Source organism: Mycobacterium sp. NGS58, from assembly GCF_059812385.1.
The window spans coordinates 1-57671 of the sequence record NZ_JCALCO010000013.1 but is presented as its reverse complement, the minus strand read 5'-3'; the positions used below and the strand labels follow the sequence as shown (position 1 = coordinate 57671).

Genomic DNA, 57671 nt, shown 5'->3' with positions numbered 1-57671 from the left:
GCGCCACCCGAGCGAACAGCGTTGGGCGCCCGCAGGATGTCAGCCGCTTCTCGTCGTGCTCGGCCTTCGCCAGATAGGTGATGGCCATCGGCGCCTCGGACTGCCCGTAGTTCTGGGCGAAGATCTGGCCGAACCGGCGGATCGCCTCGGCCAGCCGCACCGGGTTGATCGCCGAGGCGCCGTAGTAGACGGTCTCCAGCGACGACAGGTCGCGGGTGTGCGAGTCCGGGTGGTCCATCAGCGCGTACAGCATCGACGGCACCAGGAAGGTGGCCGTAATGCGCTTGGATTCAATGGTTTTGAGCACCTCGGCGGGGTCGAACTTGGGCAGCACGTGCATCTCGCCGCCCTTGATCAGGGTGGGCAGGAAGTACGCGGCCCCGGCGTGCGACAGCGGGGTGATCATCAAGAATCGCGGGTTTTCCGGCCATTCCCATTCCGAGAGCTGGATCTGGGTCATCGAGGAGATCGACTGCGCGGTGCCCATCACGCCCTTGGGCTTGCCGGTGGTGCCGCCGGTGTAGGTCAGGCCGATGACCTGATCTGGCGGCAGATCGGCGGCGGCCAGCGGCTGCGGGTCGTACTTGGCGGCCTCGGCCGCCAGGTCCACCGCTTGGCCTTCCAGCGCGTCGGGTACCGGGCCGATGGTGAGGATCTGCTTGAGGCCGGGCACCTTCTCCAGCAGGGCCAGCGCCCGTTCGACGAACATCGGGTTGGGGTCGATGATCAGCGAGCTGATGCCGGCGTCGTTGAGCACGTAGGCGTGGTCGTCCAGGGAGCCCAGCGGATGCAGGGCGGTGCGCCGGTAGCCCCGGGTCTGGCCGGCACCGATGATCAACAGCACCTCGGGCCGGTTGAGCGACAGCAGGCCGACGGCGACGCCGGTGCCCGCGCCCAGCGCCTCGAACGCCTGGATGTACTGGCTGATCCGCTCGGCCATCTGACCACCGGTCAGCGTGGTGTCGCCGAGGAACAGCACCGGCTTGGTCTTGTGGCGCTTGAGCGCGCCCACGAGCAGGTGGCCGTTATGGGTCGGGTTGCGCAACAGGTCGTCCGTCATGGCGCCGCTCCTCCTCATCACATCGTCCCCTCGCCGCTGCGCGGCTGGGGGTCCCCACTGGATCGTCGCCGACGCGACTCACGAGTCAGACTAGAACGTGTTGCAATTTGGGTCAGCCGCACCCTGTTGGACACCGGCAATCAGTACGATTCCTCCCCATGGCCGATGCAGATCTCGTCGTGACCGGAACCATCCTGACCGTCGACGAGGCGCGGCCCACGGCGGAGGCGCTCGCCGTCGCCGACGGCAAGATCATCGCCGTCGGCACCCGCACCGAGGTCGCCGGATCCGCCGGCCCCGGCACCCGGACCGTCGATGTCGGCGACGGCTGCGTGATGCCGGGCTTCGTTGAGGCGCATGGGCATCCGCTGATGGAGGCGGTCGCCCTGTCGGACCGCCTCGTCGACATCCGCCCGGTCACCATGCGCGACGCCGACGACGTCGTGGCGGCGATACACGCCGAGGTCGCGCGGCGGGGATCCGACGGCGCCTTCCTCAACGGCTGGGATCCGCTGCTGCAGAGGGGCCTTCCGGAACCGACGCTGTACTGGCTCGACGACATCGCGCCCGACAGCCCCCTGGTGATCATTCACAATTCGGGGCACAAGGCCTACTTCAATTCGCGCGCGGCGAAGCTTCATGGGCTCAACCGCGATACCCCGGACCCCAAGGGCGCCAAGTACGGCCGCGACGCCAACGGTGAACTCGACGGCACCGCCGAGGAGACCGGCGCCGTGTTCCCGCTGCTGGGCGGGGCCATCGACTTCGCCGACTACCCGCAGATGCTGCTCGCCGAGTGCGCCCGGCTCAACCGCGCCGGACTGACCACCTGCTCGGAAATGGCCTTCGATCCGAACTTCCGCCCGGTGGTCGAGCAACTGCGCGAGCGGCTCACGGTGCGGCTGCGCACCTACGAGATCTCCAACCCGCAGATGTCCACCGCCGCCACACCCGGGCAGGGCGACGACATCCTGCGGCAGGTCGGCATCAAGATCTGGGTCGACGGCTCGCCCTGGATCGGCAACATCGACCTGTCGTTTCCGTATCTGGACACCGAGGCCACCCGGATCATCGGCGTCGCGCCGGGCTCCTGCGGCTGCGCCAACTACACCGCCGAGCAGCTGCACGAAATCGTCGGCGCGTACTTCCCGCTGGGCTGGCCGATGGCCTGCCACGTGCAGGGCGATGCGGGCGTGGACACCATCCTCGACGTGTACGAAGAGGCGTTGCGCCGCCATCCGCGCGAGGACCACCGGCTGCGGCTCGAGCACGTCGGCGCCATCCGGCCCGAGCAGCTGCGGCGCGCCCACGACCTCGGGGTGACCTGCAGCATCTTCGTCGACCAGATCCATTACTGGGGCGACGTCATCGTCGACGGCCTCTTCGGTGAGGAACGCGGAACCCGTTGGATGCCAGCGGGATCCGCGGTGGCCACCGGGATGCGCATCTCGCTGCACAACGACCCGCCCGTCACGCCCGAAGAGCCGCTGCGCAACATCAGCGTGGCCGTCACCCGCACGGCGCCGAGCGGGCGGGTGCTCGGGCCCGAGGAACGCCTGACCGTGGAGCAGGCGATCCGCGCGCAAACCATCGACGCGGCCTGGCAGCTGTTCTCCGACGACGTGATCGGCTCACTGGAGGTCGGTAAGTACGCCGATCTGGTGGTGCTCTCCGCCGATCCGCGAACGGTGCCGCCCGAGCAGATCGCCGACCTCGAGGTGCGGGCGACGTATCTGGCGGGCCGCCAGGTCCACGGCGCGTGACGCCGACAATCGAGGACCTGCTCGACCGCCTGCACGTGGTGGCGCTTCCGATGCGGGTGCGGTTCCGCGGCATCACCACCCGCGAAGTCGCGCTAATCGAGGGCCCGGCCGGGTGGGGCGAATTCGGGGCCTTCCTCGAATACGAGCCGCGCGAGGCCGCGCACTGGCTGGCCTCGGGCATCGAAGCCGCCTACCGGAAGCCGCCGCCGACCCTTCGCGACCGCGTCCCGATCAACGCAACCGTGCCGGCCGTTCCCGCGACGCAGGTGGGCGAGGTGCTAGCCCGCTTTCCCGGCGCCCGCACGGCCAAGGTGAAGGTGGCCGAGCCGGGACAGACGCTGGCCGACGACGTCGCGCGGGTCAATGCCGTGCGCGAACTGGTCCCGACGGTGCGGGTGGACGCCAACGGCGGCTGGAGCGTCGAGGAGGCCGTGCGGGCCGCGGCCGCGCTGACCGCCGACGGTCCCCTGGAATACCTTGAACAGCCCTGCGCGGGCGTGGACGAGCTCGCCGAGCTGCGCCGGCGCCCGGATATGCCGGACGTGCCGATCGCCGCCGACGAAAGCATCCGCAAGGCCGACGACCCGCTGGCCGTGGTCCGGGCGCACGCCGCCGACATCGCGGTGCTCAAAGTCGCTCCGCTGGGCGGGATTTCGGCCATGCTCGAGGTCGCCGCGCAGATCGACATCCCGGTCGTGGTCTCCAGCGCGCTGGATTCGGCGGTGGGCATCGGCGCGGGGCTGCGCGCCGCGGCGGCCCTGCCGCGACTTCGGCACGCCTGCGGCCTGGGCACCGGCGGGCTGTTCGTCGACGACGTCGCCGAGACGGTCGCGCCCGTCGACGGTGCCCTGTTGGTGGAGCCGGTCACGCCCGACCCGGAGCGGTTGCAGGCGCTGCGGGCGGCTCCAAAACGGCGGCAGTGGTGGATCGACCGGGTCAAGGCCTGCCATCGGTTGCTTGTACCGTCGTCCGGGTGATCAACCTGGCTTACGACGACCGCGGCTCCGGTGAGCCCGTGGTATTTATCGCCGGCCACGGCGGCGCCGGACGAACCTGGCACCCCTATCAAGTCCCCGCGTTTCTGGCGGCCGGATACCGCGTCATCACCTTCGACAATCGCGGAATCGGCGCCACGGAGAACGCCCAGGGATTCTCGACGGAAACCATGGTCGCCGACACCGCGGCACTGATCGAGGACCTGAATGCGGCCCCGGCCCGCATCGTCGGGATGTCGATGGGCGCGTACATCGCCCAGGAGCTCATGCTGGCCCGGCCCGAGCTGGTCAGCTCGGCGGTGCTGATGGGGACCCGCGGCCGCATGGACCGAGCCCGGCAGTTCTTCCGCGACGCCGAGGCCGAGCTGTCCGACACCGGAGTCGAAATGCCGGCCGCCTACGACGCCAAAATCCGCCTGCTGGAAAACTTTTCCCGCAAGACGCTCAACGACGACACCGCGGTCGCGGACTGGATCGCGATGTTTTCCACCTGGCCGCTCAAGCCCACCCCGGGCACGCGCGCGCAGCTCGATATCGCGCCCTACACCAGCCGGTTGACCGCCTACCGCAGCATCACGACCCCGGTACTGGTCATCGGCTTCTCCGACGACGTGCTGACCCCGCCGCACATGGGCCGCGAGGTCGCCGACGCGCTGCCCAACGGCCGCTACGTGCAGATACCCGACGCCGGCCATCTCGGTTTCTTCGAGCGACCCGACGAGGTCAACGCCGCCATGCTCAAGTTCTTCGGCGAGGCCACCGGCTGAGTGCACCCGGCGGGCATCGTCGGGTGGCTGTGACACCCTGTAGGAGTGAACCCCTCGACGACCCAGGCTCGCGTCGTCGTTGACGAGCTGATTCGCGGCGGTGTCCGCGACGTGGTGCTTTGCCCCGGTTCGCGCAATGCCCCGCTGGCTTTCGCGTTGCAGGACGCCGACCGGTCCGGCCGCATCCGCCTGCACGTCCGCATCGACGAGCGCACTGCCGGCTATCTGGCCATCGGCCTGGCCATCGCCGCCGGCGCGCCGGTCTGCGTCGCCATGACGTCCGGCACGGCCGTCGCCAACCTCGGCCCGGCGGTGATCGAGGCCAACTACGCCCGGGTGCCGCTGATCGTGCTGTCGGCCAACCGGCCCTACGAGCTGCTGGGCACCGGGGCCAACCAGACGATGGAGCAGCTGGGCTACTTCGGCACGCAGGTGCGCGCGACCATCAGCCTGGGCCTGGCCGAGGACGCCCCCGAGCGGCTGGATTCGGCCAACGCCACCTGGCGATCGGCCACCTGCAGGGTGCTGGTGGCCGCCACCGGATCCCGTACCGCCAACGCCGGACCCGTGCAGTTCGACATCCCCCTGCGCGAACCCCTGGTGCCCGATCCCGACCCCCAAACGGCGACGCCGCAGGGCCGCCCGGGCGGGCGGCCGTGGACCTACACCCCGCCGGTCAGCTTCGACCAGCCGCTGGACATCGACCTGTCACCCGACACGGTCGTGATCGCCGGCCACGGCGCGGGCGTGCAGCCCAGCCTGGCGCAACTGCCGACCGTCGCCGAGCCGACGGCGCCCGCCCCGGCCAACCCGCTGCACCCGCTGGCGCTACCCCTGCTGCGGCCCAAGCAGGTGATCATGCTCGGCCGCCCCACGCTGCACCGGCCGGTGTCGGCGTTGCTGGCCGACCCGCAGGTGCCGGTGTTCGCGCTGACCACCGGCCCGCGCTGGCCGGACGTGTCGGGCAATTCGCAGGCCACCGGGACCCGCGCGGTCACCACCGGCGCGCCGAACCCAGCGTGGCTGCGCCGCTGTGCGGAGACCGACCGGCACGCGCTGGCCGCCGTCCGCCGCCAGCTCGACGCGCACCCGCTGACCACCGGCCTGCACGTCGCGGCCGCCGTGGCCGACGCGCTTGCACCCGGCGATCAGCTGGTACTCGGGGCCTCCAACCCGGTCCGCGACGCCGCGCTGGTCGGCCTGGACACCCGCGGCATCCGAGTGCGGTCCAACCGCGGCGTTGCCGGGATCGACGGGACGGTCTCCACGGCCATCGGGGCGGCTCTCGCGCACGAGCGCGAGGGCGGCCCGGACAACCCGGCGCGCACCGTCGCGCTGATCGGCGACCTGACGTTCGTGCACGACAGCTCCGGGTTGCTCATCGGCCCCACCGAGCCCACCCCGCGCCGGCTGACGATCGTCGTCTCCAACGACAACGGCGGCGGCATCTTCGAACTGCTCGAGCAGGGCGACCCGCGGTTCTCCGACGTCTCGTCGCGGATTTTCGGCACACCGCACGACGTCGACGTGGGCGCGCTGTGCCGCGCCTACCACGTCGAGAGCCGGCAGATCGAGGTCGGCGAATTACCCACGGCGCTCGACGAACCCGGACCCGGACTGCGGGTGCTGGAGGTCAAGGCCGACCGGTCGTCGCTGCGGCAACTACACGCCGCCATCAAGGCCGCGCTGTGAGGCGCACATAGTGGCGATATCCCCAAAAGCTCTGCTGCACTTACTGCTTCATGGCCGCAGTGACCAACCACCGAAAACGCGGGTCAGGATTGCGTTGCGGTGGGCCAGAATTGCGGTGCTCATCGTGGCCGGCCTGGTCACGCTGCAGTCCGTGCTGCTGGTGGCCGGCGCCTGGCGCGACGACCTCGCGATCACCCACAACATGGGTGTCGCGCAGGCGGAGGTGCTCAGCGCCGGACCGCGCCGTTCCACCATCGAATTCGTCACCCCCGAGCGGGTCACCTATCGTCCCGAACTCGGTGTGCTCTACCCGTCCCATTTGGCCACCGGGATGCGGATCTACGTCGAGTACAACAAGAACGATCCGAACCTGGTGCGCGTGCAGCATCGCAACGCCGGGCTGGCGATCATTCCGGCCGGCTCCATCGCGGTGGTGGGCTGGCTGGCCGCGGCGGCGATGCTGATTGCGCTGGCGCTGCTGGACAGGTGGCTCGACCGTCGCGACGTAACCTCGGACGGGACCGAAGATCAGCCCGCTAAAAGCGTCCGACCTGCAAATTTCGCATGACGTATGCTCGCAGGCAACCTTGTCGACAGCCGGCGCTGACACGGTAGTGATGTGCGCGTTGCCATCGTCGCGGAATCCTTCCTCCCCGAAGTCAACGGTGTCAGCAACTCGGTGATCCGGGTGCTCGAGCATCTGCGCCGGACGGGTCACGAAGCCCTCGTCATCGCCCCTGACACGCCTCCCGGGCAGCCGCCAGCGGATCGCATCTACGACGGCATCCGCGTACACCGCGTGCCGTCCCGGATGTTCCCCAAGGTGACCACCCTGCCGCTCGGTGTGCCCACGCCCCGGCTGGTGAAGGTGTTGCGCGGATTCGATCCCCACGTGGTGCACCTGGCTTCCCCGGCGCTGCTGGGCTACGGCGGGGTGCGGGCCGCCCGCTGGCTGGGGGTGCCGACGGTCGCGGTGTATCAGACCGACGTCCCGGGCTTCGCGGACAGCTACGGCATCCCGATGACCGCGCGGGCCGCCTGGGCATGGTTCCGTCATCTGCACAGCCTCGCCGACCGTACCCTGGCGCCATCCAGCGTGACCATGGAATCACTTGTCGCCCATCGGTTTCCCCGGGTGCACCGATGGGCCCGCGGTGTCGACGTGCTGCGGTTCGCGCCGTCCGCGCGCGACGACGCCCTGCGACGACAGTGGTCGCCGCACGGCAAGCCCATCGTCGGGTTCGTGGGCCGGCTCGCGCCCGAAAAGCACGTCGAGCGTCTGATCGGGTCGGCTGCCAACGACGCGATACAGCTCGTCATCGTGGGCGACGGTGTCGACCGCATCAAGCTGCAATCGGCGATGCCGACAGCGGTTTTCACGGGTGCGCTGTACGGTGACGAACTCGCCGCGGCGTACGCCAGCATGGACGTGTTCGTGCATCCCGGTGAGCACGAGACGTTTTGTCAGGTCGTGCAAGAAGCGCTGGCGTCGGGGTTGCCGGTGATCGCCCCCGACGCCGGCGGCCCACGTGACCTCGTCACACCGTGGCGGACCGGTCTGCTGTTGGCCGTCAACGAGTTCGAGTCCCGCCTGCCCGACGCGGTTGCACACCTGATCGCTGAACGCGCCCGCTATGCCCTGGCAGCCCGGCGCAGTGTGGTCGGTCGGAGCTGGCCGGTCATCTGCGACGAGTTGCTGGGTCACTACGAGGCGGTGCTGTCGCCGTTCGTTCGACGGCAGATTGTCGCCGGGCGGTACGCGCAGGGCGAATGAGCCGACGTTCCTAGGACGGGTCGAATTCGATTGGCAGCGTGGCCGGTCCGCTGATGGCGGTGAGGGGCTTCCATGGGGCGGGGCCGGACCGGTGGGCGTTGGGCATGCGCCGCGCCATGACCGTGAGGGCTTCGCTGAGCTCCAGTCGGGCCAGGTTGGCTCCGAGGCAGTAGTGCATGCCTGCGCCGAAGGTCTGCATCGGTGCGGCGTCGACGCGGGTGATGTCGAGTCGGTCGGGGTCGTCGTAGACGGCGGGGTCGCGGTTTGCGGCTGCCGTGTTGGCGATCACCAGCGTGCCGGCCGGGATCGTGAATCCGGCGACCTCGACGTCTTCAAGGGCGATGCGAAGGGTGAGGCCGGCGATCGGCGAATGCCGCATCGTCTCTTCGACCGCGTTCGCCGCGAGCTCGGGATGCTGGGCCAGCAGCGCCCACTGGCCGGGGTGATCGAGGAGCACGTGCACTGAGGCGGCCAACTGGTTGCGTGTGGTGTCCGTGCCGGCCATCAGCAGGCCCGCCACCAGCATCCGCAGCTCTTCGGCGTTGAGGCGATCGCCGTCGTCCTCCGCGCGGATCAGATCCGAGAGCAGGTCGTCGGTCAGCGTGCGGCGCCGCTGGGCGACCATGCCGTCGATGTAGGCGTCGAGCTCATCCCATGCCGCCAAGATGCTCTGCTCATGCGCGGCGACCTCCCAGCTGAAGGCCTTGAAGATGTCGTCCGTCCATTCCGAGAACAGTTTCCAATCCTCGGCTGGGGCGCCCAACAGCGCACAGATGATCGGGATTGGATATTGACGGGCAATGTCGCTGACGACGTCGCAGCGCCCGGTCGCGGTGTGGTGGTCCAGGAGTTCGTTGATCACCTCGGCGATCGTGGTGCTCAACCGTGCGGTGGCTCGAGGCGTGAAGGCCTTGGACACGAGGCGGCGCAGCCGCTGGTGCGCGGGCCCGTCGAGGCTGATCAGGTTCGTTGCGACCCGCTCCCACAGCGGGCCGCTGGTGATGCCTTGTGAGGCAAGGAACATGCCCTGGGGCACGCGAAATCGCGGGTCACGCAGGACGGTTCGAACCAATTCATAGGTCAAGAACTCCGGCCCGTGGGGGCCGATGGCAACCGGCGCCTGCCGTCGCGCGCGGCTGATGATCTCGTGCGCCTCGTCGAGGCTTCGGCAATGCTCATAGTCAATCGTCGGAAGTCCGGCATCAAAGACGTTCGGGCAGGTCGGCGCGTCGACTGTGATGGTCATGGTGGCCCCCAAGGCTGGTCGGCGAAGTACCTTCATGCCTCAGCCTCGGGGCTTTGGCCCACCAGCACATGCGTAGACGACTACCTGACTTGCGCTACCGGTACTTGCCGCCCGGTGCGCGGAGGTGACCCACCGCCTATCCTTTGAGGACTCTGGAAACATTGGGGGCCCGGATCGGCGGAGGGTCGAATGACGGCCATAGCGGCGTGCCAGACCTGTGGCACTGAGCCTCTGGAGAACGCCCCGTTCTGCCATGGCTGCGGCTCCCCGGTCAAACGACCGGAAACCCGCGCGGAGTACAAGCAGGTCACCGTCCTGTTCGCCGATGTAGTGCATTCGATGGACATCGCGGCGACGGTGGGTGCGGAGCGGCTCCGGGAGATCATGGCCGACGTCGCCGACCTCTGTGCGGCGGTGGTGCAGCGGTACGGCGGCACGGTGGACAAGTTCACCGGCGACGGCATCATGGCGGTGTTCGGCGCGCCGCTTGCGTTGGAGGACCACGCCGTTCGCGCCTGCTTGGCGGCGCTGGGGGTGCAGGAGGAGACGAAGCGGCTTGCCGTCGACGTCGATGCCCGCGACGGCGTGCATCTGCAGTTGCGGGTGGGTCTCAACTCCGGTCAGGTGATCGCCGGCGAAATCGGCTCCGGGCCTTTCGGTTACACCGCGATAGGCGAGCAGGTCGGCATGGCGCAGCGGATGGAATCGGCGGCTCCGGCGGGCGGGGTGATGCTCAGCGCGTCGACAGCTCGCCTCGTCGAAGATGCGGCGAACCTTGGGGAATCCGAGTTGGTTCGGATCAAGGGTTCCACCACGCCGGTGCCGGCCCACCGCCTGCTGTGCATGGCCGATGAGCAGCGCGGTGCCTGGCGGGCCGAGTCGAAGCTGATCGGTAGAAGCGCAGAGATGTCGGCGGTCGAGAGCCTGCTTGAACGCGCACTCGATGGCCACGGCGCGGTTGTTTCAGTGGTAGGGCCACCGGGCATCGGCAAGAGCCGCTTGGTGCGCGACGTCTCGGCCATGGCGGCCGTTCGGGGCGCCGACGTGTTCGCCACCTCGTGCGAATCCCACACCAGCCAGATTCCGTTCCACGCCGTGGGGCGGTTGCTGCGCGCGGTCACACGCATCAAGGGACTGGACCCGCCCGCGGCACGGGCACGGATCAGGGCTCGGGCGCGCGAGGCGGAGCCGGAGGACTTGCTGCTCCTGAACGACCTGCTGGGCATCGCCGATCCCGATGTGGAGCTGCCCAAGATCGATCCGGATGCGCGGAGGCGACGGTTGACCGGGTTGGTCAACGCCGCGTCCCTGGCCCGCGGAACCCCGGCGCTGTTCGTCATCGAAGACGCCCATTGGCTCGATGAGGTCAGCGAGTCCCTGCTGGCCGATTTCATCGCCGTGATCCCGAAGACACGGACACTGGTGCTCGTCACCTACCGCCCCGAATATCAGGGCGCGTTGAGCCGGGTGGCTGGCGCCCGAACCATTGGCCTTTCGCCACTGAGCGAGCCGGAGACCGCAGGATTGGTCTCGCAGCTGCTCGGTGCGCACCCGTCAGTCGGCGAGTTGGCCACGATGATCACCGAGCGCGCGGCCGGAAACCCGTTCTTCGCCGAAGAGATAGTGCGGGAGCTCGCTGATCGCGGTGTGTTACAGGGCAATTCGGGCACGTATATCTCGACCACCGAAGGCGCCGCGGTGCGCGTGCCTGCCACGCTGCAGGCCACTATCGCCGCGCGCATCGACCGGCTGGGCGCGCAGGCGAAACGCACCCTGAGCGCGGCGGCGGTCATCGGCTCGAACTTCAATCGGGATCTCCTGGAGACTTTGGGCATTGAGCCGGTGCTCGAGGAACTGGTGTCGGCCCAGCTCATCAATCAGGTCGAGACCAGCCAGCAGCCCGAGTATGTGTTCTACCATCCGCTGATTCGCACGGTGGCCTACGAATCGCAGCTCAGATCGGACCGCGCCGAGGTGCACCGGCGCATCGCGGGCGCGATCGAATCACGTGCCCCGGCGGCGGCGGATGAGAATGCCGCCTTGATCGCCGGTCATTTGGAGGCAGCCGGTGATGGGCATGGCGCTTATGGCTGGCACATGCGAGCCGCGGCATGGGCGACCAACCGCGACATCGCCGCGGCGTGGCTGAGCTGGGAACGTGCCCGATCGATCGCCGACGGCCTGCCCGCCGATGATCCGAACCGACTGGCCATGCGGATTGCCCCCCGAACCATGCTGTGCGGCATCGCCTTCCGGGTCAATGAGCACGTGGCAGGCGAGCGCTTCGACGAATTTCGCGAATTGTGCGCAGCCGCAGGTGATAAGGGGTCACTGGCCATCGCGATGGTAGGACTGGTGATGGATCTTGCGCTTGACGACCGGCGGCGCGAAGCCTCGCAGGTGGCATCGGAGGCGATGGCCCTCATCGAGCCGATCGGCGACCCCGTCCTGACGGTGGGATTGTCCGTCGCCCCGATCTTCGCCAAAGGTGAGAACGTCGAATACGTGGATGTGTTGCGGTGGTCCCAGCAAGTCATCGACCTCGCCGACGGTGACCCGGCCAAAGGCAACTTCATCATCGGATCCCCCTTGGCGCTGGCGTTGACGAACCGGGCTATCGCGCGTTATGCCCTCGGCCGTGACGGATGGCGGGAAGGCCTCGAGCAGGGCCTGGCCATGGCGCGCAGCACCGACCCCATGTCCTACGTCACGGTTGCCGCGTACGTCTACTTCGCGGGAATAGCTTTCGGCGCAGTGAGATCCGACGATCGTGCGGTACGCGAGATCGAGAATTCGTTGAAGATCGCCGAACGATCCGGTGACGATATGGCGCTGGCGATCGCCCGCATGACGTTGGGCGTTGCGCTGGTGCATCGGGATGCAGGCATTGACCGTGACCGAGGGCATCGGCTTTTGGCCGAACTCAATGACGGGTCCGCACGCCCGAAATACCTGCTGTCGCAGTTATCGATCGTCGAGATGTACTTGGCGCGTGAGAGGGTTCGGCGTGGAGATAGCACTGAGGCCATCCCGCTCATGCATGCCACGGTCGACCATCTGTTCCGCAAGGGTTTGGGGCTGGGGTGGGGCCTTCCCGCGACGGGCGCTCTGGTGGAGGCACTGCTCGATCACGCACCCGCCGAACATCTGATGCAGGCCGAGGCGGCACTCGAGCGGCTGGCACGCGAACCGGCCGCGGAGGTTCTGGCGATACGTGAGGTTTGGGTGCTACGACTACGCGCGCTGCTGGCGCGAGCGCGCGGTGACGACGCCTCCTACCAGGACTTCAGGAATCGGTATCGCGCCATGGCCAACGAACATGGCTACGACGGCCACATCGCGTGGGCCGCGGCGATGCCATGACAACAGGAGTCGTGGAGGCGCACGCTAGGTAGTCACCAAGTTACCCCTGCGCGAGCTCAGCGACGGGCTGCCATTCCGCCCAGTTCCGCAGCCGGCTCTCGTAGTCGGCCTTGGCCGTTTCCAGCGGTGAAGATCCGAAAAACACTCGCAGCGGCGGCTTTTCGGCGTCAACCACCTTCAACACGGCGGCTGCGGACGCCGACGGATCACCGGGGCTCGCCCACCGGCGGCTGCGCTCCGCTTGGACGGCGGCGCGAACCTCGTCATAGGCCGGCAGCGGATCGGCGTGCCTGGCCGAGTCGCCGGCCCAGTCGGTGTCGAAACCACCGGGCTCGATCAGCGTGACGTGCACACCGAACGGCGCGACCTCCTGCGCCAGCGCCTGCGAGAAGCCCTCCAGCGCCCACTTCGACGCGTGGTAGATGCCGACCAACGGGAACGCGGTGATGCCCCCGATCGAGGACACCTGAATGATGTGGCCGCTGCCTTGCTCGCGCAGATAGGGCAGCGCTGCCTGGGTGATCCACAGTGCCCCAAAGACATTGGTCTCGATCTGATCGCGTGCGTCCTGTTCGGAGAGTTCCTCGACGAAACCGAATTGACCGTAGCCGGCGTTGTTCACCACGATGTCGAGCCGGCCGAAGTGGTCGTGCGCCTGCTGGACCGCCGCGAAATCGGCGGCCCGGTCCGTCACGTCCAGCCGAATGGGCAGCAGCGCGTCGCCGTACTTCCGCACCAAGTCGTCCAGCGAGGCCGGGTCGCGCGCCGTGGCGGCGACCTTGTCGCCGCGCTCCAGGGCCGCGATCGTCCACGCCCGCCCGAAACCTCGCGATGTACCGGTGATAAACCAAACTTTTTCAGTCACGCTGACGTACAACGCCTACCGCGCGACCTCATTCCCCCAGCGGGTAGCGTTTCTCGCGTGAGTCGCGCGGAATTGGACAAGGATCCCCGGGATGTCGCGTCGATGTTCGACGGCGTCGCCCGCCGGTACGACCTGACCAACACTGTGCTGTCCATGGGCCAGGACCGGTATTGGCGCAGAGCCACCCGGTCGGCGCTGGCCATCGGGCCCGGTCAGAAGGTGCTGGACCTCGCCGCGGGCACCGCGGTGTCCACCGTGGAGCTGCAGAAGTCCGGGGCGTGGTGCGTGGCCGCCGACTTCTCGGTCGGCATGCTGGCGGCGGGTGCGGCGCGCACCGTGCCGAAGGTTGCCGGCGACGCCACCAGGCTGCCATTCGGCGACGACGTATTCGATGCCGTGACAATCAGTTTCGGACTGCGCAACGTCGTCGACACCCAGGCCGGGCTGCGCGAGATGGCCCGCGTCACGCGCCCGGGCGGCCGGCTGGTGGTGTGCGAATTCTCCACGCCCAGCAACGCGCTGTTCGCCACCGTCTATAAGGAGTACTTGATGCGGGCGCTGCCGCGGGTGGCGCGCGCGGTGTCCAGCAATCCCGAGGCGTACGTGTACCTCGCAGAATCGATCAGGGCGTGGCCCGATCAGGCGGCGCTGGCGCAGCAGATAACCCGGGCTGGGTGGTCCGGGGTGCGCTGGCGCAATCTGACCGGCGGCATCGTCGCCCTACATGCGGGGCACAAGCCCCTGCGCTGAGACGGTTCTAGTGATTGCCGGCGGCTTGCACGAAGCCGACCTGGTCGGGGCAGTAGTGGTCGACCGCGGCGCCGAGGAACTGGAACGCCTGACCCTGGGTGGTGCCACGTGGCAGGTTGCGCTGGATGAACGTCGCCGACTTGTACGCGTCGCCGTCCACGCCCCGGCCGATCCGCTCGCAGGTGATCTTGCCGAGCCAGGCCAACTGGTCCTGCGGCTGGTAGATGCCAAAGCCGTTGACGGTGTTCTTGAACGGAGCGTCGTAGTCGCTCGGGGGCGACGGCGTCCGCGGGGTGGGGTATGGCGCTGTCGGCGGCGGATCCGCCTGCGCCGGCACGGAGAGCTGCGCCGGCGCGGCCAGCGCGGCGAGCGCAATGGCAGCGGCGGCTCCGATAGTAGCCAGCGTCGTTCCCTTCATTAGCTGGACTATACACGCCCCGTTCCGGCTGCGCGGGCGAAAGCCCATCGCCGATTTTTGGGCCCCCACGCGGGACCGCAACCCGCCGACCAGCTGCGATGTGCGTCAGCTGAACGGCGTTCGGCGGTCCAGCAGCCGTGAGAGCCGCCCGCCGCCCCGCCAGGCGCGCGCCACCCAGTCCGCGTCGTCGTCGGTGACCAAATTGGCCATGACCCGCACGGCGATTGTCATCAGCGTCGTCGATCGCATCGCGATCGGTCCGGTCGACGGCAGGAACCGCTGGAAGGTCAGCAGCAGCGCCAGCCTGCGTGCCACCGAGAAGCCGCGGCCGTAGTGCTGCTGCAGCAGCGACGGCCACACCTGCGACAGGTCGGGGCAGTCCAGCAGCGCGGCGGCCAGCCGCCCGGTCTCGAGGCCGTAGTCGATGCCCTCCCCGTTGAGTGGGTTCACGCAGGCCGCGGCGTCGCCGATCAGCATCCAGTTGGCGCCGGCCACCCCCGACACCGCGCCACCCATCGGCAGCAGCGCCGAGGCCACCGCCCGCGGCTGGCCGGTAAAGCCCCACTCGTCGCGGCGCAGGTCGGTGTAGTAGTCGATCAGCGGCCGCAGCGCCAGATCGGCGGGCCGTCTGGACGTCGACAGTGCTCCGACGCCGATGTTCACCTCGCCGTTGCCCAGCGGGAAGATCCAGCCGTAGCCGGGCAGGACCGCGCCGTCGGGAGAGCGCAGTTCCAGATGCGACGTCAGCCACGGGTCGTCGGCCCGCGCGGTGGTCAGATAGCCGCGGGCGGCGACCCCGTACACCGTCTCCTGGTGCCAGCGCCGGCCCAGCTTCCGGCCCAGCGACGAGCGGGCACCGTCGGCGACGATCAGCTGACGGCAGCTCACCTCGGTGCCGTCGGCCAACGTCACGCAGGTGACCCGGCCCGATGAATCATGTTGTGCGGCAACGACCTTGGTGCCGAGTAGCATCCGCGCCCCGGAATCTTCGGCGACTTTGCGGATCTGGTCGTCCAGTTCGAAGCGGGCCACCGCGCTCCCGGTCGACGGGAAGGACGGGCCGGGCCAGTCGACTTCCACCTCGCCGCCGAACCCGCTCATCCGCAGTCCCCGATGCCGGATGCGGGTGTCCAGCCAGTCGCGCAGCCCCAGCCGTTCCAGCTCGGCGACCGCGCGCGGGGTCAGCCCGTCGCCGCAGGCCTTGTCGCGGGGAAAGCTGGCCGAATCGACGACCAGTACGTCCTTGCCCGCGCGGGCGGCCCATGCCGCCGCCGCCGAACCGGCGGGTCCCGCGCCCACGACCACCACTTGGGCTCGGGTCACTCCCGTCTTCATGCACACCAGTATGTTTGGTGCCGTGAGTACTCCGGCAACGGTGGTGGCGGGCGTCGACTTCGGCAACCCCGCTTTCGCGGCGACCGTACGGGACGGTGTGGGGCGGATCGAGCAGCTCATGGACACCGAGCTGCGCAGCGCCGACGACATCATGACCGAGTCGCTGACGCACCTGTTCAAGGCCGGCGGCAAGCGGTTCCGGCCGCTGTTCACGGTGCTGTCGGCGCAGATCGGACCCAATGCGGACAGCGCGGATGTCACCATTGCCGGCGCCGTCATCGAGCTGGTGCACCTGGCCACGCTGTACCACGACGACGTCATGGACGAGGCGGAGGTTCGCCGCGGCACGCCCACCGCGAACGTGCGCTGGGGCAACAACGTCGCGATCCTGGCGGGGGACTATCTGTTCGCCACGGCCTCCCGGTTGGTTTCCCGGCTGGGGCCCGAGGCGGTGCGGCTGATCGCCGAGACGTTCGCCCAGTTGGTGACGGGGCAGATGCGTGAGACGCGCGGTTTCGTCGAGGGATCGGACCCGATCGAGCACTACTTGAAAGTGGTGTACGAGAAGACCGCGTGCCTGATCTCCGCGGCGGGCCGGTTCGGCGCGATGTTCTCGGGTGCGGACGCCGATCAGGTGGAGCGGCTGAGCCGCCTCGGCGGCATCGTGGGCACCGCGTTCCAGATCTCCGACGACATCATCGACATCGACAGCGACTCCCACGAGTCCGGCAAGCTGCCCGGCACCGACGTGCGCGAGGGCGTGCACACCTTGCCGATGGTCTACGCGCTGCGCGAACCCGGCCCCGAGGCGGCGCGGCTGCGCGAGCTGCTGGTCGGGCCCATCGAAGACGACGCCGCGGTGGCCGAGGCGCTGGCGCTGTTGCGGGCCTCGCCGGGCATGGCCAAGGCCAAGCGGTCGCTTCACGAGTACGCCGAGCAGGCGCGCCAGGAGCTGGCCCTGTTACCGGACGTCCCCGGCCGCCACGCGTTGCAGACGCTGGTCGATTACACGATCAGTCGGCACGGCTAGCGTCGCTGTCGACGGTCCCGCGGAACCAATAAGGGCATCTCGGGCGTTCAATGAGCTGTAATCGGCAGTAACGCGCGTTCCCGAGTGTTCGAAAGGTAAGGACACCGATGACCTGGCATCCGCATCACAACACGTTCAAGACGTTCGCGTTGTTGGTTGGCATGTCCGCGTTGATCGTGTTCGTCGGGTCGCTGTTCGGCAGGACCGCGATGTTCCTTGCCGTGCTGTTCGCCATCGGCATGAACGTCTACACGTATTTCAACAGCGACAAGCTGGCGCTGCGGGCGATGCACGCGCAGCCGGTCTCGGAGGTGCAGGCGCCGGCGATGTACCGGATCGTGCGAGAGCTGGCCACCGCGGCGCACCAGCCGATGCCCCGGCTGTACATCAGCGACACCAACGCCCCCAATGCGTTCGCGACCGGGCGCAACCCCCGCAACGCGGCGGTCTGCTGCACCACCGGAATTCTGGACATCCTCACCGAGCGCGAGTTGCGCGCCGTACTGGGACACGAGCTTTCGCACGTCTACAACCGCGACATCCTGATCTCGTGCATTGCGGGGGCGCTGGCGTCGGTGATCACCGCGCTGGCCAACATGGCCATGTTCGCCGGCTTGTTCGGCGGTAACGACCGTGACGGCGAGAATCCCTTTGCGCTGCTGCTGGTTTCGCTGCTGGGACCGATCGCGGCGACGGTGGTGCGGTTGGCGGTGTCGCGGTCACGCGAATACCAGGCCGACGAGTCGGGCGCGGTGCTGACGGGTGACCCGCTGGCGCTGGCGTCGGCTCTGCGCAAGATCTCCGGCGGGGTCCAGGCGGCCCCGCTGCCGCCGGAGCCCCAGCTGGCCAGCCAGGCACACCTGATGATCGCCAATCCGTTCCGGGCGGGCGAGCGGATCGGGTCACTGTTTTCGACACACCCGCCGATCGAGGACCGGATCCGCCGGCTCGAGGAAATGGCCGGGCGCTAGGCCCGGCGGCAAGGAGCCAGGCCTGCAGCTCACCGAATGTGTGGGATATGGCCCCACATTGGGCGCAGACGTGGCTCAGGCCGTTAGGGAACGGTGGCAAGTAAACACCGCGTGCATAGAGCCCAAACGGCAAGTAACATCGGACGTAGCTGTAGTCCTTGTGCTGGCCATTCATGAAGGGCCGTGATTGCGATGCCGGATGCTAATTCAATCGATATTCACGAAGCCGGGCTGGCACTGGATCTGCCCGACTTGATCTTCGAGACACGAGCCGGCGCGGGGATGAACCAGGCCCAGCTGGCTGAGGCGCTCGGCACCACTCGCGAAGCCGTTGCCGCGTGGGAAGACGGGACCGAGGTGCCCCGTGTCGACGTGCTCCAACGGTTGGCCCAGGTATGCGGTAAACGGTTGCACATCCGCATCGACGTCGACTGAGGCTCCGGGCCCCGGCCAATTACGCTGCGGCCTCGGGCCTTTCGGCTTCGACCAGCGGTTCGTGCGCGTCGCGTTCGCCCGTCTCGTTCAAGCCCTCGAGATAAACCGTCCCGCCCGTGGCGTCATGCTGTTGCTTCCAATCGGTAATGGTCTGGTGGGCCGCGTGATCGAGGTAGTGGACCGCAATGGCCACGGTCACCGTCGCGCCTCGCGGAAGCGACGACAGCACTCGCGTCAGCCTCGGCAGCACCAGGAAGGTGCATGCCGCGCCCTCGATGCTCACCCGCCATTGGTCGTCCAGCTCCGTGGCTTCGATCTTGGCCCGGATCACCCGCCATCCGGTGAGCGCGATCGCCAGCGCGAGTCCGATCATGACTCCGTGCAGGAGGTTGAGGAAGATGACGCTGACGGCCGTCACGACGTAGACCGCGAGATCACCGTGCTTCATTGCGGTTTCGATGTGAGCCGGCTTCAGCAGCTGGATCCCGATGACGATGAGCAGCCCGGCCAGGGCGGCGGTGGGGATCTCCTCGACCAGCCCGGCGAACGGGATGGTGAATAGCAGGATCCAGACTCCGTGCATGATCGCCGAGGCGCGAGATTTGGCCCCCGCGTTGACATTTGTCGAGCTGCGGACGATCACTCCGGTCACCGGTAGCCCGCCGATTGCGCCCGACACGATGTTGGCGGCTCCCTGCCCCACCAGTTCGCGGTTGAAGTCGGTACGTGGCCCGTGGTGCATCCGGTCGACCGACACCGCCGACAGCAGGCTCTCGACGCTGGCGATGAGCGCCACCGTGATCACCCCGATCGCGATCGCGCCCCAGTTGCCGTGGGGCAGCTCCGGCAACTGCAGCGCATCCAGCGGCGACCCCTCCAGGTCGATCCGGCGCACGTGGAACGGGAAGACCACCGAAATCACCGTCACCGCGACAATGGCGACCAGGGGACCCGGGACGCGGCGCACTTTGGCCGGAACCCATCGCCACGCCACCAGGATGACGATCACCAGCACCCCCAGGATCACCCCGGGGCGGTGCGCACCGATGATCTGGCCGGGCAGTCCGATGAGGTTGTGCCAGGCCGTGCTTTTGGATTTCCCGCCGAGCAACACGTGCGCCTGCTGCAGGGCGATCGTGATGCCGATGCCGGCCAGCATGGCGTGCACGACCACCGGTGAGATCGCCAGGGCGGCGCGCGCAACGCGGCTGAGGCCCAGCAGGACCTGCACGGCCCCAGCGGCAACGGTGATCAAGCACGTGATGCCCCAACCGAAATCGGACACCAGGCCGGCGACGACCACCGTCAGTCCGGCCGCGGGACCGCTGACCTGTAGCGGGGATCCGCCCAGCGAGCCGACGATGATGCCGCCGACGATCGCGGCGATCAGGCCGGCGAGCACAGGGGCGCCCGAAGCGATCGCGATGCCCAGCGACAACGGCAGTGCCACCAGGAAGACCACGAGTGAGGACGGCAGGTCGTGCCGGACGACGCTGCGCAACCGATCGATACGCGGCTCGGTCCGGGTTGGGGTACGGGTCTTCTCGCCCGACTGTTCAACGTTGTGCATCGGTCGCGTCCCTCGGTAGGTGTTAGCGGGGGATGTACCGATATCCGCCCCATTGTGCGCTCATTACCTCTTCGTAACGCGCTGGCGTACAGACGATTACGAACGAACGGACCCGCAGGATCGCGCCCGGAACCGCTGGCTGCCTGGATCGACGGTATTTTGCTGGCACAGGGCGGTCAAGCCGACGGGCGCGGCCCATAGAGAACGCAAAGATTTGAATTTCCTGGCGTTAAACGACTCAGAAGCCGGAGCCGTGCACCTCATGGCCGGGTACCTCGGCGATGAGGCCCCGATAGGCCTCCTCGACGGTGGAGCCGTGGTTGATCACGGCGTCGACTTCACGGGCGATCGGCATCGTCAGGCCGAATTCGTTGGCAAACTCCATGATCACGCTGGCGGCCTTGACGCCTTCGGCGACCTGGTTCATCGAGGCTATGATCTCGTCGATCGGCTTGCCCGCTCCCAGTTGTTCACCGACGTGTCGGTTACGGCTGCGCTGGCTGGTACAGGTGACGATCAGGTCGCCCAGGCCGGCCAGGCCCGGGAAGGTGTCCGGATTGCCGCCCAGGGCGACGCCCAGCTTCGTCATCTCGCGCAGCGCGCGGGCGATCACCAGCGCACGAGTGTTCTCCCCGATGCCCAGCGAGTAGCCCATCCCGACAGAGATGGCGTAGACGTTCTTCAGCGCGCCGGCCATCTCCACCCCGATGACGTCGTCGGTGGTGTACACGCGGAAGCGCCGCGTGCGGAACAAGCCCGACAGCCGGGTCGCCAGATGCTGGTCGGGCATCGCCAGTACCGCCGCGGCGGCATAACCCTCGCCCACCTCGCGCGCGATGTTCGGCCCGGCCAGGATGCCCGCGGGGTGGCCGGGCAACGTCTCCTCGATGATCTGCGACATCCGCATGTTGGTGCCCTGCTCGAGCCCCTTGACCAGTGACACCACCGGCACCCACGGTCGCAGCTCCTTGGCCAGCTCGCTCAGCACCCCCCGAAACCCGTGCGAGGGAACGCCCATCACGACGACGTCCGCCGAGTTCGCCGCCTCGGCGAAGTCGGTGGTGGCGCGCAGGGTGTCGCTCAGCACGACGTCGTTGCCGAGGTAACGGCTGTTGCGGTGGTTGTCGTTGATGTCGGCGGCGGTCGCCTCGGAGCGCACCCACTGCAGCGTCGGCCCGCGACGCGCGCAGATTGAGGCCACGGTGGTGCCCCAGGAACCGCCACCGAGGACGACGACTTTGGGTTCGCGCTTCTCAGATGCCATGGCGATCAGCGTATTGCCGACACCTGCGATTTTGTAGGAGTTTACGAAGCAGGGGGGCACCGTGCCTGCACACCTCGCACGGGCCGGCGTGGTATTCGCGGCTGTCCATGCTGAATTCATATTTGTGCGCGACAATATTTGCGTTCGCTCTGCCGGCGGCGGTGGTTTGTGCGGAACCGCCTCAAAATGCATGGGGAATTCATATTGTTTCCCCGGGATGACGCGCTTTTGACTAAGCAAGGGAAGCGACGCCATGTCCGGCAACAGACGATGGCCGATGCCATTTCGCCAAAAACCAACTGCCTCAAAGCCACTGGTGAGCCACGCGCTCAGCCTAAAAATCAGCATGAGTGTTGCCGGAAAGGCAAGCTCAGAGTCCATTTCAATAAATTGTTGACATTTGTTTCGCCAAACCCTCGTTTAGCGTTTCGCGACATCCGAACACACGCTGAAGGGAAAACAATATGTCTTTCGTGACTGTGCAGCCAGAGAAGCTGTCGGCGGCGGCGAGCAATCTCGCGTCGATCACCGCGGCGCTTAACGTCGGCAATGCGGCCGCGGCCATCGGTACGACGGGGGTCGTACCGGCCGCCGCCGACGAGGTGTCCGTGTTGACGGCGGCGCAGTTCGCTGCCCACGCGGTGCGGTTTCAGGCGCTGGTCGCCCGGGCGCTCGCGGTGCATGAATTGCTGGCGGCAACCCTGGCGCAGAGCGCGGGAACTTACGCGGCCACCGAGGCCGCGAACGACGCCGCCTCGGCGCTGTAGGACGGAGACACGCACGTGGACTACGCGCTACTGCCGCCGGAGATCAACTCCGGGCGCCTGTACGCGGGCCCGGGAGCGGGTCCGTTGTTGGCCGCCGCCGCAAGCTGGGGTGAGTTGGCCGCACAGTTGCACAGCAGCGCGGCCTCCTTTCAGTCGGTCATCTCCGCACTGACCGGTGGACCGTGGTTGGGCCCGTCGGCGTTGGCCCTGGCTGCGGCGACCACCCCGTGTGTGACGTGGCTGCGCACCAGCGGGGGAAACTCCGAACTGGCCTGCAGCCAGGCGACCATGGCGGCGGCAGCCTACGAGACGGCGTTCGCGCTGACGGTGCCCCCACCGGTGATCGCGGCCAACCGCGCGCTCCTCGCGTCGCTGATCGCATCGAATGTCTTGGGACAGAACAGTGCCGCCATCGCGACCGTCGAGGCGGCGTACTTCGAGATGTGGGCACAGGACGCCGCGGCTATGTACGGCTACGCGGAATCCTCGGCGGCGGCCACGCAGTTGACGGACTTCGACGAGCCGGTGGAAGTGACCAATCCCGGCGCATCGTCCGAGCAGGCCGCCGCGGTCGCGAAAGCCGTTGGCAATTCGGGTCAGAACGGGGCGCAGGACGTCGCGGCGAACGCGAACGAGCAGGCCGCGGCGAACTCGCAGACCCTGACTGAGCCCACCTTCGGCAACCTCAAGCCGATCGATGAATGGATTTCGGAGAACACCCCGTTCGACGACATGGCCTCGATGTACTCGAAATACGTTGTGCCGTATATCCCGTCGGGGCAGGTAGGTGTTCAGACGGCACAGTCCTTCGGGCAGATCAGCAACGGGATCACGGCCATGAGCACATTCGGGAAGGCTCTGGCACCCGCGGCCTCCTCGGCGGCTCAGGCGGCGGGAAACGGCGCCACTGCGCTGGGCGCGGCCGGAGCCGGTGCGGGCCACGCGGGGTCGGTGGCAGCCGGGGTGGGGCGCGCGGTTCCGCTGGGAGCGCTGTCCGTCCCGCCCAGCTGGGCTCCGGTCACCGCCGTCACCAACCCGGGGGTCGCCGCGCTGACGAGCGCGACGTCCGAGGTGTCGCCCGCCCCGAACGGGTTGCATCCAATGCCGATGGCGCCGTTCGGGACGATGGTCGGACAAGGTGGGTGGCGCAACCTGCCGACCTACGGATTCAAACCGTCGGTCATGGCCAGGCCCCCGGCGGCGGGCTAGCGCTAGCCGGCCAGCGGCGCCCGGTCGTCGACCCGGCCGAACACCATCGCCTCCTCGATGCGGTCGAACCGGTAGTCGAGGGCGTCGGCCAGATAGTTCTGTCGCACGTTCCACGGCCGCTTGGTGCCCGACTTCGGCAGCATATGCACCGAGCGCAGCACGTAACCGGCATTGATGTCCCACGACGGCTTCTCGGCCATCGGCTCGTTGCCCCGATGTGGGGCGGCGTGGGTGTAGCCGTGCGAGCCCATGTGTTCTATCAGCTTCGCAGTGGCCCGGGCGGTGATGTCGGCGCGCAGCGTCCACGACGCGTTGGTGTAGCCCACGCACCAGAACAGGTTCGGGACGTCTTCGAGCATGTGCGCTTTGTAGACGAAACGGTCGCTGGCCTTGATCTCGTTGCCGTCCAGGCTGATTGCGGCTCCACCTAGCGCCTGCAGCTGCAGGCCCGTGGCGGTGACGATGATGTCGGCGGCGAGGTGTCCACCGGATTTCAGCGCGATACCCGTCGCGTCGAAATGGTCGATGTGATCGGTGACCACCTCGGCGCCGCCCGCGGTGATGGCGTTGTACAGGTCGGCGTCGGGGATCAGGCACATCCGCTGGTCCCACGGGTTGTAGCGCGGCTTGAAGTGCGTGTCGACGTCGTAACCGGGGGGCAGGCTGCTGATCGCTTTGCGCCGCAGCAGCCACCGCACCAGCCCCGGCGCCTTGCGCGACAATGCGAAGAACACCGCCTCCGTCAGGGCGCTGTACATGCGGATGACGAGATGAGCGGGTCTGCGGGGCAACAGCTTTCGAGCCAGCGCTGCGACTGCGCCATACTTGGATGCCGAAATGAGGTAGGTCGGCGAGCGCTGCAGCATGGTCACTTTCGCGGCGCGGTCCGTCAACGAGGGGAGCAGCGTGACCGCGGTCGCGCCACTGCCGATCACCACGACCTGCTTGCCGCTGTAGTCCAGGTCTTCGGGCCAGTGCTGCGGGTGGACCACGGTGCCCTCGAACTGCTCGATGCCCGGGAAGTCGGGGGTGTAACCCTCGTCGTAGTTGTAGTAGCCGCTGCCGAAGAACAGGAAGCGGCCGCGGTACAGCTTGCGTGCCCCGTCCTGCTCGACGGTGACGGTCCAGGTGTCGGTAGCGGAGTCCCAGTCCGCCGAACGCACATGGCTATTGAACCGGATGTGCCGGTCGATGCCGTACTTGCGCGCGGTGGCGGCCAGGTACTCGCGGATGTGCACGCCGTCGGCGACCCCCTCTTTGCGGGTCCAGGGCTCGAACGGGAAGGACAGCGTGAAGATGCTGCTGTCCGAGCGCACACCGGGATAACGGAACAAGTCCCACGTCCCGCCGATTTGCGCGCGCCGCTCCAGAACGGTGTACGTCAGGTGGGGATTTCTCTCGGTGATCCGATACGCCGCATTGATGCCCGAGATGCCGGCGCCGACGATGATCACGTCGGAGTATCCGGCCTCGGCGGCACCGCTGTCGGCGGCCTGCTGGGGAGTCACGGTCATCGTGAACCTCGCTCACATCGTGGGACCCGTCACCAGCGTAGAGACCCACCGGTTGGTCGGGCTAGTAACTCGCAAATCCGCGCCGCAGGGCGCGAAGGTCAGCGGTAGTTGACGAACTGCAGCGCCACGTCCAGGTCGGCCTGCTTGAGCATCGCGATCACGGCCTGCAGATCGTCTCGCTTTTTGCTGGTGACACGAATTTCCTCGCCCTGGATCTGGGTTTTGACGTTCTTGGGGCCGTCGTCACGGATCAGCTTGGTGATCTTTTTGGCGTTCTCGCTGCTGATGCCCTGCTTGAGGGAGCCGCTGATCTTGTAGGTCTTGCCGGAGGCCTGCGGTTCGCCGGCGTCGAAGGCCTTCATCGAGATGTCACGGCGGATCAGCTTCTCTTTGAAGACGTCGACCGCCGCTTTGACGCGTTCCTCGGTGGATGATGTCAGCTCGATAGCCTCGTCGCCCTTCCAGGCGATCGTGGTGTCGGTACCGCGGAAGTCGAACCGGGTGGCCAATTCCTTGGCGGCCTGGTTGAGCGCGTTGTCGACCTCCTGGCGATCCACTTTGCTGACGATGTCGAACGATGAGTCCGCCATGCATTCCGTCCCTTCATCCGGTGATAGGCGTTTGTGCTTTGTCTACTCGCTCGTTGTAACCTGTCTGGCGGCAGGTTGCCCGAGCGGCCAATGGGAGCGGACTGTAAATCCGTCGCGAAAGCTTCACAGGTTCGAATCCTGTACCTGCCACCAAACGTCAGGGGCGTTTCCGGCCACGACAACGGGCTTGGGTGCGCGGCCGTGACGTAGGCGGTAAGCGGTTGCTGCGGCAGGTCGTCGGGGAATGGATGGCCGTAGCGGTCCAACGCGGCACTGCCGTCTTGCGCTGAAGTTTCTCGACCACTTTCACGTTCGCCCGGCGCTGATCGCCAACGACGCACAGGCTCCTGCGGCCGCACACCGCTGCATCCCTCGACTGCCTTCGTCTCAAAGCGAGAGTTAGCCACTAAGCGAATGGTTATTTCACTAACTGAACGATCCTGAAGTCGTCCATCGCCAACGGTCAGTCGAGTGGGCAGACTCATTTGTGGGAGGGGCTGAACCGAGTCCCATAGGAACAGCCCGAAGCCAGACCGTACTGCTCAAGCAAATGGGTTGTAACGCTCGGCTTCCCACATCAGCCCCTCCCACCGTTCTCGCAACTCCGGATGAAACCCGTTGGGACAGTAGCTTCGATCGAGGGGCCGTCGAGTAACACCTTCGCCGGCGCTCACAAGGCAACGCTGGGGCAACCTCGTGGTCTCTGGCTACACCTGCCGGGTGCCGCGTCCCAACATGTGACGCCGGCCCTCACTTGAGCTGATCGCGCGCGCCCGGGAATCCGCGGGTCGTCCCCACGGCCGCCAGTGTGGCTTCGTCGACGCCAGACGGCCGAGGTAGCTCTCCACTTGGCACATCGCCGTTCTCGATCGCCTGGCTGCGGCCCAGGGCGACCGTGGCCGCCGCCATTGCCACCACCGCGATGACCAGGATCAATGCCGTCAATCCGCCCACCGCCAAGTGCTCACCCAGCACGACCACGCCGAGCAGGACGGCGACGACGGGCTCGCCCACCAGCATGATCGGTACCGACGCCTGCAGCGCCCCGGCGTGAAACGCCGAGTTCTGCACCACGGTCACCGTCACCGCCAGCGCGACCAGCACATACGGAGCCGGGACGGCCAGCAGCGAGTGCCACCCGCCGAGCGAATAGCGGTGGGTGCAGACCTTCGTGACGACCGCGATCATGCCGAGCAGGACCGCCACCGCGACACCCAGCAGCGAGGCGCGCACCCGGCCGGCAGCGCGGCGGGCCGCGATGACGCACGCGATCACCGACGGCACGGTGATCGCCAACGCCAGCGTCCACGCCGGAAGTGGGGGACGGCTGTGTCCCTCGCGCGGCTGACCCACCAGCAGGAAAACCGCCAGTGCGGCCGTCAGCAACATCGCCCAGCCCCACTGGACCGGGCTGATGCGCTGGTGGCACAGCGCCGCACTCAGCGGGAGCGCGAACAGCAACGACGACACCAAAAGGGGCTGGACGAGCAGCAGGGATCCGTGCGCCAGTGCCGCCGCCTGGAACGCGTACCCGGCCACCGCGGCAAAGGTCCCCGCCCACCACAACGGTTGGCGAACCAGGGTGGTCGCCATCACCGCGGACATCGCCTCATCACCCGGAACGCGCTGGGTGGCTCGTTGCCGCACCACGATTCCCACCGCAGCCCAAAAAGCGGAAAGCAAAGCAAAGACAATCGCGACCGCATGCGTCGTGACCCACCCCATAGCCCGACGGATACCCCTGACGTCGGCATGGTTAACTCCGCGCCGCCCATTACGTGACTGGCACGCGTGATGCGTGCCCCCATATGCTTGGCCAGCAAATCGCCGTTCGAAGTGGACGACATATCGGGGGGCGGTAGTCCGGCGAACTGCGGGGAGGGATTGCTGCGATGCAGCTGAACTATCTCAGCATCGCGGAGCTCGTCGCGGGGGCCGGCGGCGACCCGTGGGAGATCAATCGGACCCTGCAGGCGGGCCAGCCAGGGCAGATCTCTAATCTGGCCAACGCTTTTCATTCCGCGGGCCGCTCCTCGGCCGAAGCCGATGCGACTTTCGAGCAGGCCCGCCAACGTTTCGAGGCGGCCTGGAACCACCAGAACGGTGACAGCCCGATCAACACCTCCGCCGAAGTGCAGCGCACCGCCCAGGTGCTGGGCGCGCAGTCGCAGCAACTGCCCAAGATCGGCGCCGATCTGGAAAACATCGCCGCCGCGCTGGCCGACGCCCAACAGGCCGGGGCGAAAGAGATCGCCACGCTGGAACGTCAGCTGCAGCTGCTCGACAAACTCATCGGTGCGGCGACGAAGGACCTGCAGGATCCCACCCTCGCCCCGAAGGACCGCCACGCCCTGGAGACGTTGATCAAGGACGCGAAAGCCGACGCGGTCGACGACACCCGGGACGCCCTCGACCAGTTGCGTGCCACCCGCGACAACTACACAAAATCGCTGCATGGAGCGCAGAAAAACTTGGCCGACGACGGGTATGACCCGGCGCGGGTACTCGGTGTCGACGGGCACCCGGCCGAGACGCCGGAATCCGCCGAGCAGGATGTGAAGGCCGCCCTCGGCGGCGACAAGGGTGCGGCCGCCCGCGTCAACGGGGTGCTGAGCTCGATCACGCCCGACCAAGTGGCCGGAAGGGTTCCCCTGAACGCCGAGCAGGCTTCCGTGTTGAGCCAGTTGCAGGCGCAAGAGCACGGCATGACCATCGATGCGCTCAAGACCGCCGAGCAGCGCCTCGGCGACGAAAAGGGGATGATCGGCGACTCCTGGCAGCTGATGAGCAACCCGAGCATCACGTTCCCGAAAACGCCGACAACCGTCGGCGCCAAGCAGGGCACCGACACGGTGCGGGGCGGGACCGCGCAGTTGCCGGACAGTGTGCAGGAGGTGTTGAAGGCGCCGGGCTGGCTGTATGCCGACCAGACCAGGACGATCGCCGACATCGTCAAGGACGGTAACCCGTTGCTACAGCGCAACACCGAGGTCGATCAGGGTCTGCTGCACAAGGGTGCGCAGATCATGACGCAGGATTGGGCGCGCAACACCTACGACCAAACGGTCGAGTCGGTGTTCTGGGCGGCCGGCCGCGACCACGGGGCCGTGAATTGGATCGTCAATCAGCAGGGCCTCTGCGACCAGTCGACCCAGGATTTCTTGCAGAACATCACCCACCACTCCTGGTCCGACGGCGGCGACGCGGCCGGATCGTTGTTCAGCTGGACCAAGGACGCGGCCGGCCCGGAAGCCCAGATCGCCGGGCAGACCGCGCAGACGTACGCGGCCTACCTCGGTGCGCATTCGCACGAGTTGCTCGATCTGCCGGGCCATCACACGCTGGGCCAAGTCGATCCGAAACTGACGCAAGCCTTCGCCACGGGGCTGTCCCCCTACGTCACCAACATCGCCGGTGGCACCAACGATCTGTCGCCGTTCTTCCACGCACCGGATTCCAATCAGGACGTGGAATCCAGATTGCCCATCGCCAAAGGCATTTTCTCCGTGCTCAGTACGGACAAGGACGCGTCAAATATCTTCAATGGTGCGGCAATGCAGCAGATCATGCAGGACCAGAATCGCTACGCCGAAGCGGTCGCGCATCACGTGCCCGGCGCGGTGGCCAACGACGCCGATCTGCAGCAGGCGGCCACCCTGAAGGGATTGGTCGACGTTGGGGTGAACAATGCCGTGCACGCCGAGGGACTCAATGGCGCCCAACAGGCGACCGAGGCCTACAACCGCAAGGCATCGGCGTACGACAACCTGGTGAAGGGCGGTGGCGCGGTGGCGAAGTTGGCGGGCAAGGCGCTGCCGCCGCCGTACAACATGATCGGCACGCTCGGCGGCCCGGCCCTGTCCACGGGCGGAGAAGCGTTGAAGCAAGACATCATTGGTGCTGCGCCATCGTCAACCACGCCGCCTGACGTCCAGATACCGCACATGCAGGACAGCACCGCGTATTCACAGGTGCTCGACGGCCTGATCGCCAACCGGGTGCCGATCGGGTTGACGCAACAATTCTTTGCCCCAGACATTCCCGGGGACCCGCACAGCCCGATGCACATCGCCACGTTCGACGAGTACAAGGCGAACGGCGGTACGTGGGACAACTACAAATACAATCAAGCGCTCAAGGGTGCGGTGCAAGGGATATTGGGTGACGAGAGCATCATCCCGCACATGCAGCACCAGTATGACGAAGTGACCCAATTACCCAACCCCTAGGGAAGTTTCATGAATCTCGGGCGGCGGCGCGGACTTCTCCGTCGGATCATCGCTGTGACGCTGTGCGCCGTCGTCGCCGGCTGCGGCCCCAAGGACGTCGCGCATCAAGCCGCCCCCGCGCCGAAGGTCCCGTGGACGGGAACGCTGTCAGACATACGGGCGGTGTGGAGCGCTGAGCCGGGGATCGATCTACTCACGACACCGGCCGTCGTGGTGCGTGCCTACCTCGAATCGATCTTTCTGGCGGCCAATGCCGGCGATATCGGATACGCCTATCCCGGATTCACCCATGCCGTCGCGCCGAATGCGCCGCAGGGCCAGCCGGACAGCGCCCGCGACCGCTGGCCCGACACCGCGCATCCGTTGCGCGATCGCCTCGTCGGCACCGATCGCTACCATTTCTTGCGGGTCGACACCGCGGGCCGTCAGGTCGTGGCCGTGGTATGTGATTGGGCGTACGCCAGCGCGCTGGACCTCGGTGATGGGAACTACGGCTGGAAAAGCACCTTGCCCGCAACCGATCCCGGGGCCCGGATCGCCGTGCATCGTGTGGCCATGACGGCCCCGGAAGACGGGCCGGTAGCGGCCCTGCCGCCGCAGAAAGGGCCCGCCGCGGCACCCGTCGACGACGTCTTCGGCGGTTGGCACATCGTCGGGCACAACATGACTGCCGACAGGGTCCCCGAATCGAACACCGATCCGGTGGAATGGCCTTCCGAAGTGGCCGATGCCCAATCGTGCGTGGACACAGCGCCCGACCCGGCAGACCGCCGCCTGTATCTGCTCAATGGCGTGCATCGTCGCTCGGAATTTCCCACCCTGCCGCCATACCCTGGCTGGCCGGCCGGGAGTTCGTCGTGATTCGTTGATCGAAAGGGAACCTGTTGCGCACCAAGGCAATCACGGTGGTGGCCGTCGTGGCGGCCATCGCGTCAGCCGCACTGACACTTCTGCCCTGGATTGACGTAAGCCATCTGGGCTTACCCATCCGGTGGAATGGCCTCGGGATCTACATCGGCGAGCACGGCGACTACTACGGCTCCCTGCTTACCGGCATGGTGGACAGCACGCCGGGATGGGTCGTGGTGATCGCGTCGCTGACGGCCGCCGGCGCGCTGCTCGCCGCGATGCGAGTGCGCTGGGTGGGGCTAGTCGCCTGCGGCTGCGCGGTGATCGCGTTTGTGACCGCCGTTTTGTGTTTGGTCTACCCGGCGGTGCTGGTCGGCGACGCCAAAAATGAATTGGGGATATCTCTGGTCGCCGACCGGCAAGTGCTGAACTCCGGTGCCTTGATCGCCGAAGCCGCGGCCACCGGCGTGCTGGTGGTCTGCACCGCACTCATGGTTGCCAGGGCGAGAAGCGTTGCACGGCAAGGCGATGGGGGTCGCGTCAGGCGGAATACCGGTTGATTACCTGGCGGACATGGCTCGATATCAGTCAGCCTCGACGTGGCGGCTACTGCTGGTTCGTGTGGCGTCTGCCGAACCAGGCTCGGTAGGCGCTGTAGCCCATCAACACCGCGAGGCGGACGACGCGGCAGCGCGAATCTGGTCGGCGACCTTCGCCGCGCCGAAGCAGCGGAATTTCGTCACCCGGTCACCGGCGCGGATGGCGATGATCTTCGTGAGGACGCCCGGTAGCAGTTCGACCGATTCGATCGAGCGCAGGTCGATGGTGACGTCCAGCTGTCCCGACTGGATCGAGCGATTGAGGGCATTCGCGTGGAACTGAACGTCGACGTTGGTAACGGTGAGCCGGCCACCAACCCACAGGCCACCATAGCGGCGGCGGTAACGGTCCAGGACTCGTCGATTGACCGACGTCGTCGGTGCGGTAACGTCGACATCCACGATGAGCGCGTTCGCCACGCGCGAGATGATCACCGTCACCGGTTGCCCACCCTGTCTTGCCCGTACCCGTACTGGGAGCCGGCCCCTATTCGATCCCGTCGCTGCGCCGGGTGCAGGCCTGACGGGAACGCAAGATTAGCGCACCATGCCGGTCACCACATCGATTGCATTCCCGGGCTACGGTTAGGCGACCCTTAGTTATCCTCGGGACGGATCGGGTTGCACGAACGCAGTCGTACCAGAGGGGTGGGGCAAGGTTGACCGAGACAACCACGCAGCAGGTGAGCGACGGATTCGACGAGCGACCGCCGGTGTCACTGCGGACGCGTGGCCGTTGGCTGCGGTGGGGGCTTCTGGCGGTGTGGGGCCCCGGCCTGGTGGTGATGCTGGCCGACACGGACGCGGGGTCGCTGATCACCGCGTCTCAGTCCGGCGCCCAGTGGGGCTACCGGATGGTGCTGCCGCAGCTGATCTTGATGCCGGTCCTCTACGCCGTGCAGGAGATGACCGTGCGGTTGGGCATCGTCACCAAGCGTGGCCATGGGGCGCTGATCCGGCAGCGCTTCGGCCGCGGCTGGGCATGGCTGTCCGCATTCACCTTGTTCGCCTCGGCGATCGGGGCGTTGCTGACCGAATTCGCCGGCGTCGCCGGAGTGGGCGAACTCTTCGGCGTCTCCCGATGGGTGAGCATCCCGATCGCGACCGTCGCGCTGCTGGCGCTGGCCCTCACCGGCAGCTACCGGCGCGTCGAGCGCATCGGCCTGGTCGTCGGTGCGGCCGAGCTGGCGTTCCTGGTGGCGATGGTCATGGCCAGGCCCGACCCGAGGGCGCTCGTGGACGGCCTTTCGTCGATGCCGCTGGGCAACTCGTCGTACCTGCTGTTGGTCGCGGCCAACGTAGGCGCGGTCATCATGCCCTGGATGATCTTCTACCAGCAGGGCGCCGTGGTCGATAAGCGTCTGTCCGAGAACACGATTCGGCAGGCGCGCTATGACACCGCGTTCGGCGCGGTGCTGACCCAGCTGATCATGATCGCGGTGGTGATCACCATGGCCTCGACAATCGGCAAGCACGGCGGTGGGGCGGAGCTGGAGACCGTCGGCCAGATCGCGCAAGCGTTGACGCCCTACCTGGGCCACGTCGGCGGGACCGTGCTGTTCGGTCTGGGCATGCTCGGCGCGGCGCTGGTGGCCGCGATCGTCGCCTCGCTCGCCGGCGCCTGGGGGCTCGCGGAGGTGTTCGGCTGGAAGCACACGCTCAACGAGCGGCCCAACCGCGCCACCGCCAAGTTCTACATCACCTACGGGCTCGCCCACATCGCTGGCGCTGCCCTGGTGCTGGCCAGTGTCGACCTGGTCAACCTGGCCGTGGATGTCGAGGTCATGAACGCTTTGCTGCTGCCCATCGTGCTGGGCCTGCTGCTGGCGCTGGAGGCCCGGGCGCTGCCCGAGCAGTGGCGCATGCGGGGCCTGCACAAATACCTCACTCGCGCACTGTGTTTCGTGACCATCGGCTTCGGTCTTTATATGGTCCCGCAGGCCCTCGGCTGGTTTTAAGGCGCGAGCGAAGCTCAGAACCAGGGGCCGGGGTAGTGCCCGTCCTGATCCTGCACCATGACGATCTCCTTGCACTCGCCGTTGGCGGCCGGCGCGGTCTCGCCGCGGCACACCAGCGTCCACCCCGAGATCCGTTCGAAAGGCCGTAGGGTCCAGTTCGACGCCACGGGATCGGTTGCGGGCAAGGCGATCACGGAGAACGTCCCGCCGGTGCCGGTGATGTAGAGGTGGTCTTCGAAAAACGCCAGCTTGGAGACCGACAGCTTCTTGGCGTCGTCTCGGCTCTTCTGAAAGTCCCACTGCTGACTGCGCAGGTTCCAGACGCCGAACCCGAATTGGGAGGTGTCCGAGCCATGGCCGTCGACGAAGAGTTTGCCGTCGGACAGCGCGGCGGTCAGCCCGCCGCCGGAGATCCGGTCGGAATCGCCGATCTTGATGATGGACTTGGCGTTAAGGTCATAAAACATCGTCGACAGCACGGGCGGGTTGTAGGAATCCCAGTGCGTGAGCTTCACCAGTTTGTTTGGGCCGTCCGTCAATTCGGCATCGACGGATTGGATGTCGTTGTCCTGATAGATCGCTTCCCCGCTCGGCCGCCGCAGCTCCGCGCCGGAAGTCTTGCCGGGCTCGGTGTTGCGCGCAAAGGCGAGCACGTCCTGCCAGACCCGCCCGGGCTGCGGATCGTCCCACATCATCGACAGGTCGCCGCCGGACAGGACCACGGTCCGTGGTGGCGATGCGGCACCGTGGCCGTCGGTGAAGGCGTTCAGCCACGCCACGCCCGAGGCGGTCGAGGCCAGCCCCCAATCCTTCGGCGCCGTCAGCTTCAGCTCGGGGGCCGGCGGCTGCAGCTCCTTGGTGGCCACCTGCCGGCCCGACTTGGCGTCGTAGACGTAGGCGGTGGTTTTGGCGACGTCCGGGGCCGGGGAAGGCGGCTGGGCAGGCTTGACGGTGGTGACCACATACACGACCTTCATGTCGTCGGCCGCGCCGGTCGGCGCGCAGATGGCGCCGGTGAGGTTCTCGCCGGCGGGAACCGAGGGGATGGCGGGCGCGACGTACTGTCCGGATTTCGGGTCGAAGATTTTCGGCCGGATGTCCTCGAGCGCCGACTTGCTGGCCGAAAACTTCTCCGGGCAACCGAAATACGCCGTTCCGCCGTAACTTTTCCAATCCTTCTCCAGCGGCCCGGTTATCGGCGCGGGCGGCGCGACCGCCCGGGTGCTGGTTTTCGAGACCGATGTCGGCGTGGTGGGCGTGAGCGCCGGCGGTGCCGCGGTTTCCGAACAGGACGCGATGGCCAGGCAGCCAGCCGACGCCACCACGGCAAGCCCGTAGGGGCGCAGGCGGTGCCGCGCCGCACGCACCCAGGCTGCACGCATTGAAAACCCCCGTTAAGTTCGTGTAACCAAGGAGCGTAAAGCCGCCCAGATGCGACCGCGACTCGGGCGTACAGCGGCCTTCGTCACAGCAGTCCCGGCGATGCCTATGGGTCGAACGCGATGGGCAGGCTCGTCGGCCCGCTCAGGCTCACCATCGGCTTCCACGGCGCCGGCCCGACCGTACGCGGATTTCGCAGCCGGTTCGCGAGGACGTTCAGCGCTTCGGCGATCTCGCGCCGGGCCAGGTTGGCGCCCAGGCAGTAGTGCACGCCGCCGCCGAAGGTCAGGATGGGCGGTGCCGCATCACGGGTGACGTCGACGCGGTCGGGGTCGTCGTACACCACCGGATCACGGTTGGCCGCAAAGGTATTCACCAACACCGCGGTGCCCGCGGGGAACGAGTAGCCGTCGAGCTCGGCGTCCTCGACCACTAGGCGCAGCGTTCCGCAGGCGATCGGTGAGTGCCGCATCGTCTCCTCGACGGCCCGCATCGCCAGCTCGGGCCGCTGCCGCAGCAGCTCCCACTGTTCCGGGTGATCGCACAGCACGTGCACCGAGGCGGCCACCTGGTTGCGGGTGGTGTCCGTCCCCGCCAACAGCAGGCCGCCCGCCAGCATGCGCAGCTCGGCGGCGTCGAGGCGGTCGCCCTCGTCCTCGGCGCGGATCAGGTCGGAAAGCAGGTCATCGGTCAAGCTGTGTCGGCGGCGGGCGACCATCTCGTCGACGTAGTCGTCGAGCTCGCGCCACGCGCGCATCACGACCGGCTCGAGTTCACGAAGATCGACGGTGAAGCTGAAGGCCTTGAACACGTCATCGGCCCACAACGAAAACTGTTGCCAGTCCTCGCGGGGTGCGCCGAGCAGCGCACAGATGATCGGCACGGGATAGGGGCGCGCGATGTCGGTGACGACGTCGCAGCGGCCCGCGTCCGCCACCTGATCGACCAACTCGTTCAGCACGCCGACCATGGTGTCGTGCAGGCGCGCGACAGTTCGCGGGGTGAACGCTTTGGAGCACAGACTGCGCAGCCGATGGTGGGCGTCTCCCTCGAGGCACAGCAGGCTATTGGCCACTTTGTCCCACAGGGGACCCGATGAGATGCCCTGGGCCAGCAGGTTGATGCCGGGTGGGATCTGGAATCGGGGATCCCTAAGGACGGAACGGACCAGGTGGTAGGAGAGCACTTCGGGCCCGTGGGGTCCAAGCGCGACGGGCGCGTGCCGCTGCGCCTCCCGCAGTCGCGGGTAGACCTGCGCCGGCGTTTCTTCGGGGTCGTAATCCAGCGTCGGCAGATCAGCCTCGAAAACGCTTGGGGGAGCGGCACCGACGGTCATGACGGTCTCCTTGGTTCCGCAGAAGGCTGCGGACGACTCCCAAATAATGTATGGCCAGCGCATGGGGGTGTCAACGATATCGGGCCGGCCAGGTGCGTCGTTCGTCGTTCACCGGTCCCGCGTGCGGCGCGACCGCCATACACCAGCGTCAAAATGCATTGCCGCGGCCGCGGGCAGCGCCGCTCAATCGTGCGCGCGCAGCCGCACCATCCGCGTCGTCGACGTCTCATCCAGCTCGACGACATCGGAGCGCGACCGCAAGAAATCGCTGAACGAGCGGAACCCCAGGGTTCTTTCGCTGAACGACGGGTCCATCCGCTTCATCTGTGCCTTGACGGCGGAGTTGTGCAGCCAGTCGACATCGTCTTTCTCCAGGCCGATCCGCAGTGCCCGCGTCAGCAGCGCGGTGGCGGCGGCCTGCGGGTCGGGCTGCTCGTCGGGCTCGTCGCGGTTGGCCGGCTTGGCGCGGGTGGTCCGTTTTTTCGGCTTGTCCGCGACCGTATCGGCGGGCGCCGGTTCGGGCACCGGAACCCCCGGCAACGCGTCGTAGATGACGAACTCGTCGCAGGCGGCGGCCAGCGCCCGGCTCGACGCGCCTGCCACGCCGATGCCGACCACGTACCGGCCGAGCCTCTTGCAGCGCTGAGCCAAGGGAATGTAGTCGGAGTCGCCCGCCACGATCACCACGTGGGTCAGGTCGGGTAGCCGGAACATGTCCTCGACCGCGTCGACGGCCAGCCGGATGTCGGCGCCGTTCTTGCCGTAGGCCGCCGCGGGGAACAACTGCACCAGGTCGACCGCGCGGGCCACCAGCTGTCCCCGATACCCGGCGTTGATGTCCGCCGACCAGTCGGCATAGGCGCGGGTGAGCACCAGGGTCCCGAAGGACGACGCGAAGTCCAGGATCGCGGCGACGTCGACCGTCGCCCGGTCCAGCCGCTCCGCATGCTGCTCGAGCCCCTTGGCCTTATCCCGCTGAAACGAGTTCCGCCCGTGAATCTGGTCGTACCGGGAGATCACGATGTTGTCGAAGTCGAGGTAGACGGCCACTCGGGTCGCAACCGGTTCGGTCATGCATTCGATCATTGCTGAGCAGGACCAAATCGGGTACACAGCCCTCATGAACGAGGTGAAATTTCTCCAACTGCACGGCGATCGCATCGCCTACCGCGACGAGGGCAACGGCAAGGTGCTGCTGCTCATCCACGGTATGGCGGGCAGTTCGGAGACCTGGCGGTCGGTGATCCCGCCGCTGTCGAAGAAGTTTCGGGTCATCGCCCCGGACCTGCTCGGCCACGGCGAGTCCGCGAAACCCCGCACTGACTACTCGCTGGGTGCCTTCGCGGTATGGCTACGCGATTTCCTCGACGAGCTCGGCGTCAGCCAGGCCACCGTCGTCGGTCACTCGCTCGGTGGCGGCGTCGCCATGCAGTTCGTCTACCAGCACCCCGACTATGCCCAACGATTGATCCTGATCAGCAGCGGCGGCCTGGGTCCCGACGTGGGATGGGTGCTGCGGCTGCTCTCGGCGCCCGGGGCGGAGTTCGTGTTGCCGATCGTCGCCCCGCCGCCCGTGTTGTCCGTCGGCAACAAGCTGCGGTCCTGGATGAAAAGCGCCGGCATCCGTTCACCGCGTGGCGCGGAGCTGTGGAGCGCCTACTCGTCGTTGTCGGACGCCCAAACACGCCAATCGTTCCTGCGGACGCTGCGATCGGTCGTGGATTACCGCGGGCAGGCGGTCAGCGCGCTCAACAGGCTGCGGTTGCGCGAGGATCTACCGGTCATGGCGATCTGGGGCGAGCGCGACGGCATCATTCCCGTCGACCACGCTTACGCCGCGCAAGCGGCGCGCACGGACAGCCGGCTCGAGGTGCTGCCCGACGTCGGTCACTTCGCGCAGGTCGAGGCGCCCGAGCAGGTGGTGGATTTGATCGAGGACTTCATCGCTACGGGCGAGCGCCGGGATGCGGAGAGCCCGCAGCCATCCGAGCCGAGCTAGCGCGCCGCCGGACACGTCCCTTGATAGTCCACCTGCCAGTGCTTGATGCCGTTGATGAACGACGACCGTAGCCGCTGTGGGTCACCGGCCGAGCGCAGGTCGGGCATGTGTTCGGCGATCGCGTTGAACATCAGGTCGATCGTCATGCGGGCCAGGTTCGCGCCGATGCAGTAATGCGCTCCGGTCCCGCCGAATCCGACGTGCGGGTTGGGGCTGCGCAGAATGTCGAACGTGAACGGGTCGTCGAAGATCTCCTCGTCGAAATTCGCCGACCGGTAGAACAGCACCACCCGCTGGCCCCTCGCGATCCGCACGCCGCCGAGTTCGGTGTCCACCAGCGCGGTGCGCTGAAACCCCGTGATTGGCGTGGCCCAGCGGATGATCTCGTCGGCCGCCGTCTTCGGCCGTTGCTCCTTGAACAGCTCCCATTGGTCCGGGTGGTCGGTGAACGCCATCATCCCTTGCGTGATCGAGTTTCGGGTCGTCTCATTACCGGCCACTGCCAGCGTCACCACGAACATGCCGAACTCGGCGTCGGAGAGTCGCTGCTCCTCGGAATCGGCCTCGATCAGCGTGGTAACGATGTCGCGATCTTTCGGGCCGGGTTCTCCGGACTTGCGGGCCGCCAATTGCATTGCGTACCACATTAACTCGCCCGCAGACGTCAACGCGTCGTGGTCGGCGAACTCCGGGTCGTCGCTGCCGATCATGTTGTTGGTCCAGTCGAATAGTTTGTCGTAGTCCTCCGCGGGCACGCCGAGCAGACCCGAAATAGCCTGCAACGGAAGCTCACACGCCACCTGACGGACGAAGTCGCCCGACGCGTGCGCGACGGCTTCGGCGGTGATGCATCGCGCGCGTTCGGTGAGGTCGGCGCGCAACCGCTCGACGGCGCGAGGCGTGAAGCCCCGCGAGATGATCTTGCGCAGCCGGCTGTGCTCGGGGTCGTCCATCATGATCATCGAGGCGCGTCCCGCTTCGATCTGCCCCTGCGCCAGATCTTTCCGATAACGCGGCACGATCGACTTGGCGGCCGACGAGAAGACATCGCTGCGCAGTGACACCTCACGAATGTCGCGGTGCTTGGTCACCACCCAATAACCGCCGTCGCCGAAGCCCCCTTGATCGAGCGGCTGCTCGTTCCACCAGATGGGTTCCGTGGCACGCAGTTCGGCGAATTCTTGAACCGGAAGACGGTGCGCGTAGATGTCGGGGTCGGTGAAATCGAAGCCCGGCGGTAGGTTCGGTGTCGCCATGGGTTTTCTCCTCGACTCCCGCTTACCGGCGGGGGGTTAGCAAGATCGTAGCCGCGCGCGTTCGGATCGCCTAGCAGATCGGGGGAGCACCCCATCAGCGCGACGGGGCGTGGCTGGCCGTCCTGACGCTTTCGCGCCCACCGAGATTGGTGGCCGCGGTGATGACGGCGCGTTCGATCTGGCGCAGCGCGTGCACCGCGGTGAGGAAGCGCCGGGTATCGGCGTTGGTGTCGAAGTGGCCGTTGCCGTCCTGCTGCCGGGCCAAGGTCTCGGCGGCGTCGAGCTCGTCGGTCGCCGAGATCAGGGTCGGCGCGTGACCTCCCTCGATGGCTTCCTGCAGCGCGTCGATGTTGCGGCGCGTCTGGGCCGCGGCCGCCGAAAACGCCTGCGCCGGTTCCGAGGCCAGCGAGGCTGACCCGACCGGATCCTGATATTGCTCGGCGCTGCGCGCCAGGCTCCGGCCGTAGCGGTCGCAGGCGGTGAAGATCCGCAGGGCGCGCCGGATGCTGCGCCGGCCGGCAAGGCCGGCGACCCCGGCCAACAACGGCTTGGCGGTGACCCGGAACTGCTGCAAGTCGCGGTCGAGCTGGCGCGCCCGCTCCGACGGGCTGGCGCTGTCCTCGACACCGAACATGGTCGCGGTCGAGATCTCGATCAGGGCGGACAGGCTCGTCAAGAACGCGCGGGCGTCGCCGCGGATCGCCGTTCTGGTGTTGGTCGGCAGCACGACGATGGCGACCGTCGCCCCGATGACGGCACCGATCGCGGTCTCCTCGATCCGCAGCATCAGCACACCGAACGAGAACTGGCCGAGCAGGCCGTACAGCAGTGCCAGCATCGTGGTGATCCAGAAGGTCATCAGGCTGTAGGTGACCGTCATGAAGTAGAACGCGCAGAACAGGCACACGAAGATGCCGGCCAGCGCGGCGGTCTTGTGGCCGGTGAGCAGCGTGGCCACCAGCACGCCGCAGGGCACGCCGAGCAGCGTCCCGAGCAGGCGTTGCCAGCCCTTGGTCAATGTTTCGCCCCACGAGTTGGTGCCGGCGAAGATGACGAACGCGGCGATCACCGCCCAGTACCAGCGCGCCGGCGAAACCAGCTCGCCGACAACGATGGCCAGGGCCGCGGCGATACCGACCTGGATGGCTTGGCGGGTGGTCGGCCGCAGCCCGGCGCTCGGCTCTTCCTCGGCGGCCTCGTCGGGCGCGGCGTCCCCGGGCGCCTCGGGGCGTTCGCCGTCGGCGTCGTCAAGAGGCCGGCCGGCGGCCACCCGGTCGACGATTGCCCGCACGTCGGATGTGGCCGACGCGGCGTTGATGATCGCCAGCGCGAGGCGGCGTACGGCCGCGCCGCCCTCGTCGTTGCCGGCGGGGTCAGCCGCGGGCTGCGCGTCGAGCAGCCGCTGCGCGCGATCGGCGGCCCGGCGCAGCCCGCCGGGTTCGGGAAGCCGGATGGCTCGCGACAGTTGGGTGAGCGCGTCGACGAGCGCGGCCCGGGTCGGCGCGGGAATGGAATCGGGGTCCTCGCAGGCGAGGACGGCCGCCCGGCGGCCGGCGGTGGCCACCCACTCGATGGCCAGCTCGGCATCCAGCAGCCAGGGGACGAGTTGTTCGGCGGTGACGCCGGGCCACAGGGTGCCGGGGTCGGCCTTGTCTTCGATCTGGCTCTGCACCATCAGGGCGGTCTCGTTGAGCCGGATGGTGCGGGCCCGCATCCGGCGGCGCTGCCGGTCGTCGAGGCGGCCCGTGCGCACCGCCTCGGCGGTCGTGTCGAGGACGATCGCCATCCGCGCTCGCAGCGCCCGGATGGTCGCCCGCAGCACCCGCTCGGGGCGATCGGGCAGCACGTAGGCGCTCATCACGTACGTGCACACGGTGCCCACCGCGACCGCCCCGATCATCCAGGGCAGCTCCGCGAGGCGGGCCCGCAGATAGAGCGTGAAGAAGTAGGACATGAACGCGACCATGCCCAACGCCCTGCCCCGCGCCCCGTAGCGGCGGATGTATGCCGCGGTGAACACGACGATCACGAACACCACGTCGCTGGCCACCGTGTGCGACGCCAGCACCGCGGCGGCGGTGATGGAGGCCGCGGCGGGCAGGGGCAGCAGCGCCATGGTGTTCCGCTGCTGGTGCGGGTCGGGTTCGTTGACCGAGCGCGACGCGACCATGGTGATGACGACGCCAAGTAGGGCGACGGTCAGCGGTTGCCCCGTCGCCCGGGTCAGGAGGAAGAGCGCCAGCAGGGAAAGGCCGAGCGCGGCCGTCGTCCGAGTGGCCATTCGCAGCCGAAGCAAGCCAGGATCGGAGCCGATCACCCAGTTGCGGGCGCGTTCGTAGGGAACAGTTATCGACAGACCGCCTCTCTTGCGCTTACCCAACATAGTTACCCGAAAATCGGCACAAGCTAGTCTTCGACATCGTGACCCCGCCGACGCTCGCGAAGCTGGCTGACGGCCGTGACCTGCTGTTCTTCGCGCTCCCGGGGCATCGTCCGGCGCCGGTCGAAGACCGCAGGCCGCTGCCGGCGCGTGAGGCTGCCGCGCAGTCGCAGCTGCGATTCGACCGGGCCACCGGCCAGTGGGTGATCATCGCTGCGCTGCGCCAGGACCGCACCTACAAGCCGCCACCGGAGGCGTGCCCGCTGTGCCCCGGCCCGACCGGGCTGACTAGTGAGGTGCCCGCCCCCGACTACGACGTCGTCGTGTTCGAGAACCGATTCCCAAGCCTGGCGGGCGCGCTGCCCTCGCGGCCCGCTGCGGCGCCCGTGCCCGCCGAGGACGGCTTCGCGACCGTGCCCGGGCATGGCCGTTGCGAAGTGATCTGTTTCTCCGCCGACCACAACGGGTCCGTCGCCCGGCTCGAGCCGGCACACGCCCGGCTGGTCGTCGAGGCGTGGCGGCATCGCACCGCCGACCTGATGGCCAGGCCGGGCATCGAGCAGGTGTTCTGCTTCGAGAACCGGGGCGAGGAAATCGGGGTGACGCTGACCCATCCGCACGGTCAGATCTACGGCTATCCCTACCTGACGCCGCGCGCCGCCACAATGCTGGAGCAGGCCCGTCGACATCGAAAACGACACGGCACCAACCTCTTCGGTGATCTGCTGGCCCGTGAGGTCGCCGACGGCAGCCGCATCATCGCCCGCAACGAGCTATTCACCGCGTTCGTGCCGTTCGCGGCGCGCTGGCCGGTGGAGGTGCACATCTACCCGAACAGGTTCGTGCACAACCTGACCGAACTCGGCGATGGCGAACTGGACGCGTTCGTGTCCGTCTACCTCGACGTGCTCGGGCGCTTCGACCGGATGTACTCCACGCCGCTGCCCTACATTTCGGCGCTGCACCAATACGCCGACACCGCGGCACAGGCCGAGGGTTACTTCCACGTCGAGTTGATGTCCATCCGGCGCAGCGCCAGCAAGCTCAAGTACCTGGCGGCCTCCGAATCGGCGATGGACGCCTTCATCGGCGACGTCACGCCGGAGAGCGTGGCCCAGCGGTTGGCCGAACTGCGATGACGATCCGGTACGCCGCGCCGGGGCGGATCAATCTGATCGGCGAACACACCGACTACAACTTGGGTTTCGCGCTACCCATTGCGCTACCGCAGCGCACCGTCGCGACGTTCGCCCCAGCCGACGACGATGCGATCACCGTTGTCAGCGACCGCGCCGAGGCCCCGGTGCGCGTTCGGATCGGCACCGCTCCCGGCGAGGTGGCGGGCTGGGCCGCCTACGTGGCCGGGGTGGTGTGGGCGCTGCGCCAGGGCGGCCATCCGGTGCCCGGCGGCACGATGTCGATCACCAGCGACGTGGAAATGGGATCGGGCCTGTCCTCCTCGGCGGCGCTGGAATGCGCTGCGCTGGGCGCGATCACCTCGGCCGCCGGCGTCCGCATCGACGCCCTTGAGCAGGCCCGGCTGGCCCAGCGCGCCGAAAACGAATATGTCGGCGCGCCAACGGGTTTGCTCGATCAGCTCGCCGCGCTCTTTGGCCGGGACGCGACGGCGGTGCTGATCGACTTCGCCGGACTCACCGTCACGCCGGTGGCTTTCGACCCGGAGTCCGCCGGTGTCGCGTTGTTGCTGATCGACTCCCGCGAGCGCCATACGCACGCCGGCGGCGACTACGCGGCACGGCGTGCGTCATGCGAACGGGCGGCCACCGATCTGTCGGCGTCGTCGCTGCGTGAAGTGCAGGACGCCGCGGGCGGCCAAGGTCTCGCCGTCCTGACCGGCGTGCGTGATCCCGTCGACGCCCGTCGCGCGCGCCACGTGCTGACCGAGAATCAGCGAGTCATCGATTGTGTTGCAGCACTCAGTGATTCGAACTATTCCGAAGCCGGGCGGATTTTCACCGCCTCGCATGCCTCCATGCGCGACGACTTCGAGATCACCACCGAACGCATCGACCTCATCGCCGACACCGCGGTGCGCGCAGGCGCGCTCGGTGCCCGGATGACCGGTGGCGGCTTCGGCGGCTGCGTGATCGCCCTGGTGCCGGCGGACCGTGCGGATACGGTCGGCGAGGCGGTGCGGGTCGCCGCCATCGGCGCCGGCTTCGAGCAACCGTTGGTCACCCGCACCCGCGCGGCCGCGGGTGCGGGGGTTGCGTGAGCGGGTCTATTCAGCCGCGGTGATGGTGGTCTGATCGTCGATGATGTTGGTGGCATCCATCAACGGGCCTTGATCGGCCTCCAGCCCATCGGCATTGAGCTGCAGCACGTAAACCGCGCCCTGGCTGGGAATTATCACCGTCTTCTGTGCGATGGCGCGGGTCTGGCCGCCTCGCTGGTACGTGCCGCCGATCTGCCAGGCCTGGTAACCACCCAGCGTGGACGCGGAGCCATCACCCTGGCCCTGGTACCCGGGCAGATTCTGCACCTCGCCCGGCGCGTACTGGATCAGCTTCGCTGGGTCGACATTGCCGCTCAGCCGGGAAAACAGCGCCGAGACCGTGGGCGGATCGGAGGGATTGGCGGGCTGGAGCTGCACGATGCCGCCGTAGGAGGTGCCGGAGTTCTGGTTGAGCTGCCAGCCCGCGGGCACCGGCAGGTCGACGTTCGGGCCGGGATCGCCGTGGTGCACCGGCGTCTCGGCGATGTTGTTGTCCTTCACGTAGTCGGCGATGGTGTATTTGGCTTTGGCCGCCGGTGCCGCACTCGTCGGCGACGACGTTGACGAGGTCGTCGACGTCGTAGTCGAAGTGGACGTCGACGTTTTCTCACCCGATTTGTTGTCGCTGCCGCAACCGACGAGCGCCAAACTCAGCGCTACGGAAATGGTTGCTAGCGTCAAATGTTTCATCGATCCAATCTCCCGAAATTGGGCCGGTACCAGCGCCAGCCGTGGTGGGATGACAGTAACTGAAATATCTCGTCGCTTTGCCAAATTTTTCCGGCCTGGTGCCGCGGCGCCGTCGAACCGCCGATTGTCATCGAATTCGTCGGATGAAACGCACAGAAATACGGCGTTATGCCGTCGATTTCGGAGTATTAGACAGGTATGCGGTCGCGGCGGGCCCTCATTGCGGTCATTGCGGCGTCGGCCGTCTTCATGGTCTTCATCGCGGCCGCTCCGCCGAGGGGATACGACGGTCCGCCCCTATTCGTGGCGAATCCGGTCGACCACGTGGCGACGCTCATCGGTACCGGGACGGGCGGCGAGACGGTGGGAGAGATCAACAACTTCCCGGGCGCCACCGTGCCGTTCGGGATGGTGCAGTACTCGCCGGACACCGTCGGCAACTACGCCGGCTACAACTACGACAACCCACACTCCACCGGCTTCAGCATGACCCATGCCTCGGTGGGATGCGCTGCGTTCGGCGACATCTCGATGCTGCCCGTCACCGGTGGGATCGGCCTACAACCGTGGAACGCCGCCGAGGAAATCGCCCACGACGACACCGAGCAGGGCATGCCCGGTTACTACACGGTGCGGTTCCCGGGCACCGGGGTGAAGGCGGAACTCACCGCCACCGCGCACACGGGCGTGGGCCGTTTCAGCTATCCCCGCAACGGCCGCGCCGCCCTCCTCCAAGTGCGCTCGGGCTCATCCTTGGCCGGAAACTCCCGCGCGACCATCCAGATCGGTGAGGACAACACCACCATCACGGGGTGGGCCACCAGCGGGGGCTTCTGCGACAAGCCGAACGCCTACACGGTGTATTTCGCGATGAAGTTCAACCGGCCCTTCACCTCGTACGGATCGTGGGATGGCAGTGCCGTCTACGCCGGCACCCGCAGTGCGAACGCGCCGTACAGCGGCGGCTATGTGGAGTTCCCGGCCGGCTCGACGCTCGAGGTGCGCACCGCGATCTCCTACGTCGGTATCGAGGGCGCGCGATCGAACCTGGCGGCCGAGGGCACCGCGGGTTTCGACGATGTTCGCGCCGCCGCGTCGAAGGATTGGAACGCGGCGCTGTCCCGCGTGACGGTGGCCGGCCGCAACGTCGACGACCTGACCACCTTTTACACCTCCCTCTATCGATCGCTGATGCATCCCAACATGTTCAACGATGCCGATGGGCGATACGTAGGGTTCGACGGCTCCATCCATACGGTGACCGCCGGCCACACGCAGTACGCCAACTTCTCCGACTGGGACACCTACCGATGCCTCGCGGCGTTGCAGGCGTTGCTGTTTCCCGACCGGGCCGCCGACATGGCCCAGTCGTTGGTGAACGACGCCGAGCAGAGCGGCGCGCTGCCGCGCTGGGCGTTCGCCAACGCGGCAACCGGCGAGATGAGTGGCGATAGCGTGGTACCGCTCATCGTGAACCTGAATATGTTCGGGGCCGACGCCTTCGACGCCAAGACGGCGTTGCGCTACATGGTGGACGGGGCGACCAAAGGTGGGGTGGGCCTGAGCGGGTACGTGGAGCGCCGCGGCATAGCCAATTACCAGCGGTTCGGGTATGCGCCGTTCACAACGGAATTCGGCCGCAACGGCTGGATCGCCGACGCGTCGATCACCCTCGAGTGGTCGCTCGACGACTTCACTATTTCCCGATTCGCGGACAGGTTGGGCGATGCCGCGACCGCCGCCGAATTTCAGAAGCGGGCGCAGTACTGGCAGAACCTGTACAACCCGACGACACGATATGTCTCGCCGCGCAGCTGGAGCGGCTTCTTCCGGCGGGGCCCAGGGTTCGTGGTGGCCCCGGAAAACTTTGGCCAGGTCGGGTACGACGAGGGCAATGCCGAACAATATGTCTGGTCGGTACCGCACAACATCGCCGGCCTGGTGACCGCGTTGGGCGGCCGCGCCGCCGTGGCCCACCGGCTCGACCGCTTCACCGAGAAGCTCAATGTCGGGCCCAATCAGCCCTTCCTGTGGGCCGGCAACGAACCGAGTTTCGGCGTGCCATGGCTGTATAACTACATCGGTCAACCGTGGAAGACGCAGCGCACGGTCGACCGGGTGCGCGGGTTGTTCGCTCCGACCGCCGACGGCGAGCCCGGCAACGACGACCTGGGCGCGCTGGCCAGCTGGTACGTGTGGGCGGCCCTGGGGATGTACCCGGCCACCCCGGGAACGCCGATCCTCGCCGTGGGCGCGCCGCTGTTCGATCGCATCGAAATCGCCCTGCCCGCAGGCAAATCCATTCGAATCGCCGCCCCGGGGGCATCCGGACCCCAGCACCTCAAATACATCAGCGGCCTGAAGGTCGACGGCCTGCCAACCGACCGCACATCGCTGCCCGAGTCGATCATCAGCACCGGCGGCACGCTCGCGTATTCGCTGGCGGCCTACCCGGACAAGCATTGGGGCACAGCCGAAGCGGATGCGCCACCGTCGTTCGGGGCGGGCAGTTCGGCGGTGGCGGTCAACGTTGCTCAACCCGTCGTCACGATCGCGCCCGGACACATGGGCAGCGTCACCCTCGATGCGCAGCGCATGACCGACGGCACCGACGGCTACGCCGTCGCGGGCACATCGTCGGATGCCGGGATCGGCGTGAAGCCGGTGTCGGGTCGGTTCGCCGCGGACGGATCGGCCAGCGTCACCATCCCCATCACAGTTGCGCAGTCGGTGCGCGCGGATTACTACCTGGTGTCTTTGACCACCACGGTCGCCCAAAGCGTGCGGACCTCAACGGTTCTCGTGGTCGCCGAATCCGAAAAATAGATCCTCAGACCATTTCGTTGGTGGTCAGCCACCGCATCACCGGCCAGCCGACGAACACCGGTAGCCAGCAGGTCAGCACCCGGTACAGCAGGACCGACGGCACGCCGACGGCCGCCGGCACACCGAACGCGGCCAGTCCACCGATCAGCGCCGCTTCGACCGCCCCGACGCCGCCGGGCGTGGGCGCCGCGGACGCCAGCGTCCCGCCGACCATGGTGACCACGGTGACGGCCACGAAAGTCGTTCCGCCGCCGAAGGCTTCGATACTTGCCCACAACGCCAGCGCGGCGCCGAGGGTGGTGCCCGCGCAACCCAGCAGGATCAGGGTCAGCCGCCGCGGTTCGCGTGCGAGCTTGACCAGATCGGTCACCACCTCGTTCAATTTGGGGCGGACCTCGGTCGCCAGCCACTTGCGCAGCGTGGGCACGAACAGGAAGGTGCCGACGATGCCCAGTGCGATCCCCGCGATCAGGTACAGCAGGGTCGCGCTCGGGACGAAATGCCGCAGGTTCAGCGAGGCGCCGGCGGCGGCGCTGAACAGGACCAGCAGCGCGAGGTGCGCGATCACCTGGACCGACTGTTGCAGGGCCACGGCGGCGGTCGCTCGCATCGCCGACAGGCCGCTCTTCTGCAAGAACCGCGTGGACAGCGCCAGCCCGCCGACGCCCGCCGGCGTGGTGGTTGCGGCAAACGTGTTGGCCACCTGTGCGATTGACAGCGTCCAGAAGTTCACCATGCCGTCGGCGCAGGCCCACAATGCCGCGGCCGCTCCGACATAGGTGAGCGCCGATACGAGCAGGCCCAGCAGCGCCCACCACCAGTTCGCGGTCCTCAACTGGGAGAAGAACGTCGGCGCCGTGCTGATGAAGGGGTAGGCGACATAGACGAGTGCGCCGAAGAGCACCAACTGGACGATCTGGCTGCGGGTGAACCTGGTGATGGTCTGGGGCTTGATCTGACCAGCACCGGTTTGACGTTTGACCTCGGCCCGCGCACCGGAGATGACGGCACCCGCGTCCGGCACCGAGCGCCGAATATACTGTGGCACAGCGACTTTCGTGAGGCGGCGAGAGGCGCCCAGGATGGTGTCCTTGCCGAACACCTCGATCGCGGCGCTCACCGCGGACTTCGGCTCGTAGAGCGACGAGGCCGTCACCAGCAGCTGTGCGATGTCGGATTGAAGTTGGGCGTCGGTCGCTCCGTATTCGGCGTTGCCGAATCCGCCGAACATCACGGTGTCGTCCTCCACCGTGATGTGGTGGCTGCGTAGGTCACCGTGGGCGATCTGGCGGTCGTTGAGGACGCGCAGCGATTCCCACAGCCGGGCAACGGGAGTGGTCTTCGCACATTCGTCGATGGGCGTCCCACCGGGAGGCCGGTGCGAGTAGAGCATCCAGCCCCGGTCCAGCGGGGCGACGGCGACCGTCGCCGTATTGGCCAGCCCCGCCTCACCGATCGCGATCGCCATCAACGCGCGGTGCTCCACCGCGCGACGCATGGAGGTCACCAGGGGCGCGGTTTCGGCGTTGCGCAGCTTCAGTTTCTCCCAGAGCTGGCGCAGCGCCCCGCCGCTGCGCTGGTGCGGGCCGTACAGTTCGATCAGCGCTGTCTCTCCGAGGTGTTCACCGTCGGCTGAAAGAATCAGCGGGCCGCGGCCGGCCGGCCGGACCACGGTGAGCCGCGAGACGGCGAAGCCGCCCTTGGCCAGCGCGCGTACCGCGCCCTCCAGCGGCACCTCGAGCGCGGGGGTGCCGACCACGAGCACCACCAGCGCGCCGACGATCCACCCCACCGCCAGACCCACCAACGAGCGCGCGGGGACGATGGCGCTGATGACCAGATGGATGGGAACGAAAGCCAGCAGCAGCGCCCACCACCAGTGCCGCCAGCGCGCCGGCAGCCACGGGCCCGAGACCGTCAGCACCGCTGCGAGCATGCCGATCCAGCGCGGGTCGTCGAGGAATTGCGCCGGAACCGTGCTGAGCCGATCGGGAATGTCGAAGTGCCATCGTGGTGACGCGATGCCGCTGGCGCTGATCGACAGCAACAGGATCGCGCCGAACCCCGCGGCGGCATATGCCCCCAGCAGTTTCCACTGCCCGGCGACGATCAGGCCGATGAGGATCACGAAGGGCAAAGCGACGATTGCGAACCCGTACACCAGGTACACCACGTCGGATTGCGTGGGTGACAACACACCGACGATCTGCGACACGGACTTCTCCAGTGCGATCCACTGCGGGCGGGTGATCACCGAGCCGGTGATCACCACCGCCAAGAAGAGCGAGGCCAGCATCAGTCGCAGGATGTCGTTGGTGCGCCGGGCCAGCGGGTGCAGCAAGTTGCCGGAAACGACGATGTCGCGCCCGTCAACTCGCATGTATCAACGATCCTCCGGGTTCGCGCCGGCACGTGGCTTTCGGCCTGCTGAGTCGCCCGCCGACAAGTTAACTCAATACCCGGTTCGTTGACAGCTCCCACTCATCCGGCGCGCGTAGGGTCGGGTACGCAGGCGTGCTAGCAATTCAGGAGGGCACCGGCGTGGCCAGGACGGACGACGACAGCTGGGAGATCACCGAGAGCGTCGGGGCGACCGCGCTCGGCGTGGCGGCGGCCCGCGCCGCGGAGACCGAGAGCGAAAACCCACTGATCAGCGACCCATTCGCGCGGGTGTTCCTGCAGGCCGCCGGAGAGGGCATGTGGGACTGGTTCGCCGCTCCCAACCTGCCCGCCCAGATCGCCGAAATCGAACCGGACCTCAAACCGCGGATGCAGCGCATGGTCGACTACATGGCCGCGCGGACGGCGTTCTTCGACAAGTTCTTCCTCGATGCCACCGCCGCAGGCGTGCGGCAGGTGGTGATCCTGGCGGCCGGGCTGGACTCGCGGGCCTGGCGGCTGCCCTGGCCGGACGGCACCACCGTGTACGAGCTGGACCAGCCGCGGGTGCTGGAATTCAAGGCGTCGACGCTGGGCGACAAGGGCGCCCAGCCAACCTGCGAGCTGGTCAGCGTTCCCGTCGATCTGCGCCACGACTGGCCGTCCGCATTGCAGCGGGCCGGATTTGACGCGTCGGCACCCAGCGTGTGGTCGGCCGAGGGGCTGTTGCCGTTCCTGCCGGCGGCCGCGCAGGAGCTGTTGTTCGAGCGGGTGCAGGCGCTCGGCGCGCAAGGCAGCCGGATCGCCGTGGAGGCGCCCGGCCCCGACTTCCTCGACGAGGGCGCCCGCGAGAGGCAACGCCAGACGATGCAACGGGTGCGCGACCTGATGGCCGAGCTGGAACCCGACCGCGACATCCCCGACGTCCAAGACCTGTGGTACTTCGAGGAACGTGAAGACGTGGGTGACTGGCTGGGCCGGCACGGCTGGGCCGTGACGGTCACCCCGGCGCCGGAGCTGATGGCCGGCTACGACCGCAGACCACCACAAGACATTGACGACGCCGCGCCGCAGACACTGTTCGTGTCGGCGCAACGGACCGGAAAGGGTGAGTGACCGAGATATGAGCGGAGCCAGAACCGACAACGACAGCTGGGAGATCACCGAAAGTGTGGGGGCGACCGCGCTGGGCGTGGCCTCGGCCCGCGCGGCGGAGACGCGCAACGAAAACCCTTTGATCACAGATCCATTCGCCCAGGTGTTCCTCGACGCCGCGGGTGACGGCGTGTGGAACTGGCACTCTGCCGGGCAGCTGCCGGACGAAGTCATCGAAGCCGAACCGACGTTGCCGCTGCAGATGCAGTCGATGGTCGGCTATATGGCCTCCCGCACCGCGTTTTTCGACAACTTCTTTCTCGGCGCCACTGGCGCGGGCATCCGCCAGGCGGTGATCCTGGCGGCCGGCCTGGACGCGCGGTCCTGGCGGTTGGGCTGGCCGGACGGCACCACGGTCTACGAGCTCGACCAGCCCCGGGTGCTGGACTTCAAGGCGTCCACGCTCGCCGAGCATGGGGCGCGCCCCACCTGCGAGCGCATCGCGGTGCCGGTGGACCTTCGCCAGGATTGGCCTGCGGCGTTGCGGCAGGCGGGTTTTGATGCCTCCGCACCCAGCGTGTGGTCGGCCGAGGGCTTGATGCCGTATCTGCCGGCGGCGGCCCAGGAGCTGCTGTTCGAGCGCATTCAGGAGCTGACCGCTCCCGGCAGCCGGGTCGCCGTGGAGGCCTTGGGTCCGAAGTTCCTCGACCCGCAGGCACGCGCCAAGCGCCGTGAACGGATGGACCGGATCCGCGGGCTGATGGCCGGCATTGATCCGGATCGCGAGGTGCCCCGGACCGACGAGCTCTGGTATTTCGAGGAGCGCGAGGACGTGGGCGAATGGTTCGGCCGCCACGGCTGGGACGTGACGGTGACACCGGCAGACGAGTTGATGGCCGGCTACGGGCGCGCGGCGCCCGAGGAAGTCCGGGACTACGTGCCCGGGAATCTGTTTGTGGCGGCGCAGCGGACGGACCGGTAGCCGCCCGGCAAAGATTTGCGACACGCCGGTGGTCTGACCACCTGACTGGCTGTCGGCCAGCCACACTGGCCGCATGGCGCTGCAGCCGGTGATTCGACGATCGGTGCCTGAAGCGGTTTTCGACCAAATCGCGACCGATGTGCTCAGCGGCGAGATGCGCCCGGGCGCGGCGCTGCCCAGCGAGCGCCGGCTGGCGGAGGTTCTCGGGGTATCTCGGCCCGCCGTCCGCGAGGCGCTCAAGCGGCTGTCGGCCGCCAGCCTGGTCGAGGTGCGCCAGGGTGGCGTCACCACCGTGCGCGACTTTCGGCGGCACGCCGGCCTTGACCTGCTGCCCCAGTTGGTGTTTCGCGATGACGATCTCGACGCGGGCGTCTTTCGCAGCATCCTCGAGGCCCGGTTGCGCATCGGCCCGAAGGTCGCTGAACTGGCGGCCGAACAACACGGACCCGAACTGGCTGCGCTGCTTGACGATTCGCTGCGCAGTCTCGAGGCCTCGGCGGGAACGTCGGAGTGGCACCGGGACACCCTCGCGTTCTGGGATCACCTGATCGACGGCTCCGGCTCCATCGTGTTCCGGTTGATGTACAACCCTTTTCGCGTCGCCTATGAGCGGGCTCTGACCGTCCTGGCGATCAACGCGGAGGCCGACTCAACGGACATGTACCGCAAACTGGCCGAGGCCGTCTGCGCCGGCGATGCGGCCGAGGCGGGGAAAGTCGCCCAGCATGTCCTCGAACTCGCCAACTCCACGATGATTGCCGCGCTCGAGCGCCGGGAGAAGCGGCGATGAGCACCCACGCTGTGATCGCGACGTATCTCCGCGGCCAGATTCAGCCGGGGGTCGACGCGGTCGGCGGCTTCTTCCGGACCTGCGTGCTGACCGGCAAGGCGCTGTTCCGGCGTCCCTTCCAGTGGCGGGAGACCATCGAGCAGGGCTGGTTCATCACCGGCGTCTCGTTGTTGCCAACCCTCGCGGTCGCGATTCCACTCACCGTGCTGATCATCTTCACGCTCAACATTTTGCTGGCGGAGTTCGGCGCCGCCGACATCTCCGGCGCCGGTGCGGCTTTGGGCGCGGTGACGCAGTTGGGGCCGCTGACCACGGTGCTGGTGATCGCCGGCGCCGGATCCACGGCGATCTGTGCCGACCTGGGGGCGCGCACGATTCGCGAGGAGATCGATGCGCTCGAGGTGCTCGGCATCGATCCGATCCACCGGCTGGTGGTGCCCCGCGTCGTCGCCGCAACCATCGTCGCCACCCTGCTCAACGGCGCGGTGATAACCATCGGCCTGGTGGGTGGATTCGTGTTCGGTGTTTTCATCCAGCACATTTCGGCGGGCGCTTACGTCGGCACGCTCACCCTGATCACCGGCCTGCCCGAGGTGGTGATCTCGGTGGTCAAGTCGGCCGTCTTCGGAACCATCGCCGGCCTGGTCGGCTGCTATCGGGGGCTGACCACGAAGGGCGGTCCCAAGGGCGTCGGCACCGCCGTCAACGAGACGCTGGTGTTGTGCGTGATCGCGCTGTTCGCCGTCAACGTCGTGCTGACCACGATCGGCGTGCGTTTCGGGACGGGGCGCTGACGTGGCCGCGATATCGGCGCCCGGCGCGCTACGCGCCCGCTACCCGCGAACGGCCGCCAACCTCAACCGCTATGGCGGCGGCACGACCCGAAGGCTGTACCAGATTGGGATTTTCGCGAGGTTCGCCCGGATCAGTGTCGGGCAGATCGGGTGGGCGCTGCGCCATTACCGCCGCGAGACGTTGCGGCTGATCGCCGAGATCGGCATGGGCACGGGCGCGATGGCCGTGGTCGGCGGCACCGTCGCGATCATCGGGTTCGTGACGCTGTCCGGCGGATCGCTGATCGCGATCCAGGGCTTCGCCTCGCTGGGCAACATCGGCGTCGAGGCGTTCACCGGGTTCTTCGCCGCACTGGCCAACACCCGCATCGCCGCACCGATCGTCGCCGGGGTCACGCTGGCGGCCACGGTCGGTGCCGGCGCAACCGCCCAGCTGGGTGCCATGCGGATCAGCGAGGAGATCGACGCGCTGGAAGTCATGGGCATCAAATCGATTTCGTTTCTGGTCTCCACCCGAATCCTGGGTGGGCTGGCGGTGATCGTGCCGCTGTACGCGCTGGCACTCGACATGGCTTTCACGTCGGGCCAGGTCGTCACCACGGTGTTCTACGGGCAGTCGAACGGCACCTACGAGCACTACTTCCGCACCTTTCTGCGCCCCGAGGACGTGGGCTGGTCGGTTTTGGAGGTCGTCATCATCGCGGTGGTGGTGATGATCACCCACTGCTACTACGGCTACACCGCAAGCGGCGGCCCGGTCGGCGTTGGCCAGGCGGTCGGTCGGTCCATGCGATTCTCGCTGGTTTCGGTGGTGGTTGTGGTCCTGCTCGCCCAGTTGGCGCTCTACGGCGTCGACCCGAACTTCAACCTCACGGTGTAGCCGATGACGCCGGTGCCGCGGACGGGTCGACGCGCCTGGGTGTACGTCGAAGGCGTCGTCCTGCTGTCCGTCTGCGGACTGGTTTTGACGTTGGTGTACCTGCAATTTCGCGGGGACTTCACCGCGAAGACCGAGCTGACGATGGTCGCCACCAGGGCGGGCCTGGTGATGGAGCCGGGATCGAAGGTCACCTACAACGGGGTCGCGATCGGGCGGGTGGCCGCCATCTCGGAGATCGAGCGGGACGGTGCCCCGGCCGCCAAGCTGTTGCTGGACGTTGATCCGCGCTACGTCAAGCTGATTCCGGCGAACGTGCTGGCCAACATCGAGGCGGCAACGCTGTTCGGCAACAAGTACGTGTCGTTGATCGCGCCGGAAAATGCATCGCGGGAGCGTATTTCGACCCGGGATGTGATCGACGCGCGCTCGGTGACCACCGAATTCAACACGTTGTTCGAGACGGTCACCTCGATAGCCGAGAAGGTGAGTCCGGTCGAGCTGAACGCGACGTTGTCCGCGCTGGCACAGGCGCTGGACGGGCTGGGAAGAAAGTTCGGCGACTCGATCGTCAACGGCGACGCCATTCTAGCGCAACTGAATCCGCGGATGACCGAGATCCGGTATGACATCCGGCGATTGGCGGACCTCGCCGACGTATATACCAAGTCCGCACCTGACCTATGGGACTTTTTGCGCAACGCGGTGACCACCGCGCGCACATTGACCCGACAACAGGGTGACCTGGACGCAGCGCTGTTGGCGGCGGTGGGCGTGGGTCGCAACGGTGAGGACATCTTCGCCCGTGGCGGCCCGTACCTTTCGCGCGGCGCCGCGGATCTGGTGCCGACGGCCGACCTGCTCGACACCTACAGCCCCGAACTGTTCTGCATGATCCGCAACTTCCACGACGCCGCTCCGGAAGTCGCGAAAGCGGCCGGCGGCAACGGTTATTCGTTAGCGGCGGCCGGATCGATCATCGGTGCCCCCAATCCCTACGTTTATCCGGATAATCTGCCGCGGGTCAACGCTCACGGCGGCCCCGGAGGGCGGCCCGGCTGCTGGCAGAAGATCACCCGCGACTTGTGGCCCGCCCCGTATCTGGTGATGGACACCGGCGCCAGCCTCGCGCCCTACAACCACTTCGGACTCGGCCAGCCGCTGGCCACCGAGTACGTCTGGGGACGCCAATACGGGGAGAACACGATCAACCCATGAAAATCACTGGCACAGCGGTCAAACTCGGCGTCTTCTGGTCCGTGTTGGCGATGTTCACCGTGATGATCATCATCGTGTTCGGCCAGGTGCGGTTCGATCGCACCACCGGATACTTCGCGGTGTTCACCGACGCGAGCGGGCTACGGGCCGGGCAATTCGTGCGTGCGTCGGGGGTCGAGGTCGGCAAGGTCGCCAAGGTGGCGTTGACCGACGGCGATACCCGGGTGTTGGTGGAGTTCAAGGTCGATCGCTCATTGACACTGGACCGGGCGACGACCGCCTCGATTCGCTACCTCAACCTCATCGGTGACCGATACCTCGAGCTCAAACGCGGCGAGAGCGGGCAACGTCTGGCGCCTGGCGGCGAGATCCCGCTGGAGCACACCCAGCCGGCCTTGGATCTCGACGCACTGATCGGCGGATTCCGGCCGCTGTTCAAGGCTTTGGACCCGGGCAAGGTCAACAGCATCGCACAGTCGATCATCACCGTGTTCCAGGGCCAGGGTGCCACGATCAACGACATCCTCGACCAGACCGCTTCACTCACCGGGGCGCTGGCCGACCGCGACAAGGCGATCGGCGAGGTGATCAGCAACTTGAACACCGTGCTGGCGACGACCGTCAAGCACGAGAAGGAGTTCGACCGCACGGTCGACAAGCTGGACTTGCTCATCACCGGGTTGAAGGACAGGGCCGATCCGCTGGCCGCGGCCGCGGCGCACATCAGCGACGCCGCGGGAACCGTGGCCGGCCTGCTGGGCGAGGACCGGCCGCTCTTGCACGACACGCTCGGACACCTCGAGGGCATCCAGCAGTCGCTCATCGCCGACCTGCCGACGGTTGACGACGTGCTGGGCAAACTCCCGGGCGCGTTTCGCGTAATCGGCCGTGCCGGCGGCATTTACGGCGATTTCTACAACTTCTACCTGTGTGACCTCTCGATCAAGGTCAATGGATTGCAGCCTGGCGGTCCGGTACGCACGATCAAGCTCTTCGGCCAGCCGACCGGAAGGTGCACGCCGCAATGAGAACGCTGACGGAGTTCAACCGGACCCGCGTCGGTCTGATGGGCGCCCTGGTGACGCTGCTCGCCGTCGGCGTAGGGCAGAGCTTCACCAGCGTGCCGATCCTGTTCGCCACCCCGACCTATTACGCGCAATTCGCCGACACCGGCGGTATCAGCGTCGGCGACAAGGTGGAAATCGCCGGGGTGAACGTCGGTCTGGTGCGCTCGCTGGTGATCAACGGCGACAAGGTTCTGGTCGGCTTCTCCATGCCGGGCAAGACGATCGGGACGCAAAGCCGTGCCGCGATCCGCACCGACACCTTCCTCGGACGCAAGAACATGGCGATCCAGCCACATGGTTCGGAATCGTTGCGGCCCAACGGGATCATCCCCTCCGGGCAGACCACCACGCCGTATCAGATCTACGACGCGTTCGTCGACGTCACGAAGGCGGCAACCGACTGGAACATCGACCTCGTCAAACGGTCGCTGAACGTCTTGTCGGAGACGTTCGATCAGACGGCACCGCACCTGAAGGCGGCGCTGGACGGAGTTTCCAAATTCTCCGGCACCATCGGCAGCCGAGACGATCAGATCAAGCAGCTGCTGGCCAACGCCGACAAGGTCACTCGCGTACTCGGCGACCGCAGCCAACAAGTCGACAGCTTGCTGGTCAACGCCGATACCCTGCTGGCCGCGTTCCGGCAGCGCAGCCAGGCGCTGAGCATCCTGCTGAGCAACGTGTCAGCGGTGTCGACGCAGGTGTCCGGATTCATCAGGGAAAACCCGAATGCGCACCATGTCCTACAGCAGCTAGACACGGTCAGCGACGAGCTGGTCAAGCGGAAGAAGGAACTGTCCGACGTGCTGGTGTTGGTCAGCAGATACACCGCGTCCCTGACCGAGGCGGTCGCGTCGGGACCGTTCTTCAAGGCGATCGTCGCGAATCTGATTCCCGCCCAGTTGCTTCAGCCGTGGCTCGACGCGGCGTTCAAGAAACGGGGCATCGACCCGGAGAACTTCTGGCGCAGCGCCGGGTTGCCGGCGTTCCGGTGGCCCGACCCCAACGGCACCCGGTTTCCCAATGGCGCACCGCCGCCGGGGCCCCCGGTGCTGGAGGGCACCCCCGACCACCCGGGGCCGGCCGTACCGCCGGGATCGCCGTGTTCGTACACGCCGGCGGCCGATAGCCCGCCGCGGCCCGGAAACCCGTTGCCGTGCGCACTTTCCGATCAGGGCCCGTTTGGCGCTGTCCTTGGCGGCTTTCCTGCACCGCTGGATGTCGAGGCGTCGCAGCCAAAGCCTGACGGACTGCCGCCCACGCCCGGTATCCCGATCGCGGGCCGGCCGGGCGAGGCCCCGCCGGACGTTCCCGGCACCGCGGTGCCGCTTCCGGGGCACGCGCCGCCGGGGG

At 67.4% G+C, this 57671-nt stretch carries 46 protein-coding genes, 1 tRNA gene and 1 pseudogene (1 of these 48 running past the window's edge); 30 read left to right on the top strand and 18 right to left on the bottom strand.

The genetic code is table 11. The annotated features are described in order from the left end of the window. Window positions 1-1142 (bottom strand): annotated as a pseudogene (fadD8, locus tag AC5Y4H_RS14260) (fatty-acid--CoA ligase FadD8) (it extends 542 nt beyond the left edge of the window). Between the two features lie 76 nt (window positions 1143-1218). Here fadD8 and AC5Y4H_RS14255 point away from each other — a divergent pair. The 6 genes from AC5Y4H_RS14255 to AC5Y4H_RS14230 are packed head-to-tail and all read left to right on the top strand — an operon-like array spanning window position 1219 to window position 8051. Then, on the top strand, window positions 1219-2823 hold the full coding sequence (locus AC5Y4H_RS14255; RefSeq protein WP_499982676.1) for an amidohydrolase: 1605 nt from the start codon (window positions 1219-1221) through the stop codon (window positions 2821-2823). A 50-nt stretch (window positions 2824-2873) separates the two neighbouring features. Next, window positions 2874-3800, top strand: a complete 927-nt coding sequence (locus tag AC5Y4H_RS14250; RefSeq protein ID WP_499982849.1) for an o-succinylbenzoate synthase — start codon at window positions 2874-2876, stop codon at window positions 3798-3800. Then, window positions 3797-4585: an alpha/beta fold hydrolase gene (locus AC5Y4H_RS14245; protein ID WP_499982673.1), complete on the top strand. Its 789-nt coding sequence runs from the start codon at window positions 3797-3799 to the stop codon at window positions 4583-4585. The genes AC5Y4H_RS14250 and AC5Y4H_RS14245 overlap by 4 nt, the downstream gene beginning before the upstream one ends. Window positions 4586-4630: 45 nt before the next feature. Beyond that, window positions 4631-6277 (top strand): 2-succinyl-5-enolpyruvyl-6-hydroxy-3-cyclohexene-1-carboxylic-acid synthase, encoded by a 1647-nt coding sequence (gene menD, locus AC5Y4H_RS14240; protein WP_499982672.1) that lies wholly within the window; start codon window positions 4631-4633, stop codon window positions 6275-6277. A gap of 10 nt (window positions 6278-6287) precedes the next feature. Then, a complete protein-coding gene (locus AC5Y4H_RS14235; protein WP_499982670.1) occupies window positions 6288-6845 on the top strand; it encodes a DUF3592 domain-containing protein in 558 nt (185 codons plus the stop codon). Window positions 6846-6896: 51 nt separating this feature from the next. Next, complete coding sequence (locus tag AC5Y4H_RS14230; protein ID WP_499982668.1) at window positions 6897-8051, top strand: glycosyltransferase family 4 protein; 1155 nt, start codon at window positions 6897-6899, stop codon at window positions 8049-8051. 10 nt (window positions 8052-8061) lie between these two features. On the opposite strand, the gene AC5Y4H_RS14225 is transcribed toward AC5Y4H_RS14230, so the two are convergent. Further along, window positions 8062-9297, bottom strand: a complete 1236-nt coding sequence (locus AC5Y4H_RS14225; protein WP_499982667.1) for a cytochrome P450 — start codon at window positions 9295-9297, stop codon at window positions 8062-8064. A 189-nt stretch (window positions 9298-9486) separates the two neighbouring features. Between AC5Y4H_RS14225 and AC5Y4H_RS14220 the strand changes: the two genes are divergently transcribed. Next, on the top strand, window positions 9487-12660 hold the full coding sequence (locus AC5Y4H_RS14220; protein WP_499982666.1) for an ATP-binding protein: 3174 nt from the start codon (window positions 9487-9489) through the stop codon (window positions 12658-12660). 40 nt (window positions 12661-12700) lie between these two features. On the opposite strand, the gene AC5Y4H_RS14215 is transcribed toward AC5Y4H_RS14220, so the two are convergent. Next, window positions 12701-13525, bottom strand: coding sequence for an SDR family oxidoreductase (locus tag AC5Y4H_RS14215; protein ID WP_499982664.1), 825 nt, complete (start codon window positions 13523-13525; stop codon window positions 12701-12703). Between the two features lie 57 nt (window positions 13526-13582). Here AC5Y4H_RS14215 and AC5Y4H_RS14210 point away from each other — a divergent pair, with 57 nt between their 5' ends. Beyond that, window positions 13583-14275 carry a demethylmenaquinone methyltransferase gene (locus tag AC5Y4H_RS14210; RefSeq protein WP_499982661.1) on the top strand — a complete coding sequence of 231 codons (693 nt, stop codon included), beginning with the start codon at window positions 13583-13585 and terminating at the stop codon, window positions 14273-14275. 7 nt (window positions 14276-14282) lie between these two features. On the opposite strand, the gene AC5Y4H_RS14205 is transcribed toward AC5Y4H_RS14210, so the two are convergent. Continuing rightward, window positions 14283-14693 (bottom strand): DUF732 domain-containing protein, encoded by a 411-nt coding sequence (locus AC5Y4H_RS14205; protein WP_067355900.1) that lies wholly within the window; start codon window positions 14691-14693, stop codon window positions 14283-14285. A gap of 105 nt (window positions 14694-14798) precedes the next feature. Beyond that, window positions 14799-16028 (bottom strand): menaquinone reductase MenJ, encoded by a 1230-nt coding sequence (gene menJ / locus AC5Y4H_RS14200; protein ID WP_499982660.1) that lies wholly within the window; start codon window positions 16026-16028, stop codon window positions 14799-14801. Window positions 16029-16050: 22 nt separating this feature from the next. Between menJ and grcC1 the strand changes: the two genes are divergently transcribed. The 3 genes from grcC1 (at window position 16051) to AC5Y4H_RS14185 (ending at window position 18464) form a co-directional block, all read left to right on the top strand. Continuing rightward, window positions 16051-17058 (top strand): nonaprenyl/(2E,6E)-farnesyl/geranylgeranyl diphosphat synthase, encoded by a 1008-nt coding sequence (gene grcC1 / locus AC5Y4H_RS14195; protein ID WP_499982659.1) that lies wholly within the window; start codon window positions 16051-16053, stop codon window positions 17056-17058. Window positions 17059-17165: 107 nt separating this feature from the next. Further along, a complete protein-coding gene (gene htpX, locus AC5Y4H_RS14190) occupies window positions 17166-18029 on the top strand; it encodes a zinc metalloprotease HtpX (protein WP_499982657.1) in 864 nt (287 codons plus the stop codon). A gap of 192 nt (window positions 18030-18221) precedes the next feature. Further along, the gene (locus AC5Y4H_RS14185) at window positions 18222-18464 is read left to right on the top strand and encodes a helix-turn-helix transcriptional regulator (protein ID WP_499982656.1); all 243 of its coding nucleotides are present in this window, start codon (window positions 18222-18224) and stop codon (window positions 18462-18464) included. Window positions 18465-18483: 19 nt separating this feature from the next. Here the strand turns inward: AC5Y4H_RS14185 and AC5Y4H_RS14180 are convergent, their stop codons facing one another. Both AC5Y4H_RS14180 and AC5Y4H_RS14175 read right to left on the bottom strand, forming a co-directional pair. Then, window positions 18484-20034 (bottom strand): SulP family inorganic anion transporter, encoded by a 1551-nt coding sequence (locus tag AC5Y4H_RS14180; protein WP_499982655.1) that lies wholly within the window; start codon window positions 20032-20034, stop codon window positions 18484-18486. Between the two features lie 238 nt (window positions 20035-20272). Continuing rightward, on the bottom strand, window positions 20273-21298 hold the full coding sequence (locus AC5Y4H_RS14175) for an NAD(P)H-dependent glycerol-3-phosphate dehydrogenase (RefSeq protein ID WP_499982654.1): 1026 nt from the start codon (window positions 21296-21298) through the stop codon (window positions 20273-20275). A gap of 464 nt (window positions 21299-21762) precedes the next feature. Here AC5Y4H_RS14175 and AC5Y4H_RS14170 point away from each other — a divergent pair, with 464 nt between their 5' ends. After that, on the top strand, window positions 21763-22065 hold the full coding sequence (locus tag AC5Y4H_RS14170; protein ID WP_499982653.1) for a PE family protein: 303 nt from the start codon (window positions 21763-21765) through the stop codon (window positions 22063-22065). Between the two features lie 15 nt (window positions 22066-22080). Next, window positions 22081-23274, top strand: coding sequence for a PPE family protein (locus tag AC5Y4H_RS14165; protein ID WP_499982649.1), 1194 nt, complete (start codon window positions 22081-22083; stop codon window positions 23272-23274). Between the two features lie 2 nt (window positions 23275-23276). On the opposite strand, the gene AC5Y4H_RS14160 is transcribed toward AC5Y4H_RS14165, so the two are convergent. After that, window positions 23277-24788, bottom strand: coding sequence for a flavin-containing monooxygenase (locus AC5Y4H_RS14160; protein WP_499982646.1), 1512 nt, complete (start codon window positions 24786-24788; stop codon window positions 23277-23279). Between the two features lie 98 nt (window positions 24789-24886). Beyond that, window positions 24887-25378 (bottom strand): YajQ family cyclic di-GMP-binding protein, encoded by a 492-nt coding sequence (locus AC5Y4H_RS14155; protein WP_499982644.1) that lies wholly within the window; start codon window positions 25376-25378, stop codon window positions 24887-24889. A 69-nt stretch (window positions 25379-25447) separates the two neighbouring features. On the opposite strand from AC5Y4H_RS14155, the gene AC5Y4H_RS14150 reads away from it, so the two are divergent. Further along, window positions 25448-25531 (top strand) — tRNA-Tyr (locus AC5Y4H_RS14150). 597 nt (window positions 25532-26128) lie between these two features. On the opposite strand, the gene AC5Y4H_RS14145 is transcribed toward AC5Y4H_RS14150, so the two are convergent. Next, on the bottom strand, window positions 26129-27103 hold the full coding sequence (locus AC5Y4H_RS14145; protein WP_499982642.1) for a DMT family transporter: 975 nt from the start codon (window positions 27101-27103) through the stop codon (window positions 26129-26131). A 167-nt stretch (window positions 27104-27270) separates the two neighbouring features. On the opposite strand from AC5Y4H_RS14145, the gene AC5Y4H_RS14140 reads away from it, so the two are divergent. Genes AC5Y4H_RS14140 through AC5Y4H_RS14130 form a run of 3 tightly spaced genes read left to right on the top strand, consistent with a single transcriptional unit; the run spans window position 27271 to window position 31016 of the window. After that, a complete protein-coding gene (locus AC5Y4H_RS14140; protein ID WP_499982639.1) occupies window positions 27271-29607 on the top strand; it encodes a putative alpha/beta hydrolase in 2337 nt (778 codons plus the stop codon). Between the two features lie 9 nt (window positions 29608-29616). Then, window positions 29617-30468, top strand: a complete 852-nt coding sequence (locus AC5Y4H_RS14135; protein ID WP_499982635.1) for a hypothetical protein — start codon at window positions 29617-29619, stop codon at window positions 30466-30468. 23 nt (window positions 30469-30491) lie between these two features. Further along, window positions 30492-31016, top strand: coding sequence for a hypothetical protein (locus AC5Y4H_RS14130; RefSeq protein ID WP_499982632.1), 525 nt, complete (start codon window positions 30492-30494; stop codon window positions 31014-31016). A gap of 102 nt (window positions 31017-31118) precedes the next feature. On the opposite strand, the gene AC5Y4H_RS14125 is transcribed toward AC5Y4H_RS14130, so the two are convergent. Continuing rightward, a complete protein-coding gene (locus tag AC5Y4H_RS14125; RefSeq protein ID WP_499982630.1) occupies window positions 31119-31496 on the bottom strand; it encodes a hypothetical protein in 378 nt (125 codons plus the stop codon). A 218-nt stretch (window positions 31497-31714) separates the two neighbouring features. Between AC5Y4H_RS14125 and AC5Y4H_RS14120 the strand changes: the two genes are divergently transcribed. Continuing rightward, window positions 31715-33013, top strand: coding sequence for an NRAMP family divalent metal transporter (locus tag AC5Y4H_RS14120; protein WP_499982629.1), 1299 nt, complete (start codon window positions 31715-31717; stop codon window positions 33011-33013). 14 nt (window positions 33014-33027) lie between these two features. Here the strand turns inward: AC5Y4H_RS14120 and AC5Y4H_RS14115 are convergent, their stop codons facing one another. The 3 genes from AC5Y4H_RS14115 to AC5Y4H_RS14105 all read right to left on the bottom strand — a co-directional run bounded on the left by AC5Y4H_RS14115 (window position 33028) and on the right by AC5Y4H_RS14105 (window position 36815). After that, window positions 33028-34395, bottom strand: a complete 1368-nt coding sequence (locus AC5Y4H_RS14115; RefSeq protein WP_499982627.1) for a hypothetical protein — start codon at window positions 34393-34395, stop codon at window positions 33028-33030. Between the two features lie 104 nt (window positions 34396-34499). Next, window positions 34500-35729: a cytochrome P450 gene (locus AC5Y4H_RS14110; RefSeq protein WP_499982624.1), complete on the bottom strand. Its 1230-nt coding sequence runs from the start codon at window positions 35727-35729 to the stop codon at window positions 34500-34502. Between the two features lie 183 nt (window positions 35730-35912). Next, window positions 35913-36815, bottom strand: a complete 903-nt coding sequence (locus AC5Y4H_RS14105) for an NYN domain-containing protein (protein WP_499982622.1) — start codon at window positions 36813-36815, stop codon at window positions 35913-35915. 34 nt (window positions 36816-36849) lie between these two features. Here AC5Y4H_RS14105 and AC5Y4H_RS14100 point away from each other — a divergent pair, with 34 nt between their 5' ends. Further along, on the top strand, window positions 36850-37728 hold the full coding sequence (locus AC5Y4H_RS14100) for an alpha/beta fold hydrolase (RefSeq protein ID WP_499982621.1): 879 nt from the start codon (window positions 36850-36852) through the stop codon (window positions 37726-37728). Here AC5Y4H_RS14100 and AC5Y4H_RS14095 read toward each other — a convergent pair. Both AC5Y4H_RS14095 and AC5Y4H_RS14090 read right to left on the bottom strand, forming a co-directional pair. Next, the gene (locus tag AC5Y4H_RS14095; protein WP_499982619.1) at window positions 37725-38984 is read right to left on the bottom strand and encodes a cytochrome P450; all 1260 of its coding nucleotides are present in this window, start codon (window positions 38982-38984) and stop codon (window positions 37725-37727) included. The genes AC5Y4H_RS14100 and AC5Y4H_RS14095 overlap by 4 nt on opposite strands. 94 nt (window positions 38985-39078) lie before the next feature. Continuing rightward, window positions 39079-41301: an FUSC family protein gene (locus AC5Y4H_RS14090; protein WP_499982847.1), complete on the bottom strand. Its 2223-nt coding sequence runs from the start codon at window positions 41299-41301 to the stop codon at window positions 39079-39081. A 104-nt stretch (window positions 41302-41405) separates the two neighbouring features. Here AC5Y4H_RS14090 and galT point away from each other — a divergent pair, with 104 nt between their 5' ends. After that, window positions 41406-42503, top strand: coding sequence for a galactose-1-phosphate uridylyltransferase (gene galT, locus AC5Y4H_RS14085; RefSeq protein WP_499982617.1), 1098 nt, complete (start codon window positions 41406-41408; stop codon window positions 42501-42503). Beyond that, entirely contained in the window at window positions 42500-43600 is a 1101-nt protein-coding gene (locus tag AC5Y4H_RS14080) for a galactokinase (protein ID WP_499982616.1), read from the top strand. The genes galT and AC5Y4H_RS14080 overlap by 4 nt, the downstream gene beginning before the upstream one ends. A 6-nt stretch (window positions 43601-43606) precedes the next feature. Here AC5Y4H_RS14080 and lpqN read toward each other — a convergent pair whose 3' ends face one another. Next, window positions 43607-44290, bottom strand: a complete 684-nt coding sequence (gene lpqN, locus AC5Y4H_RS14075) for an envelope biogenesis lipoprotein LpqN (RefSeq protein WP_499982614.1) — start codon at window positions 44288-44290, stop codon at window positions 43607-43609. Between the two features lie 198 nt (window positions 44291-44488). Between lpqN and AC5Y4H_RS14070 the strand changes: the two genes are divergently transcribed. After that, complete coding sequence (locus AC5Y4H_RS14070; protein ID WP_499982613.1) at window positions 44489-47116, top strand: GH92 family glycosyl hydrolase; 2628 nt, start codon at window positions 44489-44491, stop codon at window positions 47114-47116. Window positions 47117-47120: 4 nt separating this feature from the next. Here the strand turns inward: AC5Y4H_RS14070 and AC5Y4H_RS14065 are convergent, their stop codons facing one another. Further along, on the bottom strand, window positions 47121-49496 hold the full coding sequence (locus AC5Y4H_RS14065) for a lysylphosphatidylglycerol synthase domain-containing protein (RefSeq protein WP_499982611.1): 2376 nt from the start codon (window positions 49494-49496) through the stop codon (window positions 47121-47123). Between the two features lie 161 nt (window positions 49497-49657). On the opposite strand from AC5Y4H_RS14065, the gene AC5Y4H_RS14060 reads away from it, so the two are divergent. From AC5Y4H_RS14060 to AC5Y4H_RS14025, 8 genes are all read left to right on the top strand, one after another. Next, window positions 49658-50611, top strand: coding sequence for a class I SAM-dependent methyltransferase (locus AC5Y4H_RS14060; RefSeq protein ID WP_499982610.1), 954 nt, complete (start codon window positions 49658-49660; stop codon window positions 50609-50611). A gap of 7 nt (window positions 50612-50618) precedes the next feature. Next, window positions 50619-51572: a class I SAM-dependent methyltransferase gene (locus tag AC5Y4H_RS14055; RefSeq protein WP_499982608.1), complete on the top strand. Its 954-nt coding sequence runs from the start codon at window positions 50619-50621 to the stop codon at window positions 51570-51572. Window positions 51573-51645: 73 nt separating this feature from the next. Beyond that, a complete protein-coding gene (locus AC5Y4H_RS14050) occupies window positions 51646-52362 on the top strand; it encodes a FadR/GntR family transcriptional regulator (protein WP_499982607.1) in 717 nt (238 codons plus the stop codon). Then, window positions 52359-53156, top strand: coding sequence for an MlaE family ABC transporter permease (locus tag AC5Y4H_RS14045; RefSeq protein WP_499982605.1), 798 nt, complete (start codon window positions 52359-52361; stop codon window positions 53154-53156). Before AC5Y4H_RS14050 ends, AC5Y4H_RS14045 begins: the two co-directional genes overlap by 4 nt. A 1-nt stretch (window position 53157) precedes the next feature. Continuing rightward, on the top strand, window positions 53158-54036 hold the full coding sequence (locus AC5Y4H_RS14040; protein ID WP_499982604.1) for an ABC transporter permease: 879 nt from the start codon (window positions 53158-53160) through the stop codon (window positions 54034-54036). A gap of 3 nt (window positions 54037-54039) precedes the next feature. Continuing rightward, window positions 54040-55251: an MCE family protein gene (locus AC5Y4H_RS14035; RefSeq protein ID WP_499982602.1), complete on the top strand. Its 1212-nt coding sequence runs from the start codon at window positions 54040-54042 to the stop codon at window positions 55249-55251. Further along, window positions 55248-56279, top strand: coding sequence for an MCE family protein (locus AC5Y4H_RS14030; RefSeq protein WP_499982598.1), 1032 nt, complete (start codon window positions 55248-55250; stop codon window positions 56277-56279). Before AC5Y4H_RS14035 ends, AC5Y4H_RS14030 begins: the two co-directional genes overlap by 4 nt. Further along, window positions 56276-57671 (top strand): virulence factor Mce family protein (locus tag AC5Y4H_RS14025; protein WP_499982596.1); only part of this gene is annotated, 1396 nt, incomplete at its 3' end. The genes AC5Y4H_RS14030 and AC5Y4H_RS14025, both read left to right, overlap by 4 nt.

Bases quoted from the DNA above. Each gene is read 5' to 3' on its own strand.
- AC5Y4H_RS14255 (WP_499982676.1), top strand. From the start codon at position 1,219: ATGGCCGATGCAGATCTCGTCGTGACCGGAACCATCCTGACCGTCGAC.
- AC5Y4H_RS14250 (WP_499982849.1), top strand. From the start codon at position 2,874: ATGCGGGTGCGGTTCCGCGGCATCACCACCCGCGAAGTCGCGCTAATC.
- AC5Y4H_RS14225 (WP_499982667.1), bottom strand. From the start codon at position 9,297: ATGACCATCACAGTCGACGCGCCGACCTGCCCGAACGTCTTTGATGCC.
- AC5Y4H_RS14220 (WP_499982666.1), top strand. From the start codon at position 9,487: ATGACGGCCATAGCGGCGTGCCAGACCTGTGGCACTGAGCCTCTGGAG.
- AC5Y4H_RS14205 (WP_067355900.1), bottom strand. From the start codon at position 14,693: ATGAAGGGAACGACGCTGGCTACTATCGGAGCCGCCGCTGCCATTGCG.
- menJ (WP_499982660.1), bottom strand. From the start codon at position 16,028: ATGAAGACGGGAGTGACCCGAGCCCAAGTGGTGGTCGTGGGCGCGGGA.
- htpX (WP_499982657.1), top strand. From the start codon at position 17,166: ATGACCTGGCATCCGCATCACAACACGTTCAAGACGTTCGCGTTGTTG.
- AC5Y4H_RS14185 (WP_499982656.1), top strand. From the start codon at position 18,222: ATGCCGGATGCTAATTCAATCGATATTCACGAAGCCGGGCTGGCACTG.
- AC5Y4H_RS14180 (WP_499982655.1), bottom strand. From the start codon at position 20,034: ATGCACAACGTTGAACAGTCGGGCGAGAAGACCCGTACCCCAACCCGG.
- AC5Y4H_RS14175 (WP_499982654.1), bottom strand. From the start codon at position 21,298: ATGGCATCTGAGAAGCGCGAACCCAAAGTCGTCGTCCTCGGTGGCGGT.
- AC5Y4H_RS14170 (WP_499982653.1), top strand. From the start codon at position 21,763: ATGTCTTTCGTGACTGTGCAGCCAGAGAAGCTGTCGGCGGCGGCGAGC.
- AC5Y4H_RS14160 (WP_499982646.1), bottom strand. From the start codon at position 24,788: ATGACCGTGACTCCCCAGCAGGCCGCCGACAGCGGTGCCGCCGAGGCC.
- AC5Y4H_RS14155 (WP_499982644.1), bottom strand. From the start codon at position 25,378: ATGGCGGACTCATCGTTCGACATCGTCAGCAAAGTGGATCGCCAGGAG.
- AC5Y4H_RS14145 (WP_499982642.1), bottom strand. From the start codon at position 27,103: ATGGGGTGGGTCACGACGCATGCGGTCGCGATTGTCTTTGCTTTGCTT.
- AC5Y4H_RS14140 (WP_499982639.1), top strand. From the start codon at position 27,271: ATGCAGCTGAACTATCTCAGCATCGCGGAGCTCGTCGCGGGGGCCGGC.
- AC5Y4H_RS14135 (WP_499982635.1), top strand. From the start codon at position 29,617: ATGAATCTCGGGCGGCGGCGCGGACTTCTCCGTCGGATCATCGCTGTG.
- AC5Y4H_RS14115 (WP_499982627.1), bottom strand. From the start codon at position 34,395: ATGCGTGCAGCCTGGGTGCGTGCGGCGCGGCACCGCCTGCGCCCCTAC.
- AC5Y4H_RS14110 (WP_499982624.1), bottom strand. From the start codon at position 35,729: ATGACCGTCGGTGCCGCTCCCCCAAGCGTTTTCGAGGCTGATCTGCCG.
- AC5Y4H_RS14105 (WP_499982622.1), bottom strand. From the start codon at position 36,815: ATGATCGAATGCATGACCGAACCGGTTGCGACCCGAGTGGCCGTCTAC.
- AC5Y4H_RS14100 (WP_499982621.1), top strand. From the start codon at position 36,850: ATGAACGAGGTGAAATTTCTCCAACTGCACGGCGATCGCATCGCCTAC.
- AC5Y4H_RS14095 (WP_499982619.1), bottom strand. From the start codon at position 38,984: ATGGCGACACCGAACCTACCGCCGGGCTTCGATTTCACCGACCCCGAC.
- AC5Y4H_RS14080 (WP_499982616.1), top strand. From the start codon at position 42,500: ATGACGATCCGGTACGCCGCGCCGGGGCGGATCAATCTGATCGGCGAA.
- lpqN (WP_499982614.1), bottom strand. From the start codon at position 44,290: ATGAAACATTTGACGCTAGCAACCATTTCCGTAGCGCTGAGTTTGGCG.
- AC5Y4H_RS14070 (WP_499982613.1), top strand. From the start codon at position 44,489: ATGCGGTCGCGGCGGGCCCTCATTGCGGTCATTGCGGCGTCGGCCGTC.
- AC5Y4H_RS14065 (WP_499982611.1), bottom strand. From the start codon at position 49,496: ATGCGAGTTGACGGGCGCGACATCGTCGTTTCCGGCAACTTGCTGCAC.
- AC5Y4H_RS14055 (WP_499982608.1), top strand. From the start codon at position 50,619: ATGAGCGGAGCCAGAACCGACAACGACAGCTGGGAGATCACCGAAAGT.
- AC5Y4H_RS14050 (WP_499982607.1), top strand. From the start codon at position 51,646: ATGGCGCTGCAGCCGGTGATTCGACGATCGGTGCCTGAAGCGGTTTTC.
- AC5Y4H_RS14045 (WP_499982605.1), top strand. From the start codon at position 52,359: ATGAGCACCCACGCTGTGATCGCGACGTATCTCCGCGGCCAGATTCAG.
- AC5Y4H_RS14035 (WP_499982602.1), top strand. From the start codon at position 54,040: ATGACGCCGGTGCCGCGGACGGGTCGACGCGCCTGGGTGTACGTCGAA.
- AC5Y4H_RS14030 (WP_499982598.1), top strand. From the start codon at position 55,248: ATGAAAATCACTGGCACAGCGGTCAAACTCGGCGTCTTCTGGTCCGTG.